Origin of the sequence: Verrucosispora sp. ts21 (assembly GCF_002879555.1) — a bacterium.
Lineage (GTDB): Bacteria > Actinomycetota > Actinomycetes > Mycobacteriales > Micromonosporaceae > Micromonospora > Micromonospora gifhornensis.
In genome coordinates this window covers 1-55987 of sequence record NZ_PNOZ01000021.1, presented here as the reverse complement: position 1 = coordinate 55987, position 55987 = coordinate 1, and the positions used below count along the sequence as shown (strand labels likewise).

Genomic DNA, 55987 nt, shown 5'->3' with positions numbered 1-55987 from the left:
CGCCCAGCTGTTGGAACTCTTCGACGCCCAGGTCACCAGCCGGCAGCTCGATCTTGCCGGGCGTTGGCTGCGCAGCTTCGGCGAGGGCTACCACACGATCAGCTCGGCGGGCCACGAGGGCAACGCCGCGGTCGCGGCGGCGCTGCGCCCCACCGACCCGGCGCTGCTGCACTACCGCTCGGGCGCGTTCTACTGCGTCCGCGCGGCCCAGGCCGCCGAGCCGCCGACCGGTTCGGTGCTGCTCACCCCCGACAACGGCCCCGACGGTACGCCGACACACCCGGTCGATTCCGCCGAACCGGACGATGCGCCTGACCCGACGGCGGACGACGCCACGACCGACCCGGCGGCGGACGACGCCACGACCGGCCGGGAGACCGATGACCAGGCCGTACCGTCCGCCAGCGCTGCTCCGGTCGATGCCGCCGATGCTGCTCCGGCCGACGCGGCCGACCCGGTCGTGGAGGACGAGCCGGGTGACGGCGTACCGGCAGGAACCGACGCCATCGACTCGACCACGCCGGCCGGAGACGGGGCCGCAGGCGGGGCTCTTTCGGCGGTGGTACGGCGGCCGGTGGCGTCGGCGTACACCGAGGCGGCGCGGGACGTGCTGCGCGGGATGGTGGCCTCCCGTGAGGATCCGACGGCCGGTGGCCGGCACAAGGTCTTCGGCCGTGCCGACCTCACCGTGGTGCCGACCACCTCCACCGCCGCCTCGCACCTGCCCCGGGCGGTGGGCATGGGGCTGGCGGTGGAGCGGCTGCGCCGCCTGGACGCCCGGGGCGTCGCGGCCCACGTCGACGTGGCCCCCTGGGCGCCGGACGCGATAGTCGTCTGCTCGTTCGGTGACGCCGCGATAAACCACGCCGACGCCGCCGCGGCGTTCAACACCGCCGGCTGGTACGACCACACCGGCCTGCGTATCCCGGTGCTGTTCGTCTGCGAGGACAACGGCCTGGGTGGCAGTCTGCGGTCGCCGCAGGGCTGGGTGGCGACCGCCCTGCGCGCCAAGCCGGGCATCCGCTACTTCGCCGCCGACGGCGCCGACCTGGTGGCGACCTACGAGGTGGCGCGCGAGGCGGCGGCCTGGGTGCGTCGCCACCGTCGTCCGGCCGTGCTGCATCTGAGCACTCTCCGCCTGTTGGGGCACGTCGGCGCGGACGCCGAGAGCGCGTACCGCAGCGCGGAGGAGATCGCCGCCGATCTTGCCGCCGATCCGCTTGTCGCCACCGCGCAGCGGCTGGTCGAGGCCGGTCTGGCCGATGGCGCGGAACTGCTGGACCGCTACGACGAGATCGGCTGGCAGATCCGTCGGCTCGCCGAGCAGGTGCTCGACGAGCCGAAACTGAACGACCCTGCCGAGGTGATCGCCCCGCTGGCACCACGCCGCCCGCTGCGGGTCGCCCAGGCGGTCGCCGACGCGGGCGCCCGAGCCGCCGGGCCGGACGCGGGGGCACGGCTGGAGGCGTTCGGTGGCAAGCCGCCCGAACTGTCGGGCCCGCTCACGCTCGCGCAGAGCGTCAACGCCGCGCTCACCGATGCCCTGCTGGCGTACCCGCAGCTGGCCGTCTTCGGTCAGGACGTCGCCGCCAAGGGCGGCAGGTACGGGGTGACCAGGGACCTGCGCGACCGGTTCGGCCCGGCCCGGGTGTTCGACACGCTGCTCGACGAGACCTCGGTGCTCGGCCTGGGCCTCGGCGCGGGACTCGCCGGCATGCTGCCGGTGCCCGAGATCCAGTCGCTGGCGTACCTGCACAACGCCGAGGCCCAGGTGCGCGGCGAGGCCGCCACCATGGGGTTCCTCTCCCAGGGGGCGCTGCGCAACCCGATGCTGCTGCGGGTGGCGGGCCTGGCGTACCAGGAGGGTTTCGGGGAGCACGTCCGGGACGACAACTCGGTGGCCGTACTGCGGGACGTGCCCGGCCTGGTGATCGCCGTGCCGGCCCGACCGGACGACGCGGCGGCGATGCTGCGCACCTGCCTGGCGAGCGCGGCGGTGGACGGCAGCGTCTGCGTGTTCCTGGAGCCGGTCGGGCTCTACCACGCCCGCGATCTCTACGCCGACGGTGACGGCGAATGGTTGGCCGGCTACGCCGAGCCGGGGGCCTGGGCGAGCGGGCACGTCCCGGTCGGCCGGGCCCGGGTGTACGGCGTCGGCTCGGCCGAGGACATCACGATCGTGACCTTCGGCAACGGCGTACGGATGGCGTTGCGGGCGGCCTCGACGCTGGCGGACGAGGGGATCGGCAGCCGGGTGGTGGACCTGCGGTGGCTCGCGCCGCTGCCGGTGGCCGACCTCATCCGGGAGGCCGCCGCGACCGGGCGGGTGCTGGTGGTGGACGAGACGCGCCGCTCCGGCGGCGTCGGCGAGGGCGTGATAGCCGCACTTGTCGACGCCGGATATGTCGGTGCGGCGCGCCGAGTGGCGGCAGTTGACTGCTTCGTGCCTCTGGGTCCGGCTGCCCGTCAGGTCCTGATCTCCGAGGAGGCCATCACCCAGGGTGCCCGTACGCTGCTGGCACGGTAAATTTCGTTCCACCCGGTGCGCCACTTGCGCGCGGCGGCACAACTGTGTGGACTTGCCTGACGGCGCCGACCGGGTGCCGCGAGCTTGGACGAGATGAGGAGGCACGCGACAGTGAGCGCGACCGCTGGTCAGGCTGCTGACGGGGTACGCAGCCTGGCGGACCGGTTCGGCATCGAACCGGGCATGGTCGTCATGGAGATGGGCTACGACGACGACGTCGACCCCGATCTCCGGGACGCCCTGACCGACCGTTGTGGAGAGCTGGTCGACGAGGACACCGACGAGGTGGTCGACGCCGTGCTGGTGTGGTACCGCGACGGCGACGGTGATCTTTTCGAGCTTCTCGTCGACGCCCTCGGCCCGCTGGCCGACAACGGGGTCGTGTGGCTGCTGACGCCCAAGGCCGGCCGCGACGGCCACGTCGAGCCGAGTGAGATCGCCGAGTCCGCTCCCACCGCCGGCCTTCAGCAGACCTCGACCGTCAACGCCGGCAAGGACTGGAGCGGCGCCCGTCTCGTGCTACGTCGCGGCGTGAAGGGCAAGAAGTAGGCTCCCGCCCGCCGTACACGTGCATCTCGACTCGATCCAAGGAGTTCGCATGCCCATCGAGGTTGGCGCCGAGGCGCCCGACTTCCTACTCAAGGACCAGAACAATCAGCAGGTCCGGCTCTCCGACTTCCGTGGTCGGCGTACCGTCCTGCTGGTCTTCTACCCGCTGGCCTTCAGTGGCTACTGCCAGGGCGAGCTGTGCGAGGTCCGGGACAACCTCAACGACTACGTCAACGACGACGTCCAGGTGCTGACCGTCAGCGTGGACTCGGTCTACGCCCACAAGGTCTGGGCGGACCGGGAGGGCTACCAGTTCCCGCTGCTGGCCGACTTCTGGCCGCACGGCGGCGTCGCCCAGGCGTACGGGGTCTTCAACGACGTCGCCGGTGTCGCCAACCGGGGCACCTTCATCATCGACAAGGCCGGTGTCGTCCGCTTCGCCGAGATGAACATGCCGGGCGAGCCGCGCGACCAACAGGGCTGGCGCAAGGCACTGGCGGACGTCACCGCCTGAGCCCGGTCCCAACGGGTGCGACCGTCCGGCAGGGCCGGCGCGTGGCAGGGTAAGCTGCCAACCGCCGGTCCGCCGTACGGCGTTTCCGGGCGCGTAGCTCAGTGGGAGAGCACTCGCCTTACAAGCGAGGGGTCGCAGGTTCGAAACCTGCCGCGCCCACCAGCACCAACGGTGGTGGGGCCGGGGACGCCCTCACCGTTACGGTAAAATGGCGGAATCCAGGCGAGCCGTACACCGCCATTACGGCGTAACGGAGTCGATCACCTCGCACGAGCCGACCGTCGAGGGTCTGGCGCAGGGCGTCAACCGGTCACCCAGCAGTAGCGCTGCTACGTTCTTCGCGATGGCAGATGGGTCACTGCCGCGTGCGCCAGGATGCCGATCGCGCTTCCGGCGAGAAGGCCGATCAGCGTCGCCCACTGCGCCCCGATGCTGGCTTCGAGCAGTGCGTTCATGCCCAGGCCAGTGGGCACCCCTGCCGCTGTGCCCACCCCGAGGGCCCACCAACGATGCCGTACGCCCGCGACGTGCAGTTCAAGGTACGGCGGCAGGATCGCCAGGAGCACGAGCAGAGCGGGGGCGAGGGAATCAGCAGGATGAGGGCGGTGCCGGAGATCGCCCCGATGACGAGAGTCAGCAGCCCGAGACCGACTGCATGGTCCAGGTCGACGGGCAGGTGGCTCATGTCCGGCTGGCGTCGCCAGAGCCGTCGCCACCTGTCGGTGAAACCCCGCTGGGCTGCCCGGCGGGGTTCCGGTTCGGCAGGTGTGGCGGGTGGAGGAGCACCGCCGGGGCCGGCCGTGCCGTCGGGAGCGGAGGACGCGTCCGGCGAAGCCATGACAGCAATTGTGGCGCGTTCTGGCCATCAGGGGACGGTGGCGGCGGTGAGGAAGAACGTGACTGCGTAGGTGAATCGGTGGGTGCGAACGGCCTCGTCGAACTGGTCTTCGAAGGCACGGGCTTCGCTGGGGTCGAGGCCGCCACGTTGAGCTGCGGTGGCGGCCCAGCTGCGCAGCCCGAGGACGTTGTCGACGGCGGTCGGGTCTCGAACGACGAGAGTTCGGGGTTCGACGGTGACGTCGACCAGACCGTGTGCGGAGAGCAGGCCGGCGTGTTGGTGTGCCAGGGTGCCGTTGCGGAGGAGGACATCGGCCCGGAACCTCAGCACGCGTCGGGCCAGGTCCTGGTCGGCGATGTCGAGCACCTGGGTGTCGTAGTCAGGGTCGGCGAGGACGACGCGACCACCTGGTCGTACGACCCTGACCAGGTCGGTGACCGCGGCGTGGGGGTCGACGAGGTGTTGCACGGTGCGGTCCGCCCATGCCCCGTCGAAGGAGTTGGTGCGAAACGGCAGGTGATGGGCGTCGGCGACGGCGCATCGGGTGAGACCTCGGGCCCGCATGGCAGCAGCCATGGTCAGCGAACGGTCCACGGTGGCCACGCTGACACCGTGTGCGTCCCTCAGGTGGGCCGCGCTTGCTCCGGTGCCGGCGCCGACTTCGAGGTAGTGGCGGCCGGGCGCCGGATCGAGCAACTCGCGGACCCGCTGCTGGTACGCCCGGTAGAAGGGCTCCTCGGCGAGGCGGTCGAGCACGCCGATCCACGAGTCCGGGTCTGACTGGCGGTCGACGTCGGTGAATCCGTGCACGTCGGCAGCCTATTGCGGCGGCACCGCCACCGACCGCAACACCGGCAGTGGATCAGCGTGGGGTGAGCATGCAGAACTCGTTGCCCTCCGGGTCGGCGAAGACCATCCAGTGGACATCGCCGTCCAGGTCGATGGAGGTGGCGCCGAGCGCCCGCAGCCTGGCCGCCTCGGCCGCCGGGTCGTCACCGGGGTACGGGCGGACGTCGAGGTGGACGCGGTTCCACACCGTCTTCACGTCGGGGGTGCGGACGAACCGCAGGTAGGGGCCGACACCCTTGGCGGAGCGCAGCACCGCGTGGTCGTCGGTGACCTCGTGCACGGTCCAGTCCATGGCGTTGCCCCAGAAGTCGACCATGGCCCGGGGGTCCGTGCAGTCGGCCACTATCGCCGCGATCGGTCCGGTGTCTCGGGGCGAAGTGCGCCAGTCCAGCACACAGAACTCGTTGCCCTCCGGGTCGGCCATGACCGTCCACGGCACGTCACCCTGGCCGATGTCGGTGGGGGTCGCCCCGAGTTCCGTCAGTCGGGCGATCAATTCCGCATGATGGGCCGCCGAGGTGGTGGCGAGGTCGATGTGCACGCGGTTCTTCACCGTCTTGGGGTCGTCCGGGTAGGCGACGAGGTCGATGCAGACGGCGACGGGGTCGGGGTAGACGGAATCCTCCGGTTCGAGGTTGGTCACCCTCGGCCCCTCGCTGGAGACTCCCCACCCGAGCACCTCGGCCCAGAAGCGGCCCAGCGCCGCGTCGTCCAGGGCCTTCATGTTGATTTGAACAAGTCGGGTCGCCATGTCGACGATGCTAGATCCTCTGACCTGTGACTGCTGGCCCGCGCTGGGCGCAGCGGAAGATCCTCAGCGGCCGCTCGGCACCGCCGGCCGGGTGAACACCGCCAACGGGCGATCGTTCACCTGGAACGAGAATCGGCGTTCCCAGCCTGCGCGTTCGTAGAGCCGGGCCGCTGCGGCGTCCGGGTGGGTGGCCAGCCACGCGGCATGGTCGCCGACCTGGCGCGCCAGCAGTTGCCGGCCCACGCCGTGGCCTTGATGTGCCGGCGCGACCATCAGTTCGGCGACCACCAGGGCCGGTGCCACCAGCAGGTCCGCCACGTCCGGCGGTGCCGCGTCCCGTACCGCGATGTCGAACGCGTTCGCCGTCGGCAGCGTTGTCGGCGCCGGCCAGCCGTAGATCGCGCCGATGATCTCACCGTTCCGTTCGGCGATCGAGCCGTACGCCCCGGGTTGGCTCGTGTGCCGGGCCAGCCGTTCGGGGAAGTCGGCGATCTTGTCGGCCGGCTCGCTCCACGGTGGGGCCGCGAAGCAGTCCCGGTAGATCGGATGGAGCTGCGCGACCAACTGCCGTAGCCCGGCTCCGTCAAGCCCTCTCAGCACCAGGGACAACGACCTCACCTACCTTGCTGCCACTAACTTGCAATAACCAGATGATGGCGAGAAGGGTGCGTGCCGATGATCCAGGCTTCAAGCCGGTAACCGGCACCTGTCCGCACCGGTGTCGTGCCACCGTGGTCGCAACGGCGGCGGAGGGGGACTGGTGAGCTACGCGCAGATCAACGGCGTCCGGTTCTGGTACGAGACGCACGGCACGGGCCGACCGCTGGTGCTGCTGCACGGCGGGTTCGGTGCGGTGGAGACGTTCGCCGCCGTCCGACCGGCGCTGACCCGACGGCGTCGGGTGATCAGCGTCGACCTACCCGGTCACGGGCGTACCGCCGACGTCGACCGGCCGCTGCGCTACGAGTCGATGGCCGACGACGTCGCCGCGCTGATCGTCGAGCTCGGGCTGGCCCCGACCGATGTGCTGGGCTTCTCGCTCGGTGGTGGGGTGGCGCTGCGGCTGGCGATCCAACATCGGGAGCTGGTGCGTCGACTGGTCGTGGTCTCCGCGCCCTGTCGACGTCAGGGTTGGTTTCCCGAGGTGCTGGCCGGGATGCCCGAGCCCGACGAGGCGGCCAGTGATCAGTTGCGCGGCACCCCGCCGTACCAGCTCTACCAGGCCGTCGCGCCCCGCCCGCAGGACTGGCCGCGACTCTGGGTCAAGACCGGGGAACTGCTCCGCCGGGAGTACGACTGGTCGCCGGAGGTCGCCACGCTGACCACGCCGACGCTGCTGGTCTTCGCCGACGCCGATTCGGTCCGGCCGGACCACATGGTGGAGTTCTTCGGGCTGCTCGGCGGCGGGCACCGCGACGCCGGCTGGGACGGCACCGACCGCCCCGACGCCCGGCTGGCCATCCTGCCGGGGCTCACCCACTACGACATCGTCGACTCGCCTGCCCTGCCCGCCGCCGTCCTCCCCTTCCTCACCCACACCCTGAACACGCCCGCCTGACCCGTCGTCGCTGCGGCAACTTCCCTGATGTTGCTGCCTGACCTGGGTGCCAAGGCGGCAACATCAGGGAAGTTGCTGCCCGGCGAGGGCTTCGGCGTTCATCGGGTGTAGTGCAGGACGACGACTCCGGCGCCGGCGGGGGTGGCGGCGAGCAGGGTCAGGTGTTGTGGGGCGAAGGAGTGGTCGAGCAGTGGGATGCCGCTGCCGGCGACGACGGGGTTGACCTTGATCACCCACTCGTCCACCTCGGACAGGAGTTGGCCGGCGAGATGTCCGCCGCCGCAGAGCCAGAGGTCGCCGCCGGGGCGTTCCTTGAGGTCGCGGACGAAGGCTGCCGGGTCGCCGGAGACGATCTCCACCGCCGGGTCGCCGGACGGCGGCAGCGAGCGGGCGAAGACGTACTGCTTCAGATGGGCGTACGGGCTGGTGACGCCGACGCGAAGGGCCGGCTCGTAGGTGGCCCGACCCATCAGGACCGTGTCGAACCGGCCCTGCGGGCGGTCGATGCCGAGCTGCGCGTGAGCGAAGGTCGGGAAGGTCTGCGGCCACTTGGTGACGAGGTGTCCCGCCGGGTCGGGGTGCAGGTCGAAGAAGTCGTACGACCCGTCGGGGGCGGCGATGAAACCGTCGACGGTGGCGGCCACGTAGTAGACGAGCTTACGCAAAGAGGACTCCCAATCACTACGGATGTTGTGGTTCTGGCAACGTACAACAGGTGTTGTGGTTGCTGCTAGGGTTTTTCCGTGGCGCGCAACCCTCAGCGGCGGGCGGCCCTGGCGGACGCCGGGCTGCGGGTGCTGGCCGCCCACGGCGCCCGCGGCCTCACCCACCGGGCCGTCGACGCCGAGGCGGCGGTGCCCGTCGGCACCACCTCGAACTACTTCCGTTCCCGCGACGCCCTGCTCGGCGCGCTCGGCGAGCGGATCTTCGAACGGTTCGCCCCGGACGACGCGGTCGTGGCCGAACTGGCCGCCCGTCCGCCCTCCGCGGCCCTGCTCACCGACTACGTCCGGTACATCGTCGAGCGCACCACCCGGCACCCGGAACTCACCCGTGCCCTGATCGAGCTACGCCTGGAATCGGTCCGCCGCCCCGACCTGGCCCGGATCCTCGGCGACACGCTGCGCCGGGGCTACCGTGCCGACGTCGCGTACCACCTCGGCGCCGGCCTGCCCGGCGGCGCGTTCGAGGTGGCCCTGCTGCGCTACGCCGTGGACGGGCTCCTGCTCGACCTGCTCACCACCTCGATCGACACCGGATTCGACCCCGACCAGGTGGTTGCCGCCCTGGTGTCCCGCCTCGCCGGCGACGTCCCGCCCGGCGGCTGACTCTCCGTCACGGCGATGACTGTTCGGCGGTGCAGCGGGGAAACGTTGATCTGACGCACCTGGGGAGGAGCGACGGATGACGCGTGGCGGACTGACCATCGGCGTGCTCGGCTCATACGGTGGCCGCAACCTCGGCGACGAGGCCATCCTCACCGGCCTGCTGACCGACCTGCGTCGGCAGGAGCCGAACGCCCGGATCATCGTCTTCTCGCGTAACCCCGAACACACCGCGGTGGCCCACCCGGACGTGGAAGCGGTGCCCTGGGAAGGGGTCAGCCGCACCGACTCCGCCCTCGTACTGTCCCAGCTCGACCTGCTCATCCTCGGCGGCGGCGGGATCCTCTACGACAAGGAGGCCCGCCGGTACCTGCGGGTGGTCCGGGTCGCGCAGGAACGGGGCCTGCCGGTGCTGACCTACGCGGTGGGTGTCGGGCCGCTGAGCGACATGGTGGACACCGGCATGGTGCGCGAGACGCTGGCCGGCGCCACCCAGGTGACCGTACGCGACCAGGAATCGCGGATGGTGCTGGAGGAAGCCGGGCTGCTCAACCCGATCACCGTCACCGCCGACCCGGCGTTCCTGCTCGAACCCGAGGAGTTCCCGGCGGAACTGCTGCGCGAGGAAGGTGTGCCGGCCGGTAAACGGCTGGTCGGGATGAGCGTACGGGAGCCGGGCCGGGCCGCCGAACGACTGGACGTGGACGGCTACCACCGGCTGCTCGCCCAGATCGGTGACTTCCTGGTGCACCGCATCGACGCGCACGTGTTGTTCGTGCCGATGGAACGCGACGACATCCGGCACTCGCACGGCGTGCTGTCGCACATGATCGCCGCCGAGCGGGGCCGGATCCTGCACGGCAACTACTCGCCGCAGCAGGTACTCGGCCTGATGCGCCACTTCGACCTGGCAGTCGGCATGCGGCTGCACTTCCTGATCTTCGCCGCGATGATGGGTACGCCGTTCCTGCCCCTGCCGTACGCCGGGAAGGTCTTCGACCTGGCGCAGCGGCTCGGCGTGCCGGCGCTGCGCGGCGTGGAGAGGGAGGTGGAGGGCCCGTTGCTGGCCGAGGTCGACCAGCTGTGGGACGAACGCGAGCAGCGGGCCGAGACCACCGCGCAGCGGGTGGCGCAGGTCTGCGACGAGGCCCGCGGCACCTCCCAGGTGACCCGGGCGGTCCTGGAGAGCCTGCGCAGCCGTTCCCTGGTCGAGGTCGGCGCCTGACCTGAACTGCCGACCTCGCGCTCAGACCGCCGGGCCTGGGGTGCGGGTCTCGCGGTCAGAGCGTCGGGCCTGGGCTGCGGGTCCCGCGGTCAGACGGCCGGGCCGCGCCAGCGGTAGCACCACTGCTGTGCCTGGGCATCGATCGATTCCAGCTCGTAGATGTCCGCCTCGGCCAGGCCGCCCGATCCCACGTGATGGTGGGTCAGCGGCGGCCGGTCGTTCGGATCCAACTCGACGGTGACGTGCTGACCGTCCGCAGAACCGCCCACCAGCGGGATCTCAACCGTTGCTGCCATGCGCCCATCCTGCCCCGAGCACCGCGCCCTCGCAGCGGATCGGCAGGCCCACCGGCACCGAGCGCGCTGGCCGGTGCCTGCGGACCGGGGGCGGTGTCCAGCTTGCGGCAGAGCGCGTTTCGGGCCCGGCCGCTCGGGATAACGTCTCGACATGGCGGAGATCGCGATTGACCCGACACTCGGACCGGTGGTCAACCGGACGGCCGGCGAGCGGGAAGTCCTCGAATCCTTCCTGGATTTCCACCGGACCGTCCTGCTGCGCAAGCTGCACGGCCTCACCGACGCCGATGCGGCCCGCCGTCTGGTGCCCTCGGCGACCACCATCGCCGGGCTGGTCAAACACCTCACCGAGATCGAGCGCAACTGGTTCCACATCCTGCTGGAGCCGTCGCCCGGCGAGACGTTCCCCACGACGGACGAGGCGGCGCTGGCCAGCTTCACCCTCGCCGAGGACGACACCGTGGAGCGCCTGGCCGCCGACTACCAACGAGTCTGCGCCCGGTCCCGGGAGATCGTGGCACGCTTCGACCTCGACCACGTCGTGCCACACCCGCAACTCGGCGAGGTGTCGGTGCGCTGGATCCTGGTGCACATGATCGAGGAGACGGCCCGACATGTCGGACACGCCGACATACTCCGAGAGCTCACCGACGGCGCCACCGGCGCCCTCTGACAGCTCGACCTCCAGACCGTCGCGGCAACGGCGCGGCGGCGCGGTCCACGGCGCGGCGGCGCGGGCCAAGGGCGTGGTCAGGGGCGGGGGAGGAGACCGGGTGGGTACTCCATGCCGTCGTGGGTGCAGGCTGCGGCGGCGACCCGGGCCGCGTACCCGGCGGCTTCCGCCCACGTCGCGCCTCGCGAACGGGCGGCGATGATGCCGGCCGCGAAGGCATCCCCGGCACCGTTGGTGTCCACCACAGGGCCGGGCGGCGTGGCTGCCGGAATCCGGGTGACGGCACCGCCGAGGTGCAGATCCGCGCCGTCGGCACCCCACGTCACCAGCACCGGCCGCGGTGCCAGCGCAGCGCCCACCGCCGTCGACCGGTCGCCGAGCGTGACTCCGCTGACCAGCACCAACTCGGCGATCTCGGCGAACGGGCGATGGTACGGATGCTGCCCGTCCCAGTCGTGCAGGTCGGTGGAGCTGCCCACGCCCTCGCTCAGCATGTCGTCGAGCGCGGGCAGCAGGTCCCGTACCCAATTCATGATCGAAAGGTGGACGTGCGTGGCCTGCTCGACCAGTGTCGCCACCTGTGCCACCGGGAAGGGTGCGGTCCCGTCGGCGGGGCGGGGGTCGTACAGCGACATCCGCCGTCCGGCGGGATCGACAAGGTTGACAGAGCGGCGGGTGCCGGCCGGCGTCTCGGCCAGCACGGCGTGCACCCCGGTGCGGGACAGCGCGGCCCGCACCACGTCGCCGGCCGGGTCCGTGCCGAGCGTGTCGACCACCGTCACCCGTAGCCCGAGGGCGTGCGCGGCGAGCGCCACGCCGGCACCGGTGTTGCCGATCCGCAGTTCGATCGGCTCCACGGTGACGGAGTCGACCACCGGCAGGGGCAGTGCGGGCACCCGGACCCGGACGTCCACGCCGAGGCCGCCGAGCACCAGCAGGTCGCACATGGCGCCGACGGTAGCGGGCCGGGTGCGCCTATCCTGACCCGGGTGTTAAGCGGGGGCCCCTGCTCTACCGGAGGCGTTAACAAGGGGCCCTTCCTTTCAACAAGGTGGGGTGCGGGTGCTTGTCGTTCATGGGGCGTGGCTGCCGGGTCGGGGGCTCGCGGTCTGGGGTGAGGACAGCACCCTGCCGCCGCGCGCCGCGCGCCGTCGCGGCCGGGCACCCCGGGAACGCCCGCATCCCTTCGCCGCTGCGCACGCCACGCTTGCTGCCGCACTGGCCGAGGTGGCCGAACCGACGGACCTCGGCACCGCGCTGCTCCGCCTGCCCACCCGCGCCGGATCCCCGGTCGACTCGCCGGAGCTGGTCCGGACCGCCGTCGTGGAACCGGTCCGCGGCCCGGTCACCCTGGCCGGCTGGCGGGTGCCCATCCTCGCGTACGCCCCGGACGCGGCCCTGCCGTTGCTGCGTACCCTCGACGGGCTGACCGCCGTGCCCGGCGCGACGCTGCGGCACCTGGCGGAACTGGCCACCTTCGCCGCCGACCTGGCCACCCGGGGTCGGGTCCTGCCCGGCCTGGCCACGCCGCCGGCTCGTCCGGACGCATCCGGTGCGGTCGTCGCCGCGCCCCGCAGAGCCGCACGCGGCTTGACGTCCCGCGCCCGGCTGCCCCGCGTCGGCACGCGCGGCATGGCCGGTCGGGGGAGCGGGGTCGAAGCCCGTGCGGTGTGGCGACCGCTGCTCACCGGGACCGACGCGGCCTGGGCTCGGGCGTTGGCGCTGGCCCTGCCACCGGCCGCCCGCGCGGTGGCCGAGGCCGACCTGCCCGCGACACCGACCGGGACCGCCGTACCCACCGGGCCGGCTTCGGACGCCGACGGTGCGGCCGGGCCGGCTTCGGACGCCGAGGGTGCGGCCGGGGCGGGGGTGCTGGTGGGTGATGCGCTCGACGCGCTCACCGACGCGGCGGTGCGGGCGGCGCTGCCGCAAACCACCTTGGCGCGCGGGGTACGCCGCGACGGGGCGGTGGCGGCCTGGCTCGGTGCGCTCACCGGGCCACAGCGCGGGTTCACCGCCGAACCGGCGGCGCTGGATGTCCTGCGTGACGAGCTGGAAGCCTGGCAGCGGGACGCGGCCGGCGGGACGGTACGGGCCAGCTTCCGGCTCGTCGAACCACCCGACGACGAGATCGAGACCCCGCTGACCGTGGTACCGGCCGACCCGGACGCCATCGTGGCGACCGAGGGGACGTGGCGGGTGGAGTTCGGGCTCCGCGCCGCCGACGAGTCCGGTCTGCACGTCGACGCCGGGCAGGTGTGGTGGGGTACGGCCGTACCCACGCTGGACAGCCCGCAGGAGACGCTGCTGGCGGAGCTGGGCCGGGCCAGCCGGCTCTGGCCGGAGCTGGACTCGGCGTTGCGGACCGCGACGCCGGAGGCGCTGGAACTGGACGCCGAGGGTGCCCACCGGTTCCTGCGCGAAGGTGCCCCGCTGCTGCACGCGGCGGGCTTCACCGTGCTGCTGCCGTCGTGGTGGCAGCGGCCGTCGGCGCGGCTCGGCGCGCGGCTGCGGGCCGGTTCCCGCACCGCCCCCGGCACGGTCGCCGCCGCCGGTGAGCGGGTCGGGCTGGACGCGCTTGTCGACTACCGGTGGGAAATCGCCCTGGGTGACCAGCCGCTGACCGCCGAGGAGTTGGCCCGCCTCGCCGAGCTGAAGACGCCGCTGGTGCGGCTGCGCGGCCACTGGGTCGAGCTGGACCCGAAGCGGCTCGCCGCCGGCCTGCGGCTGTTGCGGTCCACCGGCGAGCTGACCGTCGCCGATCTGCTCCGGCTGGGGCTCGCCGACGCCGAGCAGCCGGATGCGCTGCCGGTGCTGGAGGTGAGCGCCGACGGGGCGTTGGGCGATCTGCTCGCCGGGTCGGTGGAGCGGCGGCTCGCCCCGTTGACCGAGCCGCCGTCGTTCGCCGGCACCCTGCGGCCGTACCAGCGGCGTGGTCTGGCCTGGTTGACGTTCCTCCAGTCGCTCGGGCTGGGCGGGGTGCTCGCCGACGACATGGGGCTGGGCAAGACAGTGCAGCTGCTGGCGTTGTTCGCGGCCGACCCGCCGCAGGCCGGGCCGACCCTGCTGGTGTGTCCGATGTCGCTGGTCGGCAACTGGCAGCGGGAGGCCGCCCGGTTCACCCCCGAGCTGCGGGTGCACGTGCACCACGGCGCGCAGCGGGCCCGGGGCACCGAGTTCCGCGACGCCGTACGGGCTGCGGATCTGGTCCTCACCACGTACCCGACGGCGGCCCGGGACGCGGCGGACCTGGCCGGTGTCGACTGGCACCGGGTGGTGCTCGACGAGGCGCAGGCGGTGAAGAACGCCGCCACCCGGCAGGCCGAGGCGGTCCGCGCGCTACCCGCCCGGCACCGGATCGCGGTCACCGGTACGCCGGTGGAGAACCGGCTGGCCGACCTGTGGTCCATCATGCAGTTCGCCAACCCTGGACTGCTCGGCCCGGCCGCGACATTCCGCAAGCGCTTCGCCGAGCCGATCGAACGGCACGGCGACACCGACACCGCCGAGCGGCTGCGCCGGATCACCGGCCCGTTCGTGCTGCGCCGACTCAAGACCGACTCGTCGATCATCTCGGATCTGCCGGAGAAGCTGGAGATGGAGGTCGTCTGCAACCTGACCGCCGAGCAGGCGGCGCTCTACCAGGTGGTGGTCGACGACATGATGGCCCGGATCGAGGCCAGCGAGGGCATCGAGCGGCGCGGCCTGGTGCTTGCCACCATGACCCGGCTCAAGCAGGTCTGCAACCATCCCGCCCAGTTGCTGCGCGACGGGTCGGCGCTGGCCGGGCGCTCCGGCAAGCTGGCCCGGTTGGAGGAGATCCTCGACGAGGTCCTCGCGGCGGGAGAGAAGGCCCTGCTGTTCACCCAGTACGCGGAGTTCGGCGGGATGCTGCGCGGCCACCTGTCGGCCCGCTTCGGCCGGGAGGTGCTGTTCCTGCACGGCGGCCTCGGCAAGGCCGACCGGGACGAGATGGTGACCCGGTTCCAGTCCGACGACGGCCCGGCCCTGTTCGTGCTCTCCCTCAAGGCCGGCGGTACCGGGTTGACCCTGACCGCCGCCAACCACGTGGTGCACGTGGACAGGTGGTGGAACCCGGCGGTGGAGGACCAGGCCACCGACCGGGCGTTCCGCATCGGTCAGCGCCGCCGCGTGCAGGTCCGCAAGTTCGTCTGCGCCGGCACGGTGGAGGAGAAGGTCGCCGCGCTGATCGCCGACAAACGCAGTCTGGCCGCGTCGGTCGTCGGCACCGGCGAGCAGTGGGTCACGGAGCTGTCCACCACCCAGCTGCGCGAGTTGTTCAGCCTGGAGGCCGGGGCGGTGGCGCAGTGACCAGCCCGACCGGTACCGGTGGGCGGGGCCGCTTCGCCGACTACGGGCGGCCCCGCCGGGTCGACGGCGGGTTGCGGGCCCGCAGCAGCCGAGGCGCCATCGGGGTGTCCTGGTGGTCGCGGCGGTTCCTGGAGGTGCTGGAGTCGTTCGCGCTCGGCACCCGGTTGACCCGTGGCCGCGCGTACGCCCGAGCCGGTCAGGTGGTACGCCTCGACATCGCCCCGGGCACGGTGAGCGCGACGGTGCAGGGCTCCCGCCCCCGGCCGTACCAGGTCCACATCGCACTTGCGGTGTTCCCGGAGCAGTTGTGGACGCGGATCGAGGCGGAGCTGGCCGGGCAGGCGTTCTTCAGCGCCCGGCTGCTCGCCGGTGATCTGCCGGCCGAGCTGGAGGAGCTGTTCACCGCTGTCGGTGCACCGCTGTTCCCGGCCACCGTGACGGAGTTGCAGCAACGCTGCTCATGCCCGGACTCCGCGGTCCCCTGCAAACACCTCGCCGCCACCTTCTACCTGCTCGCCGAGGCGTTCGACGCGGATCCGTTCGCCCTGCTGCACTGGCGTGGCCGAAGCCGCGACGCCCTGCTCGACCGGCTCCGCGAGCTACGTGGCACCGGCACCAAACCGAGCAGCACAGGCACCCTCGGAACCGTTCGGCCTGCGGCGGCGGGTGCGGCGCGAGCCCTCACCGATCTGCCCGTCGCCCCGTTGGCGGAGACGGTCGACCGGTTCTGGCTGCCGCCAGTGCCCCTGCCGGATCGCCCGCCGAGTCTGGCGAGCCGTCCGGATCTGCTGTTGCGGCAGCTCGGTGCACCCGCACCGGCGATCGGTGGACCGGGTCTTCTGGAGCGCCTGCGTCAGGCGTACCGGCAGCTCGGTGAGTGAGCGGCCGCGGCGTCGACCCGGTCGGGCAGCTTCGACGCTGGTCAGAGCCAGCGTTGCCGGAACCGCCACATGAGTACGGCGTTGGTCAGCAGCACCACGGCGAAGATCGCCCCGGTCAGCCGTCCGAACGCCACGGTCGCGGCCGGCAGGGCCGCCCACAGCAGGATGGTCAACAGCAGTAGCCATCGTGCGCGTCGACCCTTGGCCCGGTTGTCGAGCCGGGCGAAGAACGCCGGGTCGCTCTCTCGGAGATTACGGGTGATCTGCTCAAAACGACGCTGATCCTCTTTGCTGAGCATGTGCCTTCCCCTCACGCGTTCAGCAACGGCGAGGCGGAATACCCCTGGGGTCACGGCTCACGCGCTTCTCCTGCTGCTTCTTTCGACAGCAGGACGGGGCGAGCGGCCGACGGTGCATACGGGTGCCGATGTCGTCGCACAGTTCCGGTCGACCGAGAAGGATGCTGCGTACCCGAACCCGTCCGATAGCGCCGCGAGTCCCTTTTCGCGCCCGACGACCCCAGCTGCGTCAGGCGAGGCTCAGCAGCCAGACCGCGTCCAGCACACGGACCGGGTCAGAGCCAGCGGGTCGGGCGGTGGGTGGTTGCCGGGCGTGAACCGAGCGGGCGGGGCCGACCGGGGCGTGCACCCGGTGGGCGGGTGGCGGCCCACCGGCGGCCAGGACGGTGCCGCCGTGGTGGCTCGGCACCGTTCGGGTGGTGTGTGGTGTCGTCCGTGGACATCGCCGATCCCCGCTCCCGGCGCCGGGCTGCGCCGTCGTACTGCTCAACGACCGCGTGCGGTCCGGCGTCGCTGTCCGCACGACCGGCACGCGCGGGGAGTCGTGCTCACCTGCCTCGACGGGGCAACGGCAGGTGGCCGGGCACCAGCGCCGGCACCAGGGTGACCCCGGTGGCCCGGAGCGCGTCGATCAGGGTGTTCTGGACCAGGTAGGAGTCCGGCAGCTGCCAGCGCGCCTGCTCCGGCGCCACCATCCAGCGGACCGGACCTTCGGGTAACCGGGTGGGCGGTGCCGCGATCCACGAGCCGGGACCGTGCCGTACCACCTGGAGACAGTGCTCCAACTCGGGGCGCAGCGGATCGCCGGGGCGTACCAGGAACATCCACCGCCCGGTCGGTGTGACAAGGACCGGACCGCGGACGCCGAGGCCGGCGGGATGGGCGCGGACCGCGTCCAGCACGCGGCGGCCCAGGTCCGCGGCGACCTCCAGCACGTCGAAGGAACGCCCGGTGGGCAGCAGTACGCCGTGCGGCCGGGACCGCCACCAGTTCGCCACCCGGGCCGGGTCGGCACTCGCGGCGTGCTCCCAGTCCTCCAGGGCGGGATGGCAGCCGACGGTCGGGCAGCCGGCCCGACCGCAGACGAAACGGCTCCGGGCCAGGCAGGCACCGGGGGTGACCTCCCAGCCGTGCATCGCGTACCGCACCGCGACCCGGCGTAGTCGTACCCGTTCCAACGGCGACAGATGCGCCACCCGCGGTCCGACGTTCCCCCACATTGGCGCCATCTCCCCTCGCCGGGCCGTCCGGTGCAATTCACATGTTGAGCACCGTCACTGCCTTCGTTCACGATCGTTTGCTCTGACAAAGTGGTTCATGCAACTTGCACGAAAACTATGAGGAATGGCCGTACGGCTGACGCACAACCAGTGCGACCAGCGGAAACCTGAAGACGGACGGTTGACCGCACCCGCGGAACAGACCACGGCCCCTGGCTGCGGCTCCATCTAGGGAGGACTGGCGAGATGGACGAACTACCCATCGGGCGGCGGGTGGCCTACTGGCGAGGGCGACGGAAAATGTCGCAACAGGTCTTCGCCGACCGGTTGGGCAAGTCGAAGAGCTGGGTCGACAAGATCGAACGCGGCGTACGCCGGCTGGACAAGTTCTCCGTCCTCTACGAGATCGCCGACATCCTGCAGATGGATGTGCAGCTGCTGCTCGGCAAGGACCCGGAGCGGCGCGGTGACACGCTCAACTGCATCGAGCAGTTCGAGGTCGAGGAGATCCGGGCGGCGCTGGAGCGGTACGACTCGGTGAGCGCGTACTTCGACGCCGCGCCGTGCCCACCCCCGCTGGCGGACATGAGCAAGGCCGTCACCCACGCCTGGCTGACCTACCAGTACGGCCGCTACGGCATGCTGATCCGGGCACTGCCCAAACTGCTGCGCGACGCCCAGGCCGCCGACGCCGCCTACGGCGGCGATCAGGCGGAGCGCGCCGCCCACCTGCTCGCGCAGGTCTACCAGATCGCCTCCTCGGTGCTGCGCAAACTGGGCGAGGTTGAGCTCGCCTGGCTCGCCGCCGACCGCTCCATCGCGGTCGCCCAACGCGCCGACGATCTGCTGCTCGCCGGGGTCGCCACCACCCGGGTGTGCAACGCCCTGGCGTCGATGGGACGGTCCCGCCCCGCGTTGGAGTTGAACGTCCGGATCGCCAACCGGCTCGCCCCCGGCGGTCAGAACGACACCAGCCCGGAACGGATCTCGGTGTACGGCATGCTGCTGCTGCAAGGCGCCATGGCCGCCGCCCGCATCGGCGACGCCGCCACCGTCGATGACCTGATCTCCGGCGCGTACGCGGCGGCGCAGGAACTCGGCAGTGACCAGAACCACTACTGGACCTCGTTCGGGCCGACGAACGTCGAACTGCACCGGGCGGCCGCCGCCGTCGAGTTGGGCGACGGTGGCCGGGCGGTCGAGGTGCACCAGCTCAAGCTCCAGAACCCGTCCTTCGACGCGCTGCTGCCGGAACGTCGGGCGCATCACCTGCTTGACCTGGCCCGGGGCTACGCCCTGATCGGCGACGTGGCAAACGCGGGTGAGATGTTGCTGCGCGGGGACCGGCTCGCCCCGTCCGAGATCCGCTGCCGGCCGATTGCCCACGAGGTGATGTCCGACGTCCTACGTCGCACACGTGGTGCGCCGCCTTCGCTGATCGCGGAGTTGGCTGAGCACATGGGAGTAGGGGTATGACTTCGGGGCCGGTCTGATGACCGGTTCGCACCGCCACGACGGGCACCGTGAGGTGCTGTACATCATCGCCTGCGGTTCGCCGCTGGCCCGAGACGTGGGTCGGCTCGTCGAGCTGGCCCAGCAGGACGGCTGGGACGTCTGCGTGGTCACCACGCCCGACGGCGCCAAGTTCGTCGACCGTGCCGCGTTGGCCCGCCAGACGGGCCACCCGGTGCGTACGCACTACAAGAACCCGGGTGATCCGGACGTGCTGCCGTCGGCCGACGCCATCGTCGTCTGCCCGGCCACTGTCAACACGGTAAACAAGTGGGCGGCCGGCATCGCCGACACCCTCGCCCTCGGGTTGCTGATCGAGGCGCAGGGCCGGGGCATCCCGCTGGTCGCCGTGCCGTACACAAACGTCGCTATGGCCGCCCACCCGGCCTTCCGGGCGGCGATCGACCGACTGACCGAGTGGGGGGTACGCGTGCTCTTCGGCGACGACGTCCTCCCGCTGCACCCACCCGGAACAGGGGAGCGGTACCAGCACGCCTTCCCCTGGCCACTCGCCCTCACCGCACTGCACGACCACCTCGTCCACACTTCGTGAAAGGAAGGGCCCCTTGTTAACGCCTCCGGTAGAACAAGGGGCCCCTGTTAACAACCGCACCCCGGCCGTCCGGCGGCGGGCGGGTGACGTCCCGCCTCGGCGCTGACGCCGGTAAGCTGGCCCGTCGTGAGCACAACCACAGCCGTGCCGACCGTCGCCGACGTCCTGGCCGAGCTGGAGCGGCGCTACCCGCCGAGCTGGGCCGAGGAGTGGGACCGGGTCGGCCTGGTGCTCGGCGAGCCGGACGCCCAGGTGCGCCGGGTTCTCTGCGTCGTCGACGTGGTCCCCGAGACGGTCGCCGAAGCCCTCGCGGCCGGCGTCGACATGATCGTCGCTCACCATCCGCTGCTGCTGCGTGGCGTCTCCTCGGTCGCGCCGACGACGTACAAGGGCCGGATCATCCACCAACTGATCAAGGCCGACATTGCGCTGTACGTCGCGCACACGAACGCCGACGTGGCCGCCCCCGGCGTCTCCGACGCCCTCGCCGGTCGGCTCGGCCTGACCGACCTGCGCCCCCTGCAACCGGCCCGGCCCGGCACCCCGGCCGCCGGCGAAGGCCGGGGCGTGGGCCGCATCGGCCGGTTGCCCCGACCGATGAGCCTGGCCGAGCTGACCCGGCACGCCACCTCCGTGCTGCCCACCACCGCCGTCGGAGTACGCGCCGCTGGCGCACCGGACCGCATCGTGCGTACCCTCGCCGTCTGCGGTGGGTCCGGGGACAGCTTCCTGGCCGACGCGAGCGCCGCCGGCGTGGACGCCTACCTCACCGCCGACCTGCGCCACCACCCGGCCGGCGAGCATCTCGCCACCGGAGGGCCGGCGCTGCTCGACGCCACCCACTGGGCGACCGAGCGACCCTGGCTGGACGACCTGGCCGCGCTGCTGCGGGGCACGTCGGGCGTCGAGGCCCTGGTGTCCGACCTGGACACCAGCCCGTGGACCGTACACGCAGCCCCACCCTCAACGGGCCGGCCCGCAGTGGCCGAACCCGTAGCGGACGACAAGGAGCCCGACCGTGAAGGCTGACCCCCAGGTCCAGCGCCGCCTGCTCGACCTTCAGGCGATCGACACCGCCCTCGCCCAGCTCGCCCACCGGCGGCGGTCGCTGCCCGAGCGTGCCGAGCTGGAGGCCCTGGCCCGGGAGCTGTCCGCCCTGGAGGACGAGCGGGTCCGCGCCCAGGTCGCGGTCGACGACCTGGACCGCGACATCGCCCGGCTGGAGAAGGACGTCGACCAGGTGCGGGCACGCAAGGCCAAGAACGAGGACCGGCTGGCCGCCGGCACCGGCCCGGCCCGCGAGCTGGAGGCACTGCAACACGAACTGGTCTCGCTCAACCGCCGGCAGGGTGACCTGGAAGACGCCGAACTGGAGCTGATGGAGCAGCGCGAAACCGCCCAGGCGGTGCTTGACGGCGTGGAGCAGCGGCTCGCCGAGGTCCGCGAACGGCGGGCCGCCACCGAGCAGCGGCGCGACGAGAGCCTCGGCGAAATCGGCCGGGAGGAGGAGTTCAAGCACTCGGCCCGCCAGCCGCTCGCCAACGACCTCCCCGCCGACCTGGTGCAGCTCTACGAACGGATCCGCGCCGACACGGGCCTCGGCGCGGCGCTGCTCTACGCCGGCCGCTGCGGCGGTTGCCGACTGGAGCTTTCCGGCGCCGATCTGTCCCGCATCCGCAAGACCGACCCCGACGAGGTGGTCCGCTGCGAGGACTGTCGCCGGATCATGGTCCGCACCAACGAGTCCGGGCTGTAACCGGTGGCACCGCGTACCGTCCTGGTCGAGGCCGACGGCGGCGCCCGGGGCAACCCGGGCCCGGCCGGGTACGGCGCGGTGCTCCGCGACCCGACCACCGGCGAGGTGCTGGCCGAGCGCAGCGCCGCCATCGGCACCGCCACCAACAACGTCGCCGAATACCAGGGCCTGCTCGCCGGCCTGACCGCCGCCGTCGAACTGGGCGCCACCGAGGTCGAGGTCCGGATGGACTCCAAGCTGGTGGTCGAGCAGATGTCCGGCCGCTGGCAGATCAAACACCCTGGGCTGCGTCCGCTCGCCGCCCAGGCCGCCCAACTGGTCGGCCGCATCGGCACGGTCCGGTTCACCTGGATCCCCCGGGACCGCAACACCCACGCCGACGCCCTCGCCAACGCCGCCATGGACGCCGCCGCGACCTCCGGCGTCGCCGTACCCTCCGTCGCGCCGCCGCGCGTGGTCGAGCCGCCCCGCGAACTCGGCGGCCCGCAGCCCGCCGGCGGCGGCGCGGCCACCGTCGCCGCCCACGCCGAGACGCCCGGCGCCGACCTGACCAGCGCGCCGGTCTCCTGGGAGCCCCGGCCCAGCTTCACCGCCACCCGGCTGATCCTGGTCCGCCACGGCGAGACCGAGTACACCGAACAGGGCCGCTACTCCGGCCGCGGCGACGTCGCGCTGTCGGCGAAGGGCCAGGCCCAGGTGCGGGCCACCGCCGCCCGGGTGGCGGCGCTCGCCCCGCAGGCCGCCGCCGTGATCAGCTCACCGTTGTCCCGGTGTACGGCCACCGCCGAGGCGATCGCCGCCGCCATCGGCGACCTGCCGGTACGCCCCGACGACGACCTGATCGAGTGCGACTTCGGCGCCTGGGAGGGCCGCACCTTCGCCGAGGTACGCGAACAATGGGCGGGCGAGTTGGACGCCTGGCTCTCCTCCACCCGCATCGCCCCACCCGACGGCGAATCCTTTACCCAGGTCGCCGAACGCTGCGCCCGGGTGACCGAACGCCTTGTTGCGGCGTACCCCGGCCAGACCGTGGTGGTGGTCTCCCACGTCTCGCCGATCAAGCTGATGCTGCGCGACGCCCTCGCCGCCACCGACGCCTTCCTGCACCGGCTCTACCTCGACGCCGCCGGCATCTCGGTGCTGGACCGCTGGCCCGACGGCGGCATCGCCGTCCGCACCGTCAACGACACCACCCACCTCGCCTCACTGCAGTAAGGAAGGGCACCTTATTAACGCCTAGCGTTGTATAAGGGCCCCCTACTAGCACGTAGCCGCGTGGCGCGAGCAGCGTCGCGGGTGCGGGTGCGGGTGCGGGTGCGGGTGCGGCGTGCCTGGGCGCTGCCGGTCAGCGCAGCGCCCGCCACAGCAGGTACAACCCGATCGTGGTGCCGAAGACCACGATGATCGCCTTCAGCAGCTTCGACGGCAGCCGACGGACCAGCCGGGCGCCCGCGTACCCGCCGACAAGCGTGGCCGGCGCCAGCAGCGCCACCCCGGCCCAGTTCACCGGCCCGGCGAGCGCGAACACGGCCACCGTGGTCAGGCCGATGATCGCGGAGAGCAGGTTCTTGATCGCGCTCACCCGGGCCAACGTGGCGTCCAACACCAGGGCCAACGCGGCGACCAGCATCACCCCGACGGCCGCGCCGAAATAGCCGCCGTACACCGAGGCCAACGCCACCACGACCTGGATCGTCAGACCCCGCCGCCGGGTCGGCACATCACGCGGATGCCCCACCAGCCGCCGCAGCGGATCCTGAAACGCCAGTAGTGCCGTCGCCCCGAGCACCAGAAACGGTACGACCACCTCGAACGCCCGTGGCGGAGTGACAAGCAGCAGCCCCGCACCGACCAGCGCGCCGACGATCGTCGTCGGCACCAGCGTGACCAGCAGCCGCCCCCGAGGCAGATCCATCCAACTGCCCGCCACGGCCGCGCCGTACCCCGGGAACACCGACACCGAGTTGGTCACGTTCGCCGGCACCGGCGGCAACCCCACCGCCAGCAGCGCCGGAAACGTGATCAGCGAACCACCCCCGGCCACCGCGTTGACCGTACCGGCGGCCAGACCGGCCGCGAGCAGCAACGCGGCGTTCGCAAGATCCATACTCGCCGAGGCTAGTCGGCCCGGTCTGCGACAGCGAGCCCACCGGCATTATCTGACCTGGTGGTGGCCTGCTGGTCATCGTCGCTGCCGGGTGCGCACAGCCGTGGCAATAAGTCGCCCGGCCGGTGTCGTTAGGATGTGTGCGCGACGGACGAGTCGACCGGGCGGTCGCGTCGGCGGGCAGCAGCCCGCCGCCGAGGAACGTCCGGACTCCACAGGGCAGGGTGGTTGCTAACGGCAACCCGGGGTGACCCGCGGGACAGTGCCACAGAAAACAGACCGCCGACCCCAACGGGGACGGTAAGGGTGAAACGGTGGGGTAAGAGCCCACCAGCACCCCGGGTGACCGGGGTGGCTCGGTAAACCCCACCCGGAGCAAGGCCAAGAAAGGGCCGTCACCGCATGATGACGACCCGCGCAGACGCTTGAGGGTGGCCCGCCCGATGTCTGCGGGTAGGCCGCACGAGCCTGCCGGCAACGGCAGGCCGAGATGGATGGCCGCCGCCGGCGCCAAACCCCTCGGGGTACGCGCCGCGCACAGAATCCGGCGTACAGGTCGACTCGTCCGTCGCCAACCCGCCGAGAGCCGCGATCAAGGCTCTGGCCTGGTTCTGAGTCTGGGCGTCGATGGTCGTCCTTGGTCAGCTTTGTGGGCGTTTGACGGTCTGGCGACGGCCTGATCTTGAACTGCGGGAGCGTCAGCCTGGAAGAGCCAGTTGTAGAGACCACGAACGCCCCGCGTCGGCGATTTGCTGCTGGCTCGTATCCTGCGGGCGATGCCCGCCGATTCGCTCAGCTCGCGCCCACCGGTCAGGCCAGCGCTCCGTACGTTCATCACCGCACTGTTGGTGTTCGGCGTGGTAGTGCCATCCATCATCATCCGTGAGCTGATCGAGGGTGTGATGGGCAGTGGCCCGTTCGCGGACCTCGGCTGGATCGCAGTTCCGATGGCGGCCACAGCCTGGCTTGCGCCGCGTGCCTCCTATCGTCGCCGCGACGCACTGTGGTGGCTCGCCGGCGGGTTCGGCCTTTACATCTTTGTGGTGATCGCTTGGCGGGTGGCCTTCCTGCCTTACCGCGACTGGCCACCTCGACCCGATGAGGCATCTCGAATCCGCTGGCTGCGTGACAGGCAACAGGCCGGGTTGTGGTACCTGTCCGGGGGCGTCTCTGAGGAGGGTCGGGGCTCGAGGCGGAGCCCTGAAATGGAGGGGTCGCTAAGCGATGACCTGATAGCGGGCAAGCATCGACATGATGGTTTCGATGCGGGCTTTCAGTAGTTCGTCAGGGGCGTGATGAACCTGAACCGTCGTGATGAGGGAGCCGGAATCGTTCGCCAGTTTCAGCCGGAGCGTGGCGGTCGCCCCGATGAGTGGGTAGTCGTACCACCCGTGCGGGTCGTCGGCGTCGGTGCTGCTCAGCCCGGTTTCGATGGCGTCCCAGTCCCAGCCGTCGGCCTCGTAATCGACCAGGGCTGCCAGTGACTCGACCAGTGGGCGGACGTTCGCGGTGAGGACCCAACTGTGGGTGCTGTAGACGCACTCGCCTGAACGCTGTCGCTCATGCGCCTCAGGGTAGAGGGATGCTCAGCGGCTGGGCTGGGTCCTCGTCGGCGACGGGTGAGGTTCGGAAGCGCTGTACGCCAGCCGAGCAGGACCTACGGAGCCAGACCAGGTGCGAAGACGGAACGAAGGTCCTGCTCGCCGGCGCAGGAAGCCTCAGCTGCGGCAGCGTCGGCCGCGACCTCGACGAGACGGGCGACCCACTGCAGATCCCGTGTCCGGGAATGGGCCACCGGATCGTCCTGCCAAAGGCCGTGTCGGAGGCGTGCGCGGAGCGATTCGACGGCGGTGGCCAGGAGTTGCCGTTGAGCAGGCGTCAAAGGCCCATCCGCAGCCACACACGCCTTGACGCACACGTCCACCTGCTTCGCGACCGGGTCGAACGGTGCCAGCAGGGCGGGAAGTTGGTCGATTTGTCGGAACCTCAGGGCGTGGAGTGCCGCTTCCCGGGGAGCGCCGTACCAGTGTCCGTGAAGTTGGTGGGGGCCCGCTACTCCCGTCGATTGTGAGCCGGACAGTATCGAGTCAGCCACGACGGACACCACCGCATTCACCGCGTGGCAGCGGGCGAGCAACCGGCCCGCCGATCAGTGCGGGGTGGCCTCGTGGCCGGCCAGGCCATGGGTACGGCGACGCTGCTTCATCTCCGCCTCGTAGATGTGCCGCCGGCCGTCGGCAAGGGTGTCCCGGGCGTACCGTTCGATCTCCTGGAATGCGGCGTAGTAGCCGTCGTCGAACTCTTCCATGATCTGGAAGGTCCAGCGGCCGGGTAGCACGTTGCGGCCGAGCAGTTCGTGCTCGACCCGGTCGGCGACGGTGTCGTGTCCCGCCTCGCGCAGGAGCGTCACCACCCGGTCCAGGGTCAGGTCGGCACCCCCGATGAGTTGGTGCGCCGAGTAGAGATGTCCGCGTACGCGGTGGATGGTTTCCAGGGCTTTGCTCAGCTCACCCAACGCCTCGACCGTGGTGTCGTCGACGCCGGTCGGGCGGGAGTGCACGTCGTCCACCGATCTGTTGTCAGCTGCCATGGCCGCTCAGTACCCAGGCTCGCGGCCACCACGCACAATGCCTCACCTGGGGCGATCCGTTCGGCGCCCAGTTGACGATTCACGGTTCTTGTCGAGGTCCTTATAGTCGAGGCGGGTGCAAGGCGACGTCATGTTGTCTCGCAGTGTCGGGGACGACGGTCGCCGTGGCCGCAGGTGGACGACCGATCGAGGGAGCCCCGATGAGTTTCGTATTCGTAGCTTCCTCGGTCGAGGGGAAGCCCTATGCGGAGGTGGTCGCGCGTCTTATCGCGGGGCATGGTGGTCGACCGTTGCTCTGGTGGAGCCAAACCGCATTTCCGGTCGGTGCCACCCTGGTAGAGTCCCTGTTTGAGATCAGTAGCAGAGTGGACAGCGCGATAATCGTGATGACCCCGGACGACGAGACCCTCCGCAGAGGCGTCAAATCCTACAGTCCGGGTCAGAATGTTTTGCTTGAGTACGGTTTGTTTGCCGGGCGCCTGGGTCGATCACGTGTCGCGGTCGTCACCATCGGTGATCCAAGGATGCCCTCCGATCTGGAAGGTGTCCACCATGTGCGTCTGCCTCCGCTGCCGCCGGATTCGGACGTGGAATCGTACTCGGCAATTGAGGCCGCACCCCGGATCATTCCCTGGTTACAGGCCCTGGACGCCGGCAGCAGTGACGGCATGAGGATCGCCAGCCTGGTCAGCCGACTGGCGCCGGGCGCGAAGCCCGCGCACCGGATCCGGATCAAGAGCCGGATCCTGTGCGAGCAGGTGGACCCGGACGACTTTCCCCGGTTGACCGCCGAGCATCTCGAGCATCTCCTGCTCAAGTACACGTACCGCCCGGACGACCATCAGGAGGTCGGCTACTCGAAGCGGACGAACGTGTCGGCGTACCTCGATCTTTCCGGTCTGCCGGCCGGCTCGCCCGACGAGCGGGATCTTGCTGGGCATCTGGCCCGGTACGTGGCCGAGTTGATCTCGGATGGCGGTCTGCGGCCGACGGTGATCGCCATCTCGAAACTCGCCTCCCAGGGGTTGCTGCGGACTGCGGCCCAGCGGTTGTCGATCCCACTGATCATGGTCAGTCCGTACGGCCCGAACGCCGACGCCCCGATCGAGGGCTTCTTCGAACCGGGGGACAGGGCGATCCTGCTGCACGATGTCGCGCTCAGTGGCCAGCATCTGGTCGACTGCATCGTCACGCTACGATCCCACGGGCTTGCGGCGAACGATCTGGTCACCCTGACCCGACATCGTTCGGCCGACGGCAGTCTGCCGGCACTCATGCGAGAAAATCGGATAAACGTGCACTGTGCCTCTTTGCTCCTGCCCGAAAAGGGCAGGGTCCTGTCGGGAATGCCGAGCGTCGACAATGACTCACCGGCAGTGATTCCCTGTGTTCTCTGTGATGTCATCCAGAACAAGGACGGCGTACCGGTCCGGGCGATGTTCGATCGCGACGAGTTGCCGACCGAGATCCTCCGGGAAACCCAGAACTTCGCGCTGATCGCAGATGTCGCGCCGCTGATGCCGGGCCATGCGTTGCTGGTGTCGAAACGCCACGCCATCTCGATGTCGAAGTGCTCGCCGCAGGAGCTTGCCGAACTCGACGTGTTCCGGCGGGAAGCCGTGGAGATACTCGCCGCCGCCTACTCACGTGACGTCGTCGCCTTCGAACATGGTTTGTGCAACCGGTCGAAGATGGCCAACTGCGGCATCGACCACGCCCACATGCATCTCGTCCCGCTGGGGTTCTCGCTGCTGCCGATGCTCACCCAGGATTTCGCGCCCAGACAACTGCCGTCGCTCGAGTCGCTGCCGGAGGCCGCCGCCCGGCGGGACGAATACCTGCTGCTCATCGAAGACGCCGACGTGGTCCAGCTGGTCTTCACGGAGACTCCGACGCGGCAGTACTTCCGTCGGGTGGTGTCCGCGATCACCGGGCGCGACGTGTGGAACTGGAACGACGAGGTCCTGCTGCGGGAGAACCGGGAGGCGCGCGACTGGATCCTCGGCGTCCACCAGGTCTTCAACGGCTCCTGAACGGCACCGCCCCGGCAAGGGGCGAGCGCACCGCCGTCGCGTAGCGAGGAACACGCAGGCGGGGAGCCGCGTGGCGTACGCGATGGCGGTGCGCTCGGGTCAGCGGGTGCCGACTGCCGGGGCGAGCAGCGTGGCGAGGCGGTCGGCGACCGGTGGGGCGTGCAGGTGCAGTCGGGCCACGTTTATCGTGTCGGTGCCGACCACGGAGAGCAGGGCGTGCGCGCCCACCGCGTACACGGCGAAGTAGCCGCCGTCGTTGCGGACGGTGGACTGACGGAAGGCGCCCTGGCCGAGTCGGTGGCTGACCTGGCGGCCGAGGCCGAAGGCCGTCGCCGCCATCGCGGCCAGGTCGTCCGGGTTCAGCGGGGCCGGCAGGTCGTGGGCGATGCGCAGGCCGTCCACGCCGCCGAGGACGCTGCCCTGTACGCCGGGGATCTGCAGGCGTAGCTCGGTCAGCTCGGTCCCGATGGCCGGGTACGGCAGGGACGGGTTGCCGGCCAGCGACGGCGGGAGCCTGGGTGGGGGAGGCCCGGCGGGGGGCACGGCGGTGCGGCGGGGCAGCATGGTGTCTCGGTCGCTCACAGTTCCAGCTGCTCCTCGATGGTACGCAGCTGGTGCCGGGCGAGCGCCAGGTTGGACCGGGCCTTGCTGAGCATCAGGTAGAGGAACAGACCCTTGCCGGTGGGGCCGGTCAGCGGCCGGATGATGTGGTACTGCCCGCCCAGGGTGATCAGCATGTCCTCGATGTCGTCGTTGAGCTTGAGCATCTCGATGGTGCGCATCTTGGCGCGGACCACGTCGGTGTTGCCGGCCGCCGCGACGGTCAGGTCGATCTCCGGGGTTCCGCCGGCCACGCCGAGCGTCATTCCGCTGGTGTAGTCGACGAGCGCGACGCCGATCGCACCGTCGATGCTCATGGCGTCCTTGAGTGCGGTGTCGAGGTTGGCCACGGTTCCTCCAGGTCCGACTGACGCGGCTACCCACGCCAGCGCAAGGTCTTCCGAAAGATTGATCTCGACGAAGAAATCTCGCACGAGAGTGGCACACGTTTCGTCGTGGCTGCACCCCGAGCAGCGTGAACGGACTGAGCGGGCGACCCGGGTTGGCCGCCGGGCCGAGGGAGATCGACGCTGCGGCGGATGTCTGCTGGCTCACATCGCTGCTACCTACTCCATCCGTGAGCTGGGATGTCTGCCAACGATGATCTGCTATCGGACGTCGACAAGTAATCACCGATCGCCCCGGCAGCCGACCCGACCTGACCGGGCACAGCATGTCGGGTCGCCGGGCCCGACGCGGCCATAGCGTGGATCGCACAAGGGAAGGAGATCCGAGGTGCTGGAGCGGTTGAACCAGGCGATGGACCACCTCGAACAGCATCTCGATCGGCCGGTCGAGATCGCCGAACTGGCGCGGATCGCGGTCACGTCGGAGTACCACTTCCGGCGGCTGTTCTCCGCACTGGCCGGCATGCCGCTGTCCGAGTACGTGCGCCGCCGGCGACTGACCATGGCAGCGGCGGAGGTGGTCTCGGGGGAACGCACCCTGCTCGACATCGCGATCCGCTGGGGGTACGGCTCGGCCGAGGCGTTCGCCCGTGCGTTCAAGGCCGTGCACGGCGTCGGTCCGGGCGAGGCCCGGCGTACGAAGAGCCCACTGCACGCCCAGCCCCGGGTGTCCTTCCGACTCGTCGTCGAAGGGAGTAGCAGCATGCGATACCGCATCGTCCGCAAGGAGGCGTTTCAACTCGCCGGCCGCAAGGCGCGGGTGCCGCTGGTGCCCGAGGGCATGAACCCGGCGATCGTCGCCTTCGTCAAGGGCATCGACCCGGCGACCCGGGAACGGATCGAGGCGTTGTCCGACCAGGAGCCGGCGGGGATCGTCAACGTCAGCGACGGGCTGACCGGCAACCGCGAGGAGGGCACCGAACTGGACTACTGGTACGGCGTCGTCACCGGTGCCGACGTGCCGGGCGACCTTGACGTGTTGCCGGTGCCGGCAGGTGACTGGGCGGTGTTCGAGGTGTCCGGGGAGTTCCCCGCCGCCGTGCAGTACCTGTGGCGGGACGTGTTCACCCAGTGGTTCCCGTCCAACCCGTACCGTTCCCGTCCCGGGCCGGAGATCTCGCGTACCACGGTGTCGGCCGACGGCACCCACGCGGAGGCCGAACTGTGGGTCCCGGTGGAGCCGGTGCCTGCCTGAGCCCGATCAGCCGGGATCAGTACGCCGGGTCCTCGGCACCGATGGCGGCGAGGACCCGGCGCTGAAACGTGCGGGCCCGCGGGCCGGTCGGCGGGGTGCCGCCGGTGCGGGCGGCAATCGACTGCTCGACCAGGTCGACGGTGTCGGCGTCGACGAGCGGCCCGGCCTCGTCGAGCAACCGGCGGCCGGCGGCCACCTTGGGCAGCCACACCCCGTGGCGAAGCCGCACCCACGATCGGCAGGCGCCGAGGACGGCGTCCTCGGCACCGGGTGCCGGCAGGTCACCGGGCGGTACCGGCCGATCGAGCCACCACCGCAACGCGTCGCGCACCAGCCGGCGCAGGTCGCTCGGGGACAGGTCGGCGAAGGCCTCGGCGGCGGGCGGGCCGATCAGGGCCCGTCCGCTCTGGTGCAGGATGCTGCGGTCCAGGCCGTACCAGAACAGGCCGTCGGCGGCCGGACGGTCCGCCGGCGTGTACGACACCCGGAAGTCCATCCCCGCGCCGGTGTTCAGCTCGACCTCGAACCCCGGCTCGCCGGTGCCGGAGCGGGCCACCTCCCGCCGGTATACCACCAGCTCCAGACCCCGTGCCGGGCAGGGCAACGCTTCGTGGCGCAGCCGCGCCACCAGCTCACCCGCGACCGCCCGGTCCAGCCGGTCGGCGCAGACCAGGGCCACGTCCACATCGCTGCGGCCCGGCTGGTAGGCCGCCAACCCCACCGAACCCGCCGCGTACGCGCCGCACAAACGATCGCCGAGCACCTCACCGGCGACCGTGACCAGCCCGGTCAGGTACCGCCGCAGCGGCTCATCCATGTGCAAGCTCGCCGGGCTCGCCCCACACCGTGCCCGGCGGCAGGAAGAAGGCCACCGCCTCCGGGCCGAGGGCGTGCCGGATGACCAGCCGGGAATGCTCGTCCAACTCGGGCAACCGGCCCGGCGGGAACCAGCCCACCGCCAGCGACTCGTCGTCGTTGACCCGCGCCTGCCCGCCCAGCAGCCGGCAGTGGAACCCGAGGTTGAGGTATTCGCACAGGTCCCCGTTCGGGTAGCGGTGCGGGTGCGAGACGGCGCTGCTGAGCCGCAGCGGCTCGACCGCCAGGCCGGTCTCCTCCAGCACCTCACGCACCACGGCGGTGGCCGGCTGCTCACCCGGCTCGACGAAGCCGCTCACCACCGCCCAACGTCCGTCGTCGGCACGCTGACCCAACAGCAGTTCACCCGCCTCGTTGCGGACCACCGCACTCACGCTCGGCAGCCAGAGCAGGTCATGTCCGACGTGCTTACGCATCCGCAGGATGTAGTCCGGTACGCCCACCCGCCGACCTTAGCCCCGCCTCGTACGCCCCTGCCGCCCGGCACTGGGTCTGCACCCGCCCCGCCGATTGTCGCGTCGTCGGCGGATCGGCCGGTTTCGGCCCACCGGCCCCGCCAGCCGGTCTACTGTGGAAACGGCTGGTGACTTGTGCTGTTCCGGTGGCGGGCCGCCCCATACCGGTGCACAGTGATCCCATGAGCGACAGCGGACGTGGACGCTACTACTGGTGTACGCGACACCACCGGGTCGAGACCGAGGCCAACATGTGTGCGGCCCGGCACGTTCTCGGACCGTACGCCTCAGCCGCCGACGCGGAGAACGCCCTCCAGCAGGTGCAGGAGCGCAACGAAGCGTGGGAGGCCGAGGACGCTCGCTGGGCCGGGGAGGACAAGGAGTAGACGACGCGGGACGCCTCCCGCGTCGAGAGCACCGCGTGCGCCGCGAGGGCGGTGACACGTCCCCAAGGAGGGAACCGAGATGGCCGAAGCACAGCAGGCCACCCGCCCGGCCGCGAAGCGTACCCCCGCGCGGAGAACCGCCGCGACGGAACGTACTGCGGGCATGACCCGCACCCCGTCCAGTCGCCGGGCCGACGGCACCGCACCGGCCGTCCGGAAGACGGCTGGCGCGCGTGCCTCGGCGGCCACGAGCACCGCCGCCACGGCACCGGCGAAGAAGGCACCCACGAAGACGACCGGCGCGAAGAAGACCACGGCGAAGACGACCGCGGCGAGCAAGGCAGCGGCGACCAAGGCACCCGCCAAAGCACCCGCCAAAGCACCCGCTGAGGCGACCGCGGCCAAGGCGCCTGCGAAGAGGGCGACCGCCGCGAAGAAGGCGACCTCGACCCGGCCTACGACCGGCGCGCGGAAGACCGCCGCGAAGAAGGCCCCCACCACCAAGACCACCGCGAAGAAGGCCCCTGCGACGAAGACCGCCGCGAAGAAGGCGCCCGCGACGAAGAGCACCGCGACGAAGGCCGCGACTCGTAAGGCGACCACCGCCACGGCGGCCCGTAAGACGACACCGGCCCGTAAGACGGTGTCCGCGACGAAGGCCCCGGCCCGCAAGACGGTGTCGACGTCGACCGCGAAGAAGGCACCCACCAGCGCGACCGCGAAGAAGACGACCGCGAAGAAGACGGCGGCGAAGAAGGCCCCGGCCAAGAAGACGACCGCGGCCAGGTCGACCGCGGCCAGGTCGACCGCGACCAGGGCTCCGGCGAAGAAGACGGCGGCGGCGAAGAAGGCGACCTCGGCCCGACCGACGGCGACCACGCGGACGACTGCGGCGCGGAAGAGCACGGCGCGGAAAGCGCCCACGAAGAAGGCCACGAGCGGCGCAGGCGCGAAGTGATCCAGCGCCGTCGGGGCGTCGGGCGCGGCGGGACCGGTGTGCAGGCGGCCGGCGAGCCGAATTCGTCCCGGTAGCGGCGAGCAGCCCTTCGCCACCGGCATCGCCGACTGACCCGGCGTACGCCCGAGGGCCCGTCGGTCGGGGGAGGGCGCGACGGGCGCGACCTGTCAGGATTGGCCCATGGTCATCCGACGCGTCCTCGCACCGCGTATCGACTTCGGGGCCCTGCGCCGTGAGTTGGGGTTGCCCGACGACTACCCGCAGGAGGCGCGGCGGGAGGCCGACGAGGCCGCCGCCGCGCCACCCCGGCCCGCCGTCGACCGCACCGACATCCCGCTTGTCACAGTCGACCCGCCCGGCTCGCGCGACCTCGACCAGGCGATGCACCTGAGCCGCCGCGCCGGTGGCGGCTTCCGGGTGCGGTACGCGATAGCCGACGTCGCCGCCCACGTACGCCCGGGTGGTGCCCTGGAGGAGGAGACCTGGCGGCGGGGGCAGACCGTCTACCTGCCCGACGGCAACGTGCCGCTGCACCCGCACAGCCTCGGTGAGGGCGCGGCCAGTCTGCTGCCCGACGTCGACCGGGCGGCCGTGCTGTGGACCATCGACCTGGATGCCGACGGTGCCACCACCGACGTGCGGTTGGAACGCGCCCTGGTGCGCAGCCGAGCCCAGTTGGCCTATCCGACGGTGCAGGTCGACGCCGACGCGGGTCGGTTGCCGGAGCCGATCGCGCTGCTTCCCGAGATCGGGGCGCTGCTCACCGCCCGGGGGCTGCGTCGCGGGGCGATCAACCTGCCGATCCCCGAGCAGGACGTGGAGGCCGACGGCGACGGCTGGCGGTTGGTGCTGCGGGCCCCGGTGCCGATGGAGGAACACAACGCGCAGATCTCCCTGCTGACCGGGATGGCCGCCGCCGACCTGATGCTGGCCGGCGGGATCGGCCTGCTGCGGACGATGCCCGTGCCGAAACCGGAGGCCGTGCAGCGGTTGCGTGCGGCGGCTGCCCCGCTGGGCGTGCACTGGCCGGACGAGGTCGGCGTCGGTGAGCTGCTGCTCGGGTTGGATCCGGGGCAGCCCCGGGATGCCGCCTTCGTGGACCAGGCGGCCGAGTTGATGCGCTCGGCCGCGTACACCGCCTTCGACGGCGAGGTGCCGGAGCAGTCGACGCACGGCGGGGTCGCGGCCGCGTACGCCCATGTCACGGCCCCGTTGCGGCGACTGGCCGACCGGTACGCCACGGAGGTCTGCCTGGCCCTGCACGACGGCCGGGCGGTGCCCGACTGGGCCCGCACGGCGCTGCCCCGGCTGCCTGCGGCGATGGCCGCCACCGACCGGGTCGCGTCGACGGCCAGCCGGGGCGCGATCGACCTGGCCGAGGCGGTCCTGTTGCAGCATCGGGTGGGTGAGACGTTCGACGCCGCCGTGCTGGACGTGACCGCGCCCTCGAACGGCCGGGGGAACCGGCCGCCCGGCGGCACTGTCGCGTTGGACGATCCGCCGGTACGTGCCCGCTGCCTCGGCGAGTTGACGTTGGGTACCCGGGTGCGGGTCCGGTTGGTGACCGCCGACCCGGCCACCCGGGCGGTCGCCTTCGAGCTCGCCTGACGCTGCCCGTCGTGCCGGCGGAGCGCGCAGCGGGCATTGTCACAACGACAGTCGGTGCTGCCGGCCGGGTGCGACTGAAAGGATGACGACCATGGCATACGACCCCAGTGACCTGCCCGACGTCTCCGGGCTCACGGTCGGCATCATCGGCGGCACCGGCGACCAGGGCCGGGGGCTGGCCTACCGCTTCGCCCGCGCCGGGCAGACCGTGCTGATCGGCTCCCGTTCCGCTCAACGGGCCGCGCAGTCGGCCGAGGAGATCGCCGCGCTGCCCGGCGTGCCGGCCGACGGCAGCGTCACCGGGGCGGACAACGACGAGGTGGCCCGGCGCAGCGACGTGGTGATCATCGCGGTGCCCTGGGACGGGCATGCCGCCACCGTCGCCGCGCTCGCCGAGCCACTGGCCGGCAAGATCGTGGTCGACTGTGTCAACCCGCTCGGCTTCGACAAGCAGGGTCCGTACGCGCTGCCGGTGCCCGAGGGCAGCGCGGTCCAGCAGGCCGCCGCGCTGCTGCCCGAGTCTCGGGTCGGCGCGGCGTTCAACCACGTCAGCGCGCCGCTGCTGGCCGACCCGGAGATCGACCGGATCGACCTGGACGTGTTGATCTGCTCCGAGGACCGGGACCTGGTCGGTGTCGTCGCCGCCCTCGCCGCCCGGATTCCCGGCATGCGGGGCGTCTACGCCGGGCGGCTGCGCAACGCCCATCAGATCGAGGCGTTCACCGCGAACCTGATCGCGATCAACCGGCGGTACAAGACCCACGCCGGAGTGCGTGTCACCGATCTCTGACCAGAAACGGATGTGGCCCGGCCGTGGGGCCGGGCCACACCGTGCACCGTCAGAAGTTGATCTCGACGCCGGCTTCCTTGCAGGCCGCCGTGAGGCTCGCGGCGCTCTTCTGGAAGGCAGGCTTGTCACCGGCCGCGACCGGGTCGGACGACTCGGCGACCTCCGCCACCGCGTCCTGGAACTCCTTCACCGCGCTGGCCACCTTGCTGTCCGTGCTTGCGCCCTCGGCGGCCTTGCCGAGTGCCGCGGCCATGTCGGTGTAGGTCTCCGACAGCATCTTGACGGTCGGCTCCTTACCGTCCTGGAGCGCGTCGAACAGCACCTGCTTCGACTCGTCTCCGGCCTCCTTCACCGCCTCACAGACCTGCTTGTCGCCAGCGGCATCCGCGGCGGCCGGCGCCGAGGCCTCCGGGGTGGGTGCCGCACTGGTGGCTGCGGGCGCGGTGGTGGCCGAAGCGGACGTGGCCGGTGCATCGGTGTCGTCCCCGCCGCAGGCGGTGAGGGCGAAGGCCGTGACCCCGGCCAGGGCGAGTACGAAAAGACGATTACGTTTCACGGCCGCGAAGCGTAGTGGCCCGTGTCCAGCGGCCTGTTCCCCGGGGCACCGGCTATCGATCGTGATCGCACCCGCTCCGGTACCGGGTGGCGCGTCAGAAGGTGTGTTCGGCGGCCGGGAACTCGCCACCACGGACCTCGTCGGCGAAGCGGCGGGTCGCCTCGCCCAGCGCGCCGGCCAGGTCGGCGTAGCGCTTCACGAACCGCGGCGCGCGGCCGGTCCGCAGGCCGGCCATGTCCTGCCAGACGAGCACCTGGGCGTCGGTCTCCGGACCGGCACCGATGCCCACCGTGGGGATGCTCAACTCTCCGGTGATCCGCTTGGCGACCGCACCGGGCACCATCTCCAGCACCACCGCGAAGGCGCCCGCCTCGGCGACCGCCCGGGCGTCGGCGACCACCTCCTCGGCGGCGTCGCCCCGGCCCTGCACCCGGTAGCCACCGAGGTTGTGCTCGCTCTGCGGGGTGAAGCCGATGTGCGCCATCACCGGGATGCCGGCGCCGACGATGGCGGCGATCTGGTCGGCGCAGCGCCGGCCGCCCTCCAGCTTCACCGCGTGGCAGCCGCCCTCCTTCATGAACCGTACGGCGGTGCGCAGCGCCTGCGTCGGCCCCTCCTCGTACGAGCCGAAGGGCAGGTCGCCGACGACGAGCGTCTGCCGGGTGGCCCGGACCACCGCCCGGACCAGGGGCAGCAGCTCCTCGGCGGTCACCGGCAGAGTCGTCTCGTAGCCGAACACGTTGTTCGCCGCCGAGTCACCGACCAGCAGCACCGGGATGCCGGCGGCGTCGAAGATCGAGGCGGTGTACTGGTCGTACGAGGTGAGCATCGCCCACTTCTCGCCGCGCTCCTTGGCGGCGATCAGGTCGCGGGTGCGCACCCGACGGGTGGCCGGGCCGCCGTAGAGGGCGGTCACCTCGGCCGGAGTGGATTCCACCATGACGCATCTCCTTTCCTCGAGGCCGCGTACGCGGTCCCCGGGCACTGCGGCGATCGTCGCACCGTCGGCTCCGCTCGCGACAGGTCGCAGTGGAGGAATTCACTCCCCGGCGCTCAACCGTCCTCGCGCCACCGGTTGGTGATCGGCAGCCGACGGTCGCGGCCGAACGCCTTCATGGAGATCTTCGTGCCGGGCGCGGACTGGCGTCGCTTGTACTCGGCGGTATCCACCATCCGCAGCACCTTGTCCACGACCGCCGCGTCGTGGCCGGAGGCCACCAGGCCGTCGCGGCCCAGGTCACCATCGACGTAGCCGATCAGCACCGGGTCGAGCACGTCGTAGTCGGGCAGCGTGTCGCTGTCCAGCTGGCCCGGGCTCAACTCGGCGCTCGGCGGCTTGCCGATCGAGTTCTCCGGGATCGGCGGCGTACCGCCCAGCCGAACCGCTTCGGCGTTGCGCCACTTGGCCAGCCGCCACACAAGCGTCTTCCACACGTCCTTGATCGGGTTGAAGCCGCCGACCGAGTCGCCGTAGAGGGTGGAGTAGCCGACCGCCAGTTCGCTCTTGTTGCCGGTGGTGAGCACCAGGTGGCCCTCCTGGTTCGACAGGGCCATCAGGATCACCCCGCGTACCCGGGCCTGGAGGTTCTCCACCGCCACCCCGGACAGCGACAGGTTCGCCAGGAAGGTGTCCACCATCGGCTGGATCGGCTCGATCCGGAAGTCCAACCCGGTGCGCTTGGCCAGGTCGGCCGCGTCCTCCCGGCTGTGTTCCGAGGAGTGCTGGCTGGGCAGCGAGACGCCGACCACCCGGTCGGGGCCGAGCGCGTCCACCGCGATGGCCGCCACCACCGCCGAGTCGATGCCGCCGGAGAGGCCGAGCACCACCGACGGGAAGCGGTTCTTGTTGACGTAGTCGCGCAGCCCGAGCACCAGCGCCTGCCACACCTCCGCCTCGTCGGCGACCGGCTCGATGATCCCGCCGAGAGCCGCCGGGCCGTCCGGGGTGGGCGGGAGGCCCTCGACCGTACGCCGGACCAGCCGCAACCCGTCGCCGGCCTGGCCGCCGTCGGCGACCTCGCCCGCCTCGACGGCCGACGGCACCTGCACGTCGTGGACGAGCAGGTGCTCGACGAACTGCGGTGCCCGGGCCAGCAGCGTGCCGTCCGGCGCGACGATCATCGAGTCGCCCTCGAAGACCAGCTCGTCCTGCCCGCCGACCATGTTGACGTAGGCGATGGTGGCCTCGGCCTCGGCGGCCCGGCGGCGCACCACCGGCAGCCGCAGGTCGTCCTTGTTCAGCTCGTACGGCGAGCCGTTGATGCTGACCACCAGTCCGACGTCGGCCTGCCGGGCGGCGGCGAACGGCCCACCGGCCTGCCACAGGTCCTCGCAGATGGTCAGCGCCACGTCCACGCCGCCGAGCCGCACGACGGTGAGCGTGTCGCCGGGCACGAAGTAGCGGTCCTCGTCGAAGACGCCGTAGTTGGGCAGGTGATGCTTGAAGTAGGTGATCCGCACCTCACCCCGGTGCAGCAGCGCGGCGGCGTTGCGGGCCCCTCGGCCCGGCTCGGCGTCCCCGCTGACCTGCGGCGGCCCGTCGGCGTCCAGGTAGCCCACCACGATCGGCACCTCACCGAGGCCGTCGGCGGCGAGGTCGGTGGCGAGCCGGTCCAGTGCCGCCTTCGACGCGGCGACGAAGGACCGCCGGAAGACCAGGTCCTCCACCGGGTAGCCGGTCAGCACCATCTCGGGGAAGAGCACCAGCTGGGCGCCGGCGTCGGCGGCGCGGCGGGACCAGGCGCGGACGATGTCGGCGTTGCCGGTGAGGTCGCCGACGCTGGGGTTGACCTGGCACAGGGCGAGACGCAGGGTGGGCATGTCCTCATCTTGCCCCAGTGAGATGAGGTCGACACGTCGGCGTGGGCAGCCGATCCCCGTCGGTGCGGGCCGTCGACCGTACGTCGGGACTGCGCGGGACGCGGCGCCGGCGGTTCGCGTAACGTCTGCGTAATCGGGCCGGTGAAGACTGGTCGGTCAGGTCGGGTAAAGCCCGGTCGAAGGCGGACATAGAGTCGCGGAAGGTTGAGGCAGTGGACCGTCAGCAGGAGTTCGTCCTCCGTACGCTGGAAGAGCGGGACATCCGCTTCGTCCGGCTCTGGTTCACCGACGTGCTGGGCACGCTCAAGAGCGTCTCGGTCGCCCCCGCCGAGTTGGAGGCCGCCTTCGACGAGGGCATCGGGTTCGACGGCTCGGCGATCGAGGGCTTCGCCCGGGTCTTCGAGTCGGACATGGTGGCCATGCCCGACCCGACGACCTTCCAGGTGTTCCCCTTCGAGGGCGGGGTCAGCGGCGAGAGCGCCCGGATGTTCTGCGACATCCTGCTGCCCGACGGCAGCCCGTCCTGGGCCGACCCGCGGCACGTGCTGCGTCGGGCGCTGTCCCGGGCGGCGGAGAAGGGCTTCACCTTCTACACCCACCCCGAGATCGAGTTCTTCCTGCTGGAGAACGGGCCGGCGGACGGCTCGGTGCCGATCCCGGTGGACACCGGCGGCTACTTCGAGCACACCACCCACGCGGTGGCCCGCGACTTCCGCCGTCAGGCGGTGCTCGCGCTGGAGCGCATCGGCATCTCGGTGGAGTACAGCCACCACGAGGTGGCCCCCGGCCAGCAGGAGATCGACCTGCGCTACGCCGACGCGCTGACCACCGCCGACAACATCATGACCTTCCGGCACGTGGTGAAGGAGGTGGCGCTCTCCACCGGGGTGCAGGCCACCTTCATGCCCAAGCCCTTCACCGACCAGCCGGGCAGCGGCATGCACACCCACCTGTCGCTGTTCGAGGGGGAGCGCAACGCGTTCCACGACCCCAGCGACCCGATGAAGCTGTCCAAGGTGGCCCGCGCGTTCATCGCCGGGCTGCTGGCGCACGCGCGGGAGTACACCGCGGTCACCAACCAGTGGGTGAACTCCTACAAGCGGCTGTTCCCGCAGGCGCTGCCAGACCGGGTCACCGAGAGCCCGGCGTACGTCTGCTGGGGGCACCTGAACCGCTCCGCGCTGGTCCGCGTCCCGGCGTACGGCAAGCCGAACTCGGCCCGGGTGGAGATCCGCTCGCCCGACTCGGCGGCCAACCCGTACCTCGCCTTCGCGGTGCTGCTCGGCGCCGGCATGAAGGGCATCGAGGAGGGGTACGAGCTGCCGCCGGGCGCGGAGGACGACGTCTGGGCGCTGAGCAGCGCCGAACGGCGAGCCATGGGGTACGAGCCGCTGCCGGAGAACCTGGCCGAGGCGATCGACGTGATGGCCGGCTCGGAACTGGTCGCCGAGGTGCTCGGCGAGCACGTCTTCGACTTCTTCCTGCGCAACAAGCGCTCCGAGTGGGAGCAGTACCGCCGCGAGGTCACCCCGTACGAGCGTCAGCACTACCTGTCGCTGTAACCAGACCACCGCTGCCGGCCGTTGCGGCCTGCCGCTATCGTCTCGATCACCGTGCCGGCGCCCTGCCGGCCGGAGATGACGGTCGGGGAGGCAGTCGGTGTTGGAGGATCTGCTCAGCGGAGCCTGGCAGAGTGTGGTGTTCGGTGTCGTCGGCGTCGGCCTGATGGCCGCCGGCTTCGGACTGGTCGACCTGCTCACCCCAGGCAAGCTGCGGGACCTGATCTGGGTACGCCGTAACGCCAACGCCGGGTTGCTGCTCGCCGCCAACCAGCTCGGCGTCGCCGGGATCGTGTTCACCGCGATCCTGACCAGCTACCACGACTTTGCCAAGGGGCTGGCGTCCACTGTGCTGTTCGGACTGATCGGTCTCGGCATCATGGCGCTTGCCTTCGTCGTGCTGGACCTGCTCACCCCGGGCAAGCTCGGCGAGGTGGTCTGCTCCGACGAGCCGCACCCGGTGGCGAAGGTCAGCGCCGCCAGCCACTTCGGTGCCGCGCTCATCGTCTGCGCCTGCATCGCCTGAGCTGATCGAGCAGCCACCCCGGTCGGGCACCTGCCCGACCGGGGTGTGTCGTGTCCGGGGGGATGTCGGCGGGATGCCGTACCCGTCCTGCCCGGTGTCACCCGACGGTCACGTACCCGGTGTCACTTGCCGGCGGTGTCGTCCTGACCGGCCTTGTCGCCCTTGGCACCGGGGCCACCGAAGACGCCGGCCTCGACGGCCGCGGTGATCGCGTCGGCCTGCTCCTGGGTGAGCATGCCCTCCTCGACCGCCTTGGCGAGCCGCTCGGCCATGGCCTCCTTGCGGTCCTCGGGGGAGTGCTGCGGCCCGCGGTCGCCACCGCGCTTGTGCTCGCCGCCACGGTGCTGGTTTCCACCGCGACCCTCGGGGCGCTCGCCTTCCGGCTTGCCCTGCGGCTTGTGCTGCTCGCGGAGCTTCTCCAGGGCCTCGGTCACCTTGTCGGCGGGCACGCCCAACTCCTCGGCCAGCGCCTCGGCGAACGCCTGGTGACGCTCTCCGCGCTCCGGCCGCTGCTCGCCCTTGCGGTCCTCGGCGCTCGTGCTGGCGCTCGGGCTCGGGGTGGCCTTGTCGTCGGCGAGCGCCACGGTGGGAGCGGCGATCCCCACGGCGAGCACACCCGCGGCAGCCAGTCCGCCCAGCAGGTGCTTCTTCGAAATCGTGCGGGACATCGGTCCTCCAACTCGTCGGTGATGCGATGACGTCACCGACAGTGACCGGCCAGTCTGGGTGAGGCCCATGCCGAACCTGTCAGCGAGCTGGCAATCAGCCGCCGCAAAACCGGACATGTCCGACCTCGGTGGCCGGTACGGGGACAGCCGGTCAGCAAACGGCGGAAGCCACGGTGAGGGTGCCGGCGTCCGCGTCGAGGGTGGCCAGGGTGCCCACCGGGACGGAGAGCTGACCGGGGCCGTGGCCGATCGGCAGCCCGCCCAGCACCGGCACGCCCAGGTCACCGAGGCGCTCGGTGAGCACGTCGGCCACGCTGACCTCCCAGCCGTCCGCGCAGTCGGTGAACTGGCCCACCGCCACCCCGGCCAGCCCGGCCAACGCCCCGGCGCGACGCAGCTGGGTCAGCATCCGATCGACCTTGTACGGCGGCTCCTGCACGTCCTCCAGCAACAACACCGCCCCGGTCAGGTCCGGCATGTCCGGGGTGCCCAGCGAGGCCACGATCAGGCAGAGGTTGCCGCCCAGCAGGCGACCCATGGCCCGCCCCGGCACCCGTACGGCGAAGGTCTCCTCGGCCTCGACGGCACGTACGGTGACCGGTTCGGCACGGGTCAACGCGGCGTGCAGCGACTCGGCGGAGGCCAGCGGAGTGCGCTCGTCGCGCCAGGCCGCCCCCGGTCCGTGCACCCCGGCCAGCCGGGCACCCCGCCACAGCGCCAGTTGCAGGGCGGTGATGTCGGAGAAGCCGGCGACCACCTTCGGGTCCCGGCGTACCGCCGCCATGTCGATCGCGTCCACCACCCGCTGCGCCCCGTAGCCGCCCCGGGTGCAGATGACCCCGCGTACCTGCGGGTCGGCGAAGGCGGCGTTCAGGTCGGCCGCGCGCAGCGCGTCGACCCCGGCCAGGTACCCCTGTCGGGCGTACACGTTGCGGGCGAGCACCGGCCGCAGACCCCAGCCGGTGAGCAGTTCGATGCCCCGGGCCACCCGCTCCGGGCGGGTCGGCCCGGAGGGGGACACCAGCATCACCGTGTCGCCCTCGCGCAGGGCCGGCGGGCGTACGACGTGGTCAGCGGCGGTGTGGTCGGACACAGCCGGAGAGCCTAGTCCCGCGCGCGGCCCCGATCGGCCCGACCGGATAGCCTCGACGACGTGGGAACTGCGTTGGTGATCGAGAACGACCCGACCGACGACGCGCGGCGGTTGGGGGAATGGCTGACCGAGGCGGGTCTGGAACTGTCAGTGGTTCGCCCGCACGCAGGCGACGAACTTCCCGCCGACCTCGCGGGCTACGCGGCGCTCGTGGTGCTCGGCGGCGACCAGCAGGCCTACCCGACATCCGACGGGTCGCCGTCAACTGCCTGGTTCCCCGACGTGGAGGCGCTGCTGCGTAAGGCGGTCCGGCACCGACTGCCGACCCTGGGCATCTGCCTCGGCGCGCAACTGCTCGCCACCGCCCACGCCGGCACCGTCGAGCGCAGTGCCGCCGGGCCGGAGGTCGGCCCCGCCGTGGTCGGCCGGCGCGACGCCGCCGAGAACGATCCGCTGTTCCGGTACGTGCCGCTGATCCCGGACGTGTTGCAGTGGCACGCCGACGAGATCACCGAGCTGCCCGTCGGTGCCACCCTGCTGGCCGCCTCCACCCGCTACCCGAACCAGGCGTTCCGCCTCGGCGACCGGGCCTGGGGTCTTCAGTTCCACATCGAGTGCGACACCGCGATGATCGCCGACTGGGCCACCGACTCGGCGTTGCTTGCCGAGCTGGGCTACGACCCGGACCTGGTGGTCGCCGCCTGCGACGCGGTGATGGTCGATGTGGAAGAGGCCTGGCAACCGTTCGCCGCCCGGTTCGCCGCGCTGGCCCTCGGCGAACTGGACGACGACGGGCCGCGCCGCACGCTGCCGCTGCTCGGGCACTGATGGGCCGGCCGACAAGCGCCACCGGCCGGCTCGCCCGGTACGGCTTCGACGTCACCGACTCCGACGGCGGTGCCCGTGCCGCCGACCTGCTCGGCCCGACCGGCCTGGACCTGTGGCGACCGCAGACCCAGGAACCGACCGGCGAGGCGGCCCAGGAGTTGCTCACCGCGCTGTCCCGGGCCGCCGACCCGGACCTGGCGCTGCGCCAACTGCACCGCCTCGTCGAGGCGGAACGCCGCGCCCAGACCGGCGGCAACGGCACCGCGGCCGGTGCCGGCACGACGGGCGGCTCGGACTCGACGGGCGGCGGCAACGGTGCCGGCGGCATCGGCTCGGGCGGTATCGGGGCGGGTTCGGCGTTGCTCGCGGCCCTGCACGACGATCCGGGGCTGCGCCGCCGGCTGATCGCGGTGCTGGGGGCCTCCTCGGCGTTGGGTGACCATCTCGTCGCCAACCCCGACCAGTGGGCGGTGCTGCGCACCGAGCCGGACGGGCTCGCGCCGACCGCCGACGGGCGACTCGACACGACAGGTGACGGCAACCCGGTGGCGGTGCTGCGCCGGGCGTACCGGCTGGCGTTGTTGCGGATCGCGGCGGCCGACCTGACCGGCGGGCGTGGCCTGGAGCAGACCATGGTCGCCCTCTCCGCGCTGGCCGACGCCACCCTGTCCGCCGCCTACGACATCGCCGTGACCGAGCTGCCCGAGGGCACCGCCGAGCCCCGGCTGGCCGTGGTGGCGATGGGCAAGTGCGGTGGCGGCGAACTCAACTACGTCTCCGACGTGGACGTGATCTTCGTGGCGGCCGAGGACGACGACCTCGCCGCGGCCACCACAGTGGCCACCCGGCTGATCCACATCTGCGGGCTGGTGGCCTGGCCGGTCGACGCCGCGCTGCGTCCTGAGGGCAACCGGGGTCCGCTGGTGCGGACCCTGGCCAGCCACCTGGCGTACTACCGCCGCTGGGCCCGCACCTGGGAGTTCCAGGCCCTGCTCAAGGCCCGCCCGGCCGCCGGCGACCTGGCGCTGGGTCAGGAGTGGATCGACACGCTGGCCCCGCTGCTCTGGCAGGCAGCCGAGCGCCCGGAAGCGGTCGAGGACGTCCGGGCGATGCGTCGCAAGATCATCGACCATATTCCGCCGAAGGAGTTGGAGCGCGAGATCAAACGCGGCCCCGGTGGGCTGCGGGACATCGAGTTCGCGGTGCAACTGCTCCAACTGGTGCACGGGCGTGGCGACGAGTCGCTGCGTACCCCCGGCACCATCCCCGCCCTGCGGGCGCTTGTCACCGGCGGCTACGTCGGCCGGGCCGACGGGGAGGCGCTGCTGCGCGGCTACCGTTTCCTGCGCGGCGTCGAGCACCGCCTGCAACTGCAGGGCCTGCGGCGAACCCACACCGTGCCCACCGATCCGGGCGCGTTGAAGTGGCTGGCCACCGCCCTCGGGTACGCCGCCAGCCCGGGACGCAGCGCCGTCGAGGCCTTCCGTGCCGAGTGGAACACCCACGCCACCGAGGTACGCCGGCTGCACGCCAAGCTGCTCTACCGCCCGCTGCTGGAGTCGGTGGCCCGGGTGCCGGCCGACGGTCTGCGGCTGACCCCCGAGGCGGCCCGCAACCGGCTGGAGATCCTCGGCTTCGCCGACCCCGCCGGGGCGCTGCGTCACCTCCAGGCCCTCACCGGCGGGGTGAGCCGCACCGCCGCGATCCAGCGCACCCTGCTGCCGGTGCTGCTCAGCGAGTTCGCCGACGCCCCCGAACCGGACCGGGGTCTGCTCAACTACCGCCAGGTCTCCGACTCCCTCGGCAGCACCCCCTGGTATCTGCGGCTGCTGCGCGACTCCGGGCCGGTGGCCCGCCGCCTGGCCCGGGTGCTCTCTTCCTCCCGGTACGCGGCCGACCTGCTCGCCCGCGAGCCGGAGGCGTTGCGCATGCTGGCCGAGGAGAGCGAGCTGCGTGCCCGGCCCCGCGACGTGCTCTGCGACGGGTTCGCCGCCGCAGCGGGCCGGCACACCGACCCGGTCGAGGCCACCCGGGCGGTCCGCGCGCTGCGTCGCCGGGAACTGCTCCGTCTCGCCTGCGCCGACGTGCTCAGCCGGGCCGGTTCGCTGGCACCCTCGCGGGGCGACGGTGAACGAATCACCCCCGGACTGGCCGACATCACCGCGGTCGGCACCGCCCTCTCCGACGTCACCGACGCCACCCTCGCCGCCGCGCTGCGCACCGCCCGGGCCGCCCAGCCGCCGATGCCGGGCCTGAAGTTCGCGGTGATCGGCATGGGCCGCCTCGGTGGGTACGAATCCAACTACCTCTCCGACGCCGACGTGCTGTTCGTCTACGAGCCCCCCGAAGGTGTCAGCGAGAGCGCTGCCAGCGCCGCCGCCCAGGCCATCGCCGAGGAACTGCGCCGACTGCTCGGCATGCCCGCGCCCGACCCGCCGCTCGGCGTCGACGCCGACCTGCGCCCGGAGGGCCGGCAGGGGCCACTGGTCCGCAGCCTCGCCGCCTACCAGCAGTACTACGCCCGCTGGTCGAGGGTGTGGGAGGCACAGGCGCTGCTACGGGCCCGCTGCGTCTGCGGCGACGCCGACCTGGGCACCCGCTTCGAACAGCTCGTCGACCCGGTCCGGTACCCGGCCGACGGGCTGACCCGGGAACAGATCATCGAGATCCGCCGGATCAAGGCACGGGTGGAGACCGAGCGGCTGCCCCGGGGCGCCGACCCGGCCACCCACACCAAACTGGGCCGGGGCGGCCTGGCCGACGTCGAGTGGGCGGTGCAGCTGCTCCAACTGCGCCACGCCGGGGCGTACCCGGCGCTGCGTGGCACCCGTACCCTCGACGCCCTCACCGCCGCCCGTGACCTGGGCCTGGTCGACCCGGCGGACGCCGAGGCGATGGCGGCCGGGTGGACCCTCGCGGCGCAGGTCCGCAACGCGCTGATGCTGGTCCGGGGTCGGGCCGGCGACCAGTTGCCCCGACACGGCGTGGAACTGGCCGGCGTGGTGCGGCTGCTCGGTGCCGAGGACCCCGGCGAGTTCCTCGACGAGTACCTGCGCACCGGCCGCCGCTCCCGCACCGCCGCCGAACGCGTCCTGGAGATGTAAGGAAGGGCACCTTATTAACGCCTGCGGTAGAGGAAGGGCCCCTTATTAACGCCGGTAACGGTTATGGGCGGGGGAGCCGGATCAGCTGCCGAGGGTGTACGTGCCGGCGCGCGGCACCGTGACCGCCGTCCAGTTCCCGTCGGCGGAGACGGTGGCGTCGCCGGAGGCGGTCAACCAGCGGCTGTGCCGGACCCGCACCGGCACTGTCGCGGCACCCGTGGTGCGGAACGTGACCGAGGCTCCGTCGGTGTGCAGCAACTCGCCGGGCACCCCGACCAGGGGCGTCGGGTCGGTCACCGCGTACAGCCGCCAGTGCCGGTCGGACCAGACCTCGGTCAGGTACGGCAGGCCGCCGTCGACCAGGTCAGCCTCCGCCCGACCGACCCAGGACAGCGGGGCGTCCGGCACCGCGACGTACTGCACCGCGTTGTCGTCCAGCCAGGCCCGGTAGCTGTCGACGGTCAGCGGCACGCCGGTGCCGGTAGCGCCGGGCACGGTGGTGAAGAACAGCGGGTTGCGGTCGATGTCGGCCTGCCGCAGCCAACCCCGGGCCAGCGGCACCTCGCCCAGCCGGGCCGCCTCCCAGTAGTTGCGGGTCGGCGGCACCTCCAGCCGACCGGTGAGCCCGCGCCGATCCAGTTCGGCGCGCAGCGGGGCGAAGTAGCCCCGAGCGTTTGTCGGATCGCCGATGCTGCGCAGGTCGGCAGGGACCACCGGCGGCTGCCACCAGCACACCACCGCCAGCAGCACAGCCAACGCGACCGCCCCGATCCGTCGCGGCATCGCACCCACCGGCGGCGGCAGGGCAGGCGGGCCGGGCGGTGGCGGGGCTGCTGGTGCGGGCGGTGGTTGGGCTGCCGGGGCGGGGCGGCCCGTTCGCCGGGCCGGTTCGAGCCAGGCGGGGCGGTGGGCGGCGGCGGCCAGCAACGGCAGCGCGAACATGGTCGCCAGGCGGGTGGCGTTCAGGCCGACCGGGGTGTGCACAAGCGCCGCCGCGACCACCCCACCGGCGGCCAGCAGCGCCCCGATCCGCACCGGCCGGTACCCGACCAGCGCGGCCACCAGCAGGGCGGTCACCGTCGCCCGGATCGTGTCGGTACGGCTGATGTTCATCCAGCCGCCGTCGCTGAACAGCAGCGCGGTCACGCCCAACGGCAGGGCGGCGGTCACCGCCAGGGTCAGCCCGTCGGCGTACCGGCGCGACAGCAGCAGGGCGACGCCGGCCAGACCGACGAAGAGGCCGGCCACCGGACTGGTCGCCGAGGCCAGCAGCGCCCCGACCCCGGCCAGCACGAGCGGCCACCGACCACCGACCCGAGCCGGTACCGCGTCGATCCCGTCCCGCCCGGCCGCCGGGTCGGGTTCGTTCTGCCTGGACGTCGGGTCGGGTTCGTTCTGCCTGGACGTCGGGGTGGGCCTCGGGGTGCCGGACGGCGTGGGTCGCCAGGTCAGGGCGAGCAGGGCGGCCAGGCCGAAGGCCACCCCGAGGCCGTACGTGATCCGGCCGGAGACCAGGTTGCCGGCGATGGTGATCACCCCGACCAGGCTGCCGAGCAATGGCCGGGGCACCCGGGTACGGACCAGCAGGGCGGCGAACAGAGCGGCCGCCGCGACCAGGGCGAGCACACCGGTGAGGCGTACCCCGAGCAGGGCCATCACCGGCTGGGCGAGCAGGCTGTAGCCGAACTGCTGGACCCCGCCGTACCAGCGAAGGTCGACCGGGGTCGCGCCGTGCGCGGCGAAGAAGTCGGCCCGGGCCACCTGCGCCGCCAGGTCCGAACCCATCGCCGGGAGGATGAGGTACGCCACACCGAGCGCACCGGCAAACGCGGCGACCAGCGCCACCACCCGCGAGCCCCGCATGCCCACCTCCGCCCCGCGCTCACGGTACTGGCAGCATGGCGGGCGTGCCCCATCACCTCGTGCGCTGGACTGGACTAGCCGGATCGATCATGTTGGCGGTGGCTGCCTTCCTCGGCGGAGCCCTGCCCGACGGGGACCTGCGACCCGACCCGGTGAAGATCTGGTTGGGCCCGAACGGACCGTGGATCATCGGGTTGTGGTTGTTCGGCACCATCGCCATGTCGGTGGCCTGGTGGGTGCTGCGGGACCGGGTGCCGTCGGCCCGCTGGGCGTTGACCACCGCCGCGCTGTGGATCCTGCCCTTCCTGGTCACCCCGCCGCTGGGCAGCCGCGACGCGTACGCGTACGCCTGCCAGGGGGCGAGCTACGCCAACGGCATCAGCCCGTACGAGTACGGCGTGTCCACCCTGCCCTGCCCCTGGCTGGACACCATGTCGTACATCTGGCGGGACACCCCGGCGCCGTACGGTCCGCTGTTCGTGGTGATCTCCGGCGCGGTGGTCGCCGCGACCGGGTCGCTGTTCGGCAGCATCGCGTTGTTCCGGGTGCTCGCGGTGGCCGGCGTGGTGCTGACGGCGGCCTGCCTTCCGGTGCTGGCCCGCCGCTGCGGCGTGCCGGTCGGTCGGGCGCTCTGGCTGGCCCTGGCCAGCCCGCTGGTGGGGGTGCACCTGATCTCCGGGGTGCACAACGACGCGATGATGGTCGGGCTGATGGTGGCCGGGCTGGCCATCGTGGTCACCTGGCCGGGACGCACCTGGCACCTGCTGGCCGGTGGGGTGGTGCTCGGCCTGGCCGCCGGCATCAAGGTCACCGCGCTGGTGGTGGTCCCGTTCGCGGCGCTGGCGGCGATCCCGAACGGCTTCTCGCTGCGCGGCCTGCTGCGCGACGGTACGCCGGTGGTCGGTGGCGCGGTGGCCACCCTGTTCGGGGTGACCCTCGCCGCCGGCCTGGACCTCGGCTGGATCACCGGGCTCTCGCACGGCAACGAGGTGATCGCCTGGACCTCGCCACCGACCGCCGTCGGGCAGACCATCGGCTACCTGGCGTTGCCGTTCGGCCTGCACATCGACGCGCTGCCGGTGACCCGCGGCATCGCCATGGTGGTGCTGGCGGCGCTGCTGGTCTGGCTGTGGTTCCGGGCCCGCTACCGCGAACCGCTGTGGCACGCCGCGCTGGCCCTGACCGCGGCGGTGGCGCTGGCCCCGCTGTTCCACCCGTGGTACTGGTTCTGGCCGCTGGTCCTGCTCGCCGCCACCGCCCACAAAACGTGGTGGTTCAGCGCGGTGACCGTGTACTCGGCGTTCCACGTGCTCGCCGACGGCACCGGGCTGCCCCGGCACACCAAGACGATAGGTGCGCCGCTGATGACACTGTTCGTGATCGTGGTGGCGGTTCGCTTGGTACGGTCGGCTCGGGCGACTCGCCGACCCGTTCCCGTGGACTGAGGAGAGGTACGCCGGTGACCGAACCCGGCGCCCCCCACCCCGACCCGGCCTCCACCCCCGAGGCCGGCTCGACCACCGGCGACGAGGGCTCGGCCACCGATCGCGGGGCCGGTTCGGTCACCGGCCGTGACCGGGTCGTGCGGTGGGTCGGGCTGGCCGGAGCGGTGCTGCTGGCTACCGCCTCCTTCCTGGGCGGTGCGCTGCCGGAGCGGACCACCAACCCTGCGGTCGACGGCCCGCTGACCGTGATCCTGTGGCTGGCCGGCACCACCGCCATGGTCGGTGCCTGGTGGGCGCTGCGCGGCGGTGCACCGTCGGTGTCGTGGGCGTACCGGACTGCGGGGCTGTGGGCGCTGCCGCTGTTGGTCAGCGCCCCGTTGGGCAGCCGGGACGTCTACTCGTACGCCTGCCAGGGTTGGGTGTACGCCGATGGTGGTGACCCGTACGCCATCGGGGTGGCCGCGGCCGGCTGCCCCTGGCTGGACACGGTCGCGCCGGTCTGGCGGGACACGGCCGCCCCGTACGGCCCGTTCTTCGTGCTGCTCGGCGCCCTGGCCGTGGTGCTCGGTGGTGGCCTGGTCGGCACGGTGGCGCTGCTGCGGGTGCTGGCGGTGGCCGGGTTGCTGGTGGCGGCGCTCTGCCTGCCCGGGCTGGCCCGGGCGGCCGGCGTGCCGCCCCGGCGGGCGACCTGGCTGGTGCTGGCCTGCCCGCTGGTCGGCGTGCACCTGGTGGCCGGTGCGCACAACGACGCGGTGATGCTCGGCCTGCTCCTGCCCGGCCTCCTGCTCCTGGTCCACCCTCCCGGCCGGCTGCTGCCAAATCGTCCGGGGGCGGTGACGGTTGCCGGGGTGCTGCTCGGGCTGGCGGTGTCGGTGAAGGCCACCGCCGTGGTGGTGCTGCCGTTCGCGGCGCTGGCCGCGGTACGCGGTCGACACACGGTCGCGGCGCTGCTGCGCGACGGTGGCCTCCTCGCCGTCGGGGTGGTCGGCGCGCTGGTGGTGACCTCGCTGCTGTCCGGTCTCGGGCTGGGCTGGATCGGTGGGCTGGGCAGCAGCGGGGACACCGTGCAGTGGACCTCGCCGCCGACGGCGGTCGGCATGGTCGTGGACTACGTCGGGAAGTTGGCCGGTCGACACCTCGGCGCAGTGCCGGTCGCCCGTGTCGTCGGCCTGGTGGTGCTGGCCGCGTTCCTCGTCCTGCTCTGGTGCCGAACCTGGTCCGCCCTCCGCACCCCCGCCAACCGATCGTTGACGTCGGACGGCGATTGGGTCATGAGGTTGGCTTCACGGGCCGGCGTGGTGCGGCCCGCCGACCCGGTGACACCGACGGGGGAGCGGCGGTTGATCCTCGGCGCCGCCGGCATGGCGTTGGTGGCGACCGTGGTTCTCGCGCCGGTGTTCCACCCCTGGTACGCGACCTGGCCGCTGGCGCTGCTCGCGGTGACGGCGACGCGTACGGCCTGGTTCGCGCTGCCCTGCGCGGCGGCCTCCTTCCTCGCCCTGCCGGACGGCAGCAACGTGGCCCGGCTGGTGAAGGCACCCGGCGCGGTGGCGATGACCCTGCTGGTGCTGGCCGTCGTGCTCCGCGCACCCTCCTGGCTACGACGCCCTCCCTGACCGCCGGTCAGCGGTGTCTGCCGCAGGTGGGGCAGGGGGCGGCGGCGGACGGGGTGCCCAGGCGGCGGCGCAGGGCGACGGCGGCCGGCAGCAGGGCCGGCCCGAGCAGGGCGACAACGAGTGCGGTGCCGACCATCGTCGGGTACGTGGGGCGTGGGGCACCACTGGCGAGACCGTCCACCGCCCCGGCCAGCAGGTGCACGTTGAGCAGGCCGACCGGGGTGAGCAGAGTCACCACGGCCCACCCGCCCCGCGCGTCCCGCCGCATGCCCAGCCCGATCGCCAGCAGGAGCACGACCAGCAGCAGCACCGTGCCGATGGGCGGCTGAAGTTCCTCGCCCGGGCCACGGTAGGCGCCCCAGTACGCACCGACCCCCATCGCGTAGGAGAGGAAGCCACCGACGGTCGCCGCTGTCACCGGCAGAACTCGGGCCAGCACCGAAAGGTGGTCATCGACCGCGAGCGCCAGCACCCCGAGCGCGACCACCGGGACCAACACCAGCAGCGGTGGCCGTGGCACACCGGCGAGCGCGCTCACTACCGGCACCGCTGCGGTCACCAGCAACGCCACGCCGATCGCCACGCGGGCGGGTCGGCCCGGTGCGACGGCGGCGACCAGCACGGCGATCAGCCAGCCGCACCACGCGACGATGCCGACCGAGACGAACGGGCCGAACACCGGCACCCCCGCCTCAGCGGGCGGCAGATGCTGCTCGGCGAGCACCCAGAAGCCGGCGAGGAAGGCGGCGGTGGTCAGGGCGAGTAGTCCGGCCAGGCGTACCCCGGGAATCAGGTCGGTGGCGCCGGCCGCGCGCAGCCGCTGACGCAGACCGCCGCGCCCGAGGTCCGCGGCCTCCGCGAGGGAGGGCCGGCGCCGATCCGGTCCGGCCAGGTCGAGGTACGTCCCGATGATCTCGTCGCCGCGTTCGCGCCGGTAGTTCGCCGGGTACGCCCGCAGCAGGCGTCGGTAGCGTCGCTCCAACTCGTTCATGCCAACCCCCCGACCGTACGCGGAGTCAGCGCCTGGGCCTTGCGGGCGCGCAGCCGAGCGGTGGCCGCTTCGACGTTGCGCCGCAGTCGTTCGGTCTCGGCGGCGAGGATGCTCGCCCCGCTGGGGGAGAGGCGGTAGTAGCGGCGCAGCCGCCCGTCGACGGTCTCCTCGCGGTCGAGTTCCACCAGCTCGGCGTCGGTGAGCCGGTCCAGTGCACCGTAGAGGGTGCCGGGGCGCAGCGAGAGCCGTCCGTCGGAGAGAGCGGCGACCTCGCCGATGATCGCGTAACCGTGCATCGGCTCGCGAGCGAGCGCGGTGAGGATGAGGTAGGTCGGTTCGCGTAGCGGCGTATCCATGGCCCGAATATATCGGACGCGAAGGTATTGGGGGTCACTGGATGCCGGCGGCGTGCAGGTGTCGGGTGGCGGCCCGATCGATGCTGGTCCGCGCCGGGGAACCGGCCACTCCCAACCCGGTCGCCTCGCTCAGCACCACGATGCCGAACACGATCGGCATGAACACCGTCCGGACCACCATGGCCCAGCACCCCTTCAGGCCGATGCGCCCGCCGTCCCTGGCCCGTACCAGCTGCGTACCGGTGAGGACCGCACCGAGCGCGCGGCCGTTGCCGTAGCCCAGGCCGTACAGCATCGGCACCACGAAGCACGACGCGATCGCCAGCACGGCGACGGCATCGATGGCGAGGCCCTGCCCACCGTCGTGCAGCAGAGCCAGCACGACGACACAGACCCCCACCCCGAACAGGCACACCACCGCGTCGACGAACCAGGTCACGAACCGCGCCACCAACCCCGCCCGCACGTACGGGGTGCCGTTGTCGAATGTGGCCACCCGCTTGGCGCTGCCCGGTCCCCAGGCGTGCTCCGCGTACGCCTTGGCGGCCTCCAGCCGGGTCGGCGACCGGTCGATTCCGCGGACGCTCATGACACTCTCCTGTCGATCTTCTGTCAGGTTGCCGGCTCAGTCTGCGGCAGCTTCGACAGGATGACCGGACAGGGGTGACGCAGCAGTTCTCGGATGACCCCCGACGCGTTCGGGCCGGCCCCGCGAACGCGGAGCCGGCCCGAACGGGAGCTGATCGTGATCAGCAGTCGAAGTACATGGCGAACTCGTGCGGGGTCGGGCGCAGACGCACCGGGTCGACCTCGTTGGCCCGCTTCCAGTCGACCCAGGTGGAGATCAGGTCCGGGGTGAAGACCCCGCCGTCGAGCAGGTAGTCGTGGTCGGCCTCCAGCGAGTCCAGCACCGCCGGCAGCGAGCCCGGCACCTGCTTCACGTCGCCCCACTCCTCCGGCGGGAGGTCGTAGAGGTCCTTGTCGATCGGAGCCGGCGGCTCGATCTTGTTCTTGATGCCGTCCAGGCCGGCCATCAGCATCGCCGAGAAGGCGAGGTAGACGTTTGCCGACGGGTCCGGCACGCGGAACTCGACGCGCTTGGCCTTCGGGTTGCTGCCGGTGACCGGGATGCGGGTGCAGGCGGAGCGGTTGCGCTGCGAGTAGACCAGGTTGACCGGCGCCTCGAAGCCCGGCACCAGGCGACGGTACGAGTTGACCGTCGGGTTGGTGAAGGCCAGCAGCGACGGGGCGTGGTGCAGCAGACCGCCGATGTACCAGCGGGCGGTCTCCGACAGGCCGGCGTAACCGGTCTCGTCGTAGAACAGCGGCTCACCGTTGAGCCAGAGGCTCTGGTGGGTGTGCATGCCCGAGCCGTTGTCGCCGAAGAGCGGCTTCGGCATGAAGGTCGCGGTCTTGCCGGCGGCCCAGGCCTGGTTCTTGACGATGTACTTGAACAGCTGCATCTGGTCGCCGGCGTGCAGCAGGGTGGAGAACTTGTAGTTGATCTCCGCCTGGCCGGCAGTGCCGACCTCGTGGTGCGAGCGCTCGACGGTGAAGCCGGTGTCGATCAGGCGCCGCACGATCGAGTCGCGCAGGTCGGCGTAGTGGTCCACCGGCGGCACCGGGAAGTAACCACCCTTGTACGCGGTCTTGTAGCCGCGGTTGCCGCCCTCTTCCTCGCGGCCGGTGTTCCAGGCGCCCTCGATCGAGTCGATGTAGTAGAACGACTGGTGCGCCGAGGTCTCGTGGCGGATCGAGTCGAAGATGTAGAACTCCGCCTCGGCACCGAAGTACGCGGTGTCCGCGATGCCGCTGGCGGCGAGGTACGCCTCGGCCTTCTTCGCCACGTTGCGCGGGTCACGGGAGTACGCCTCGCGGGTGAACGGGTCGTGGATGAAGAAGTTCAGCGCGAGGGTCTTCTGCGCGCGGAAGGGGTCGATGAAGGCGGTCGCGACGTCCGGGAGAAGGAGCATGTCCGACTCGTGGATCGCCTGGAAACCGCGGATCGACGATCCGTCGAAGGCGAGACCGTCGGTGAAGAAACCCTCGTCGACAGACTCCACCGGCAGGTTGAAGTGCTGCATGACGCCGGGTAGGTCACAGAAACGAACGTCGACGAACTTTACGTCCTCGTTCTTGAGGTAACGCAGGAGTTCCTCGGGATTGGCGAACACTAGTCCTCCTGGCACGTCCACGGGTAGCTCGGCTCCTGGCGACGCTATGGCCGTGGGGTTGCCCGGCCATGTCTCCAGTGTTTCTGCCGTGTTACGTCCCTCGCGGTGTGTCACGGCTGACATAATGCGGACGCCGAAACCGGAGGGACTGGTCCGGCTGTGCCAGTCTAGTGAAACTTCCTGCTATTGGTCCGATTCCACGCCACGCGCACGGACCTGTTCCGGGCCGGTAGGGCAGCGCTGAGTAATCTTGGCCGCTGTGACAACCCAGCCGCACGCTTCGACGCCGCCCGCAGCCGACCCCGACTTCGTACCGGCCGAACTGGGCCGCCGCTTCGGAGCGCTGATCATCGACTGGGTGCTCTGCCTGCTCGCCGCCGGCCTGTTCGCCAGCCCGACACGTGACGGCTGGGCGCCGGTGCTCGTACTGATCGTCGAGTACGCCATCTTCCTCGGCCTGTTCGCCCAGACCCCGGGCATGTACCTGACCCGGATCCGCTGCGTGGCCTGGTCCGACGGCGGCCGCATCGGCCTGCTGCGCGCCCTCCTGCGTGGCGTGCTCCTGGCCCTGGTGGTCCCCGCCCTCCTCATGGACCACAATCGCCGTGGCCTACACGACCGCCTCACCAACTCCGTCATAACCCCCGCCCCCCGCTGACCCCCACCCCCGCCCCGCCCGGGCGTCCCGCGATCTTGCACTTCCTGACCCCGCAAAGCACCTCGAT

General features: G+C 71.7%; 52 protein-coding genes, 1 tRNA gene, 1 other RNA gene and 4 pseudogenes (1 of these 58 cut by a window edge). 29 read left to right on the top strand and 29 right to left on the bottom strand.

Annotated features, from left to right (window positions below; genetic code table 11):
* The 4 genes from C1A38_RS11760 to C1A38_RS11745 all read left to right on the top strand — a co-directional run.
* On the top strand, nucleotides 1–2527 hold the 3' portion of the coding sequence (locus tag C1A38_RS11760; RefSeq protein ID WP_502696931.1) for a thiamine pyrophosphate-dependent enzyme. It extends 59 nt beyond the left edge of the window; only the last 2527 of its 2586 coding nucleotides appear in the window; the start codon falls outside the window, past its left edge; its stop codon occupies nucleotides 2525–2527.
* Between the two features lie 111 nt (nucleotides 2528–2638).
* Nucleotides 2639–3076, top strand: a complete 438-nt coding sequence (locus tag C1A38_RS11755) for a DUF3052 domain-containing protein (RefSeq protein WP_102657880.1) — start codon at nucleotides 2639–2641, stop codon at nucleotides 3074–3076.
* A 49-nt stretch (nucleotides 3077–3125) separates the two neighbouring features.
* Nucleotides 3126–3590, top strand: a complete 465-nt coding sequence (locus tag C1A38_RS11750) for a peroxiredoxin (RefSeq protein ID WP_102657879.1) — start codon at nucleotides 3126–3128, stop codon at nucleotides 3588–3590.
* A gap of 87 nt (nucleotides 3591–3677) precedes the next feature.
* Nucleotides 3678–3752: transfer RNA gene (locus tag C1A38_RS11745), tRNA-Val, on the top strand.
* Nucleotides 3753–3919: 167 nt separating this feature from the next.
* Here C1A38_RS11745 and C1A38_RS32190 read toward each other — a convergent pair.
* The 5 genes from C1A38_RS32190 to C1A38_RS11725 form a co-directional block, all read right to left on the bottom strand.
* Nucleotides 3920–4045: a hypothetical protein gene (locus tag C1A38_RS32190; RefSeq protein WP_286047495.1), complete on the bottom strand. Its 126-nt coding sequence runs from the start codon at nucleotides 4043–4045 to the stop codon at nucleotides 3920–3922.
* Nucleotides 4042–4428, bottom strand: a complete 387-nt coding sequence (locus tag C1A38_RS30805; protein ID WP_146017521.1) for a hypothetical protein — start codon at nucleotides 4426–4428, stop codon at nucleotides 4042–4044. The genes C1A38_RS32190 and C1A38_RS30805 overlap by 4 nt, the downstream gene beginning before the upstream one ends.
* Nucleotides 4429–4455: 27 nt before the next feature.
* Entirely contained in the window at nucleotides 4456–5238 is a 783-nt protein-coding gene (locus tag C1A38_RS11735) for a methyltransferase domain-containing protein (RefSeq protein ID WP_102657877.1), read from the bottom strand.
* 52 nt (nucleotides 5239–5290) lie between these two features.
* Nucleotides 5291–6028, bottom strand: a complete 738-nt coding sequence (locus C1A38_RS11730; protein WP_102657876.1) for a VOC family protein — start codon at nucleotides 6026–6028, stop codon at nucleotides 5291–5293.
* Between the two features lie 63 nt (nucleotides 6029–6091).
* Complete coding sequence (locus C1A38_RS11725) at nucleotides 6092–6628, bottom strand: GNAT family N-acetyltransferase (RefSeq protein ID WP_233196778.1); 537 nt, start codon at nucleotides 6626–6628, stop codon at nucleotides 6092–6094.
* 160 nt (nucleotides 6629–6788) lie between these two features.
* Here C1A38_RS11725 and C1A38_RS11720 point away from each other — a divergent pair, with 160 nt between their 5' ends.
* Nucleotides 6789–7586: an alpha/beta fold hydrolase gene (locus C1A38_RS11720; protein WP_102657874.1), complete on the top strand. Its 798-nt coding sequence runs from the start codon at nucleotides 6789–6791 to the stop codon at nucleotides 7584–7586.
* A gap of 98 nt (nucleotides 7587–7684) precedes the next feature.
* Here C1A38_RS11720 and C1A38_RS11715 read toward each other — a convergent pair whose 3' ends face one another.
* Nucleotides 7685–8251 (bottom strand): dihydrofolate reductase family protein, encoded by a 567-nt coding sequence (locus C1A38_RS11715; RefSeq protein ID WP_102657873.1) that lies wholly within the window; start codon nucleotides 8249–8251, stop codon nucleotides 7685–7687.
* Nucleotides 8252–8329: 78 nt separating this feature from the next.
* Here C1A38_RS11715 and C1A38_RS11710 point away from each other — a divergent pair, with 78 nt between their 5' ends.
* Complete coding sequence (locus C1A38_RS11710) at nucleotides 8330–8914, top strand: TetR/AcrR family transcriptional regulator (RefSeq protein WP_102657872.1); 585 nt, start codon at nucleotides 8330–8332, stop codon at nucleotides 8912–8914.
* A gap of 76 nt (nucleotides 8915–8990) precedes the next feature.
* Nucleotides 8991–10136 (top strand): polysaccharide pyruvyl transferase family protein, encoded by a 1146-nt coding sequence (locus C1A38_RS11705; protein WP_102657871.1) that lies wholly within the window; start codon nucleotides 8991–8993, stop codon nucleotides 10134–10136.
* A gap of 89 nt (nucleotides 10137–10225) precedes the next feature.
* Here the strand turns inward: C1A38_RS11705 and C1A38_RS11700 are convergent, their stop codons facing one another.
* Nucleotides 10226–10432: a DUF8847 domain-containing protein gene (locus tag C1A38_RS11700; protein WP_102657870.1), complete on the bottom strand. Its 207-nt coding sequence runs from the start codon at nucleotides 10430–10432 to the stop codon at nucleotides 10226–10228.
* 151 nt (nucleotides 10433–10583) lie between these two features.
* On the opposite strand from C1A38_RS11700, the gene C1A38_RS11695 reads away from it, so the two are divergent.
* Nucleotides 10584–11105, top strand: coding sequence for a DinB family protein (locus C1A38_RS11695; protein WP_102657869.1), 522 nt, complete (start codon nucleotides 10584–10586; stop codon nucleotides 11103–11105).
* A gap of 77 nt (nucleotides 11106–11182) precedes the next feature.
* Here the strand turns inward: C1A38_RS11695 and C1A38_RS11690 are convergent, their stop codons facing one another.
* Complete coding sequence (locus C1A38_RS11690) at nucleotides 11183–12052, bottom strand: carbohydrate kinase family protein (RefSeq protein ID WP_102657868.1); 870 nt, start codon at nucleotides 12050–12052, stop codon at nucleotides 11183–11185.
* A 115-nt stretch (nucleotides 12053–12167) separates the two neighbouring features.
* On the opposite strand from C1A38_RS11690, the pseudogene C1A38_RS32590 reads away from it, so the two are divergent.
* From C1A38_RS32590 to C1A38_RS11680, 3 genes and pseudogenes are all read left to right on the top strand, one after another.
* A pseudogene (locus C1A38_RS32590) lies at nucleotides 12168–12626 on the top strand (ATP-dependent helicase); the annotation flags it as partial.
* Between the two features lie 342 nt (nucleotides 12627–12968).
* Nucleotides 12969–15437, top strand: a pseudogene (locus C1A38_RS11685) (DEAD/DEAH box helicase); the annotation flags it as partial.
* On the top strand, nucleotides 15434–16318 hold the full coding sequence (locus tag C1A38_RS11680; protein WP_102657867.1) for an SWIM zinc finger family protein: 885 nt from the start codon (nucleotides 15434–15436) through the stop codon (nucleotides 16316–16318). The pseudogene C1A38_RS11685 and the gene C1A38_RS11680, both read left to right, overlap by 4 nt.
* Nucleotides 16319–16359: 41 nt before the next feature.
* Here C1A38_RS11680 and C1A38_RS11675 read toward each other — a convergent pair whose 3' ends face one another.
* From C1A38_RS11675 to C1A38_RS11665, 3 genes are all read right to left on the bottom strand, one after another.
* Nucleotides 16360–16617 (bottom strand): DUF3040 domain-containing protein, encoded by a 258-nt coding sequence (locus C1A38_RS11675; RefSeq protein ID WP_102657866.1) that lies wholly within the window; start codon nucleotides 16615–16617, stop codon nucleotides 16360–16362.
* 229 nt (nucleotides 16618–16846) lie between these two features.
* Nucleotides 16847–17026 carry a hypothetical protein gene (locus tag C1A38_RS11670; protein WP_102657865.1) on the bottom strand — a complete coding sequence of 60 codons (180 nt, stop codon included), beginning with the start codon at nucleotides 17024–17026 and terminating at the stop codon, nucleotides 16847–16849.
* Nucleotides 17027–17165: 139 nt separating this feature from the next.
* Nucleotides 17166–17837 (bottom strand): bifunctional DNA primase/polymerase, encoded by a 672-nt coding sequence (locus tag C1A38_RS11665; RefSeq protein WP_102657864.1) that lies wholly within the window; start codon nucleotides 17835–17837, stop codon nucleotides 17166–17168.
* A 246-nt stretch (nucleotides 17838–18083) separates the two neighbouring features.
* On the opposite strand from C1A38_RS11665, the gene C1A38_RS11660 reads away from it, so the two are divergent.
* From C1A38_RS11660 to C1A38_RS11640, 5 genes are all read left to right on the top strand, one after another.
* Nucleotides 18084–19313: a helix-turn-helix domain-containing protein gene (locus C1A38_RS11660; protein ID WP_102657863.1), complete on the top strand. Its 1230-nt coding sequence runs from the start codon at nucleotides 18084–18086 to the stop codon at nucleotides 19311–19313.
* Nucleotides 19314–19329: 16 nt separating this feature from the next.
* Nucleotides 19330–19902: a flavoprotein gene (locus tag C1A38_RS11655; protein ID WP_102657862.1), complete on the top strand. Its 573-nt coding sequence runs from the start codon at nucleotides 19330–19332 to the stop codon at nucleotides 19900–19902.
* Nucleotides 19903–20028: 126 nt separating this feature from the next.
* Nucleotides 20029–20931: a Nif3-like dinuclear metal center hexameric protein gene (locus C1A38_RS11650; RefSeq protein ID WP_102657861.1), complete on the top strand. Its 903-nt coding sequence runs from the start codon at nucleotides 20029–20031 to the stop codon at nucleotides 20929–20931.
* Complete coding sequence (locus C1A38_RS11645) at nucleotides 20921–21658, top strand: zinc ribbon domain-containing protein (RefSeq protein ID WP_102657860.1); 738 nt, start codon at nucleotides 20921–20923, stop codon at nucleotides 21656–21658. Before C1A38_RS11650 ends, C1A38_RS11645 begins: the two co-directional genes overlap by 11 nt.
* 3 nt (nucleotides 21659–21661) lie before the next feature.
* Complete coding sequence (locus C1A38_RS11640) at nucleotides 21662–22873, top strand: bifunctional RNase H/acid phosphatase (protein ID WP_102657859.1); 1212 nt, start codon at nucleotides 21662–21664, stop codon at nucleotides 22871–22873.
* Nucleotides 22874–23003: 130 nt separating this feature from the next.
* Here the strand turns inward: C1A38_RS11640 and C1A38_RS11635 are convergent, their stop codons facing one another.
* Nucleotides 23004–23765, bottom strand: a complete 762-nt coding sequence (locus C1A38_RS11635; RefSeq protein ID WP_102657858.1) for a sulfite exporter TauE/SafE family protein — start codon at nucleotides 23763–23765, stop codon at nucleotides 23004–23006.
* A 152-nt stretch (nucleotides 23766–23917) separates the two neighbouring features.
* On the opposite strand from C1A38_RS11635, the gene rnpB reads away from it, so the two are divergent.
* Both rnpB and C1A38_RS11625 read left to right on the top strand, forming a co-directional pair.
* An RNA gene (gene rnpB / locus C1A38_RS11630) (RNase P RNA component class A) lies at nucleotides 23918–24333 on the top strand.
* 208 nt (nucleotides 24334–24541) lie between these two features.
* On the top strand, nucleotides 24542–25045 hold the full coding sequence (locus C1A38_RS11625; protein WP_102657857.1) for a hypothetical protein: 504 nt from the start codon (nucleotides 24542–24544) through the stop codon (nucleotides 25043–25045).
* Nucleotides 25046–25914: 869 nt separating this feature from the next.
* Here C1A38_RS11625 and C1A38_RS11615 read toward each other — a convergent pair.
* A complete protein-coding gene (locus C1A38_RS11615; RefSeq protein WP_102657855.1) occupies nucleotides 25915–26355 on the bottom strand; it encodes a hypothetical protein in 441 nt (146 codons plus the stop codon).
* A 200-nt stretch (nucleotides 26356–26555) separates the two neighbouring features.
* Here C1A38_RS11615 and C1A38_RS11610 point away from each other — a divergent pair, with 200 nt between their 5' ends.
* Nucleotides 26556–28388 carry a TIR domain-containing protein gene (locus C1A38_RS11610; protein WP_102657854.1) on the top strand — a complete coding sequence of 611 codons (1833 nt, stop codon included), beginning with the start codon at nucleotides 26556–26558 and terminating at the stop codon, nucleotides 28386–28388.
* A gap of 99 nt (nucleotides 28389–28487) precedes the next feature.
* Here C1A38_RS11610 and C1A38_RS11605 read toward each other — a convergent pair whose 3' ends face one another.
* Together C1A38_RS11605 and C1A38_RS11600 are read right to left on the bottom strand one after the other, a co-directional pair.
* Nucleotides 28488–28970 carry a roadblock/LC7 domain-containing protein gene (locus tag C1A38_RS11605; protein WP_233196773.1) on the bottom strand — a complete coding sequence of 161 codons (483 nt, stop codon included), beginning with the start codon at nucleotides 28968–28970 and terminating at the stop codon, nucleotides 28488–28490.
* Nucleotides 28967–29338, bottom strand: coding sequence for a roadblock/LC7 domain-containing protein (locus C1A38_RS11600; protein WP_102657853.1), 372 nt, complete (start codon nucleotides 29336–29338; stop codon nucleotides 28967–28969). The genes C1A38_RS11605 and C1A38_RS11600 overlap by 4 nt, the downstream gene beginning before the upstream one ends.
* A 385-nt stretch (nucleotides 29339–29723) precedes the next feature.
* Between C1A38_RS11600 and C1A38_RS11595 the strand changes: the two genes are divergently transcribed.
* Nucleotides 29724–30590: an AraC family transcriptional regulator gene (locus C1A38_RS11595; RefSeq protein ID WP_102657852.1), complete on the top strand. Its 867-nt coding sequence runs from the start codon at nucleotides 29724–29726 to the stop codon at nucleotides 30588–30590.
* A 16-nt stretch (nucleotides 30591–30606) separates the two neighbouring features.
* Here C1A38_RS11595 and C1A38_RS11590 read toward each other — a convergent pair whose 3' ends face one another.
* The 3 genes from C1A38_RS11590 to C1A38_RS31145 all read right to left on the bottom strand — a co-directional run bounded on the left by C1A38_RS11590 (nucleotide 30607) and on the right by C1A38_RS31145 (nucleotide 33366).
* Nucleotides 30607–31407 carry a nucleotidyltransferase gene (locus C1A38_RS11590; RefSeq protein ID WP_102657851.1) on the bottom strand — a complete coding sequence of 267 codons (801 nt, stop codon included), beginning with the start codon at nucleotides 31405–31407 and terminating at the stop codon, nucleotides 30607–30609.
* Nucleotides 31400–31909 carry an NUDIX hydrolase gene (locus C1A38_RS11585; protein WP_102657850.1) on the bottom strand — a complete coding sequence of 170 codons (510 nt, stop codon included), beginning with the start codon at nucleotides 31907–31909 and terminating at the stop codon, nucleotides 31400–31402. Before C1A38_RS11585 ends, C1A38_RS11590 begins: the two co-directional genes overlap by 8 nt.
* Before the next feature lie 299 nt (nucleotides 31910–32208).
* The gene (locus C1A38_RS31145; RefSeq protein WP_158244888.1) at nucleotides 32209–33366 is read right to left on the bottom strand and encodes a hypothetical protein; all 1158 of its coding nucleotides are present in this window, start codon (nucleotides 33364–33366) and stop codon (nucleotides 32209–32211) included.
* Between the two features lie 79 nt (nucleotides 33367–33445).
* Here C1A38_RS31145 and C1A38_RS11570 point away from each other — a divergent pair, with 79 nt between their 5' ends.
* Complete coding sequence (locus tag C1A38_RS11570) at nucleotides 33446–34873, top strand: RNB domain-containing ribonuclease (RefSeq protein WP_102657847.1); 1428 nt, start codon at nucleotides 33446–33448, stop codon at nucleotides 34871–34873.
* A 91-nt stretch (nucleotides 34874–34964) separates the two neighbouring features.
* Complete coding sequence (npdG, locus tag C1A38_RS11565; protein WP_013735231.1) at nucleotides 34965–35663, top strand: NADPH-dependent F420 reductase; 699 nt, start codon at nucleotides 34965–34967, stop codon at nucleotides 35661–35663.
* Nucleotides 35664–35712: 49 nt separating this feature from the next.
* Here the strand turns inward: npdG and C1A38_RS11560 are convergent, their stop codons facing one another.
* The 3 genes from C1A38_RS11560 to C1A38_RS11550 form a co-directional block, all read right to left on the bottom strand.
* Nucleotides 35713–36219, bottom strand: a complete 507-nt coding sequence (locus C1A38_RS11560) for a hypothetical protein (protein WP_102657846.1) — start codon at nucleotides 36217–36219, stop codon at nucleotides 35713–35715.
* Nucleotides 36220–36313: 94 nt separating this feature from the next.
* A complete protein-coding gene (gene panB / locus C1A38_RS11555; RefSeq protein ID WP_013735229.1) occupies nucleotides 36314–37159 on the bottom strand; it encodes a 3-methyl-2-oxobutanoate hydroxymethyltransferase in 846 nt (281 codons plus the stop codon).
* A 113-nt stretch (nucleotides 37160–37272) separates the two neighbouring features.
* Nucleotides 37273–39039, bottom strand: a complete 1767-nt coding sequence (locus tag C1A38_RS11550; RefSeq protein ID WP_102657845.1) for an NAD+ synthase — start codon at nucleotides 39037–39039, stop codon at nucleotides 37273–37275.
* A gap of 212 nt (nucleotides 39040–39251) precedes the next feature.
* Here C1A38_RS11550 and glnA (C1A38_RS11545) point away from each other — a divergent pair, with 212 nt between their 5' ends.
* A complete protein-coding gene (gene glnA, locus C1A38_RS11545) occupies nucleotides 39252–40601 on the top strand; it encodes a type I glutamate--ammonia ligase (RefSeq protein WP_013735227.1) in 1350 nt (449 codons plus the stop codon).
* Nucleotides 40602–40698: 97 nt separating this feature from the next.
* Complete coding sequence (locus C1A38_RS11540) at nucleotides 40699–41124, top strand: DUF350 domain-containing protein (protein WP_013735226.1); 426 nt, start codon at nucleotides 40699–40701, stop codon at nucleotides 41122–41124.
* Nucleotides 41125–41246: 122 nt separating this feature from the next.
* Here C1A38_RS11540 and C1A38_RS11535 read toward each other — a convergent pair whose 3' ends face one another.
* Nucleotides 41247–41792, bottom strand: coding sequence for a hypothetical protein (locus C1A38_RS11535; RefSeq protein WP_102657844.1), 546 nt, complete (start codon nucleotides 41790–41792; stop codon nucleotides 41247–41249).
* A gap of 151 nt (nucleotides 41793–41943) precedes the next feature.
* The gene (locus tag C1A38_RS11530) at nucleotides 41944–42819 is read right to left on the bottom strand and encodes a S66 peptidase family protein (protein ID WP_102657906.1); all 876 of its coding nucleotides are present in this window, start codon (nucleotides 42817–42819) and stop codon (nucleotides 41944–41946) included.
* Between the two features lie 126 nt (nucleotides 42820–42945).
* On the opposite strand from C1A38_RS11530, the gene C1A38_RS11525 reads away from it, so the two are divergent.
* Entirely contained in the window at nucleotides 42946–43713 is a 768-nt protein-coding gene (locus C1A38_RS11525; protein WP_102657843.1) for a type 1 glutamine amidotransferase, read from the top strand.
* Nucleotides 43713–46817, top strand: coding sequence for a bifunctional [glutamine synthetase] adenylyltransferase/[glutamine synthetase]-adenylyl-L-tyrosine phosphorylase (locus C1A38_RS11520; RefSeq protein WP_102657842.1), 3105 nt, complete (start codon nucleotides 43713–43715; stop codon nucleotides 46815–46817). The genes C1A38_RS11525 and C1A38_RS11520 overlap by 1 nt, the downstream gene beginning before the upstream one ends.
* Nucleotides 46818–46898: 81 nt before the next feature.
* Here C1A38_RS11520 and C1A38_RS11515 read toward each other — a convergent pair.
* Together C1A38_RS11515 and C1A38_RS32585 are read right to left on the bottom strand one after the other, a co-directional pair.
* A pseudogene (locus C1A38_RS11515) lies at nucleotides 46899–48125 on the bottom strand (hypothetical protein); the annotation flags it as partial.
* Nucleotides 48126–48254: 129 nt separating this feature from the next.
* Nucleotides 48255–48680 (bottom strand): annotated as a pseudogene (locus tag C1A38_RS32585) (hypothetical protein); the annotation flags it as partial.
* A 44-nt stretch (nucleotides 48681–48724) separates the two neighbouring features.
* Between C1A38_RS32585 and mptB (C1A38_RS11510) the strand changes: the two are divergent.
* A complete protein-coding gene (gene mptB, locus C1A38_RS11510) occupies nucleotides 48725–50125 on the top strand; it encodes a polyprenol phosphomannose-dependent alpha 1,6 mannosyltransferase MptB (RefSeq protein WP_199180180.1) in 1401 nt (466 codons plus the stop codon).
* A 137-nt stretch (nucleotides 50126–50262) separates the two neighbouring features.
* Nucleotides 50263–51741 carry a polyprenol phosphomannose-dependent alpha 1,6 mannosyltransferase MptB gene (mptB, locus tag C1A38_RS11505; RefSeq protein ID WP_102657905.1) on the top strand — a complete coding sequence of 493 codons (1479 nt, stop codon included), beginning with the start codon at nucleotides 50263–50265 and terminating at the stop codon, nucleotides 51739–51741.
* A 7-nt stretch (nucleotides 51742–51748) separates the two neighbouring features.
* On the opposite strand, the gene C1A38_RS11500 is transcribed toward mptB (C1A38_RS11505), so the two are convergent.
* The 4 genes from C1A38_RS11500 to glnA (C1A38_RS11485) form a co-directional block, all read right to left on the bottom strand.
* A complete protein-coding gene (locus tag C1A38_RS11500; protein ID WP_102657839.1) occupies nucleotides 51749–52732 on the bottom strand; it encodes a hypothetical protein in 984 nt (327 codons plus the stop codon).
* A complete protein-coding gene (locus C1A38_RS11495; RefSeq protein ID WP_102657838.1) occupies nucleotides 52729–53088 on the bottom strand; it encodes a PadR family transcriptional regulator in 360 nt (119 codons plus the stop codon). The genes C1A38_RS11500 and C1A38_RS11495 overlap by 4 nt, the downstream gene beginning before the upstream one ends.
* A gap of 34 nt (nucleotides 53089–53122) precedes the next feature.
* On the bottom strand, nucleotides 53123–53677 hold the full coding sequence (locus tag C1A38_RS11490; RefSeq protein ID WP_102657837.1) for an RDD family protein: 555 nt from the start codon (nucleotides 53675–53677) through the stop codon (nucleotides 53123–53125).
* Nucleotides 53678–53837: 160 nt separating this feature from the next.
* Nucleotides 53838–55262, bottom strand: a complete 1425-nt coding sequence (gene glnA / locus C1A38_RS11485) for a type I glutamate--ammonia ligase (protein ID WP_102657836.1) — start codon at nucleotides 55260–55262, stop codon at nucleotides 53838–53840.
* Nucleotides 55263–55584: 322 nt separating this feature from the next.
* Between glnA (C1A38_RS11485) and C1A38_RS11480 the strand changes: the two genes are divergently transcribed.
* The gene (locus C1A38_RS11480; protein ID WP_050814782.1) at nucleotides 55585–55920 is read left to right on the top strand and encodes an RDD family protein; all 336 of its coding nucleotides are present in this window, start codon (nucleotides 55585–55587) and stop codon (nucleotides 55918–55920) included.
* Nucleotides 55921–55987: the final 67 nt, after the last annotated feature.

What these genes read in the sequence shown, in the direction of transcription:
- C1A38_RS11750 (WP_102657879.1), top strand. Translation starts at nt 3,126, where the DNA reads ATGCCCATCGAGGTTGGCGCCGAGGCGCCCGACTTCCTACTCAAGGAC.
- C1A38_RS32190 (WP_286047495.1), bottom strand. Translation starts at nt 4,045, where the DNA reads ATGAACGCACTGCTCGAAGCCAGCATCGGGGCGCAGTGGGCGACGCTG.
- C1A38_RS30805 (WP_146017521.1), bottom strand. Translation starts at nt 4,428, where the DNA reads ATGGCTTCGCCGGACGCGTCCTCCGCTCCCGACGGCACGGCCGGCCCC.
- C1A38_RS11730 (WP_102657876.1), bottom strand. Translation starts at nt 6,028, where the DNA reads ATGGCGACCCGACTTGTTCAAATCAACATGAAGGCCCTGGACGACGCG.
- C1A38_RS11705 (WP_102657871.1), top strand. Translation starts at nt 8,991, where the DNA reads ATGACGCGTGGCGGACTGACCATCGGCGTGCTCGGCTCATACGGTGGC.
- C1A38_RS11700 (WP_102657870.1), bottom strand. Translation starts at nt 10,432, where the DNA reads ATGGCAGCAACGGTTGAGATCCCGCTGGTGGGCGGTTCTGCGGACGGT.
- C1A38_RS11695 (WP_102657869.1), top strand. Translation starts at nt 10,584, where the DNA reads ATGGCGGAGATCGCGATTGACCCGACACTCGGACCGGTGGTCAACCGG.
- C1A38_RS11690 (WP_102657868.1), bottom strand. Translation starts at nt 12,052, where the DNA reads ATGTGCGACCTGCTGGTGCTCGGCGGCCTCGGCGTGGACGTCCGGGTC.
- C1A38_RS11675 (WP_102657866.1), bottom strand. Translation starts at nt 16,617, where the DNA reads ATGCTCAGCAAAGAGGATCAGCGTCGTTTTGAGCAGATCACCCGTAAT.
- C1A38_RS11665 (WP_102657864.1), bottom strand. Translation starts at nt 17,837, where the DNA reads ATGTGGGGGAACGTCGGACCGCGGGTGGCGCATCTGTCGCCGTTGGAA.
- C1A38_RS11660 (WP_102657863.1), top strand. Translation starts at nt 18,084, where the DNA reads ATGGACGAACTACCCATCGGGCGGCGGGTGGCCTACTGGCGAGGGCGA.
- C1A38_RS11655 (WP_102657862.1), top strand. Translation starts at nt 19,330, where the DNA reads ATGACCGGTTCGCACCGCCACGACGGGCACCGTGAGGTGCTGTACATC.
- C1A38_RS11635 (WP_102657858.1), bottom strand. Translation starts at nt 23,765, where the DNA reads ATGGATCTTGCGAACGCCGCGTTGCTGCTCGCGGCCGGTCTGGCCGCC.
- C1A38_RS11625 (WP_102657857.1), top strand. Translation starts at nt 24,542, where the DNA reads ATGCCCGCCGATTCGCTCAGCTCGCGCCCACCGGTCAGGCCAGCGCTC.
- C1A38_RS11615 (WP_102657855.1), bottom strand. Translation starts at nt 26,355, where the DNA reads ATGGCAGCTGACAACAGATCGGTGGACGACGTGCACTCCCGCCCGACC.
- C1A38_RS11610 (WP_102657854.1), top strand. Translation starts at nt 26,556, where the DNA reads ATGAGTTTCGTATTCGTAGCTTCCTCGGTCGAGGGGAAGCCCTATGCG.
- C1A38_RS11590 (WP_102657851.1), bottom strand. Translation starts at nt 31,407, where the DNA reads ATGGATGAGCCGCTGCGGCGGTACCTGACCGGGCTGGTCACGGTCGCC.
- C1A38_RS31145 (WP_158244888.1), bottom strand. Translation starts at nt 33,366, where the DNA reads ATGCCGGTGGCGAAGGGCTGCTCGCCGCTACCGGGACGAATTCGGCTC.
- C1A38_RS11570 (WP_102657847.1), top strand. Translation starts at nt 33,446, where the DNA reads ATGGTCATCCGACGCGTCCTCGCACCGCGTATCGACTTCGGGGCCCTG.
- npdG (WP_013735231.1), top strand. Translation starts at nt 34,965, where the DNA reads ATGGCATACGACCCCAGTGACCTGCCCGACGTCTCCGGGCTCACGGTC.
- panB (WP_013735229.1), bottom strand. Translation starts at nt 37,159, where the DNA reads ATGGTGGAATCCACTCCGGCCGAGGTGACCGCCCTCTACGGCGGCCCG.
- C1A38_RS11550 (WP_102657845.1), bottom strand. Translation starts at nt 39,039, where the DNA reads ATGCCCACCCTGCGTCTCGCCCTGTGCCAGGTCAACCCCAGCGTCGGC.
- C1A38_RS11535 (WP_102657844.1), bottom strand. Translation starts at nt 41,792, where the DNA reads ATGTCCCGCACGATTTCGAAGAAGCACCTGCTGGGCGGACTGGCTGCC.
- C1A38_RS11530 (WP_102657906.1), bottom strand. Translation starts at nt 42,819, where the DNA reads ATGCTGGTGTCCCCCTCCGGGCCGACCCGCCCGGAGCGGGTGGCCCGG.
- C1A38_RS11520 (WP_102657842.1), top strand. Translation starts at nt 43,713, where the DNA reads ATGGGCCGGCCGACAAGCGCCACCGGCCGGCTCGCCCGGTACGGCTTC.
- C1A38_RS11500 (WP_102657839.1), bottom strand. Translation starts at nt 52,732, where the DNA reads ATGAACGAGTTGGAGCGACGCTACCGACGCCTGCTGCGGGCGTACCCG.
- C1A38_RS11495 (WP_102657838.1), bottom strand. Translation starts at nt 53,088, where the DNA reads ATGGATACGCCGCTACGCGAACCGACCTACCTCATCCTCACCGCGCTC.
- C1A38_RS11490 (WP_102657837.1), bottom strand. Translation starts at nt 53,677, where the DNA reads ATGAGCGTCCGCGGAATCGACCGGTCGCCGACCCGGCTGGAGGCCGCC.